Source organism: Streptomyces sp. NPDC057697 (assembly GCF_042799335.1).
Lineage (GTDB): Bacteria > Actinomycetota > Actinomycetes > Streptomycetales > Streptomycetaceae > Streptomyces.
In genome coordinates this window covers 115,344-172,213 of record NZ_JBHVJA010000016.1, presented here as the reverse complement: position 1 = coordinate 172,213, position 56,870 = coordinate 115,344, and the positions used below count along the sequence as shown (strand labels likewise).

At 73.2% G+C, this 56,870-nt stretch carries 48 protein-coding genes and 2 pseudogenes (2 of these 50 cut by a window edge); 22 read left to right on the top strand and 28 right to left on the bottom strand.

From position 1 onward, the window contains the following. The 3 genes from ACFVFH_RS31825 to ACFVFH_RS31815 all read right to left on the bottom strand — a co-directional run. Positions 1-288: the 5' portion of an NADH:flavin oxidoreductase/NADH oxidase gene (locus ACFVFH_RS31825; RefSeq protein WP_383775132.1), read on the bottom strand. Its footprint begins 810 nt before the window's first position; 288 of the gene's 1,098 nt are visible here — the first part of the coding sequence; the start codon lies at positions 286-288; the stop codon falls past the left edge of the window. A gap of 114 nt (positions 289-402) precedes the next feature. Next, positions 403-792 carry a hypothetical protein gene (locus tag ACFVFH_RS31820; protein ID WP_383775129.1) on the bottom strand — a complete coding sequence of 130 codons (390 nt, stop codon included), beginning with the start codon at positions 790-792 and terminating at the stop codon, positions 403-405. Positions 793-803: 11 nt separating this feature from the next. Continuing rightward, a complete protein-coding gene (locus ACFVFH_RS31815) occupies positions 804-1,421 on the bottom strand; it encodes a hypothetical protein (RefSeq protein ID WP_383775127.1) in 618 nt (205 codons plus the stop codon). 218 nt (positions 1,422-1,639) lie between these two features. Between ACFVFH_RS31815 and ACFVFH_RS31810 the strand changes: the two genes are divergently transcribed. Next, positions 1,640-2,194, top strand: a complete 555-nt coding sequence (locus ACFVFH_RS31810) for a GNAT family N-acetyltransferase (RefSeq protein ID WP_383775125.1) — start codon at positions 1,640-1,642, stop codon at positions 2,192-2,194. Here the strand turns inward: ACFVFH_RS31810 and ACFVFH_RS31805 are convergent. After that, positions 2,164-2,898, bottom strand: a complete 735-nt coding sequence (locus ACFVFH_RS31805) for a cupin domain-containing protein (protein ID WP_383775123.1) — start codon at positions 2,896-2,898, stop codon at positions 2,164-2,166. The genes ACFVFH_RS31810 and ACFVFH_RS31805 overlap by 31 nt on opposite strands. A 205-nt stretch (positions 2,899-3,103) precedes the next feature. Between ACFVFH_RS31805 and ACFVFH_RS31800 the strand changes: the two are divergent. Continuing rightward, a pseudogene (locus tag ACFVFH_RS31800) lies at positions 3,104-4,191 on the top strand (WD40/YVTN/BNR-like repeat-containing protein). Positions 4,192-4,366: 175 nt separating this feature from the next. Continuing rightward, positions 4,367-7,207, top strand: coding sequence for a hypothetical protein (locus ACFVFH_RS31795; RefSeq protein WP_383775121.1), 2,841 nt, complete (start codon positions 4,367-4,369; stop codon positions 7,205-7,207). A 96-nt stretch (positions 7,208-7,303) separates the two neighbouring features. Here the strand turns inward: ACFVFH_RS31795 and ACFVFH_RS31790 are convergent, their stop codons facing one another. Next, positions 7,304-7,981, bottom strand: coding sequence for a uracil-DNA glycosylase (locus ACFVFH_RS31790; protein ID WP_093550819.1), 678 nt, complete (start codon positions 7,979-7,981; stop codon positions 7,304-7,306). A 122-nt stretch (positions 7,982-8,103) separates the two neighbouring features. Between ACFVFH_RS31790 and ACFVFH_RS31785 the strand changes: the two genes are divergently transcribed. Further along, positions 8,104-9,222, top strand: a complete 1,119-nt coding sequence (locus ACFVFH_RS31785) for an N-acetylglucosamine kinase (protein ID WP_383775118.1) — start codon at positions 8,104-8,106, stop codon at positions 9,220-9,222. 72 nt (positions 9,223-9,294) lie between these two features. Next, positions 9,295-10,218, top strand: coding sequence for a sirohydrochlorin chelatase (locus ACFVFH_RS31780; RefSeq protein WP_383775115.1), 924 nt, complete (start codon positions 9,295-9,297; stop codon positions 10,216-10,218). Between the two features lie 87 nt (positions 10,219-10,305). Here ACFVFH_RS31780 and ACFVFH_RS31775 read toward each other — a convergent pair whose 3' ends face one another. From ACFVFH_RS31775 to ACFVFH_RS31745, 7 genes are all read right to left on the bottom strand, one after another. Further along, positions 10,306-11,382, bottom strand: coding sequence for a lactonase family protein (locus tag ACFVFH_RS31775; RefSeq protein ID WP_383775113.1), 1,077 nt, complete (start codon positions 11,380-11,382; stop codon positions 10,306-10,308). A gap of 187 nt (positions 11,383-11,569) precedes the next feature. Next, positions 11,570-13,075, bottom strand: a complete 1,506-nt coding sequence (locus ACFVFH_RS31770; RefSeq protein WP_383775111.1) for an FUSC family protein — start codon at positions 13,073-13,075, stop codon at positions 11,570-11,572. A 283-nt stretch (positions 13,076-13,358) separates the two neighbouring features. Continuing rightward, positions 13,359-14,513, bottom strand: a complete 1,155-nt coding sequence (locus ACFVFH_RS31765; protein ID WP_383775108.1) for a glycosyltransferase family 4 protein — start codon at positions 14,511-14,513, stop codon at positions 13,359-13,361. A gap of 336 nt (positions 14,514-14,849) precedes the next feature. Continuing rightward, positions 14,850-15,521 (bottom strand): response regulator, encoded by a 672-nt coding sequence (locus tag ACFVFH_RS31760; protein ID WP_383775105.1) that lies wholly within the window; start codon positions 15,519-15,521, stop codon positions 14,850-14,852. Beyond that, on the bottom strand, positions 15,518-16,840 hold the full coding sequence (locus ACFVFH_RS31755) for a sensor histidine kinase (protein ID WP_383775214.1): 1,323 nt from the start codon (positions 16,838-16,840) through the stop codon (positions 15,518-15,520). The genes ACFVFH_RS31760 and ACFVFH_RS31755 overlap by 4 nt, the downstream gene beginning before the upstream one ends. Positions 16,841-16,865: 25 nt before the next feature. Beyond that, the gene (locus ACFVFH_RS31750) at positions 16,866-18,029 is read right to left on the bottom strand and encodes an acyltransferase (RefSeq protein WP_383775103.1); all 1,164 of its coding nucleotides are present in this window, start codon (positions 18,027-18,029) and stop codon (positions 16,866-16,868) included. Then, positions 18,022-18,999, bottom strand: a complete 978-nt coding sequence (locus ACFVFH_RS31745; protein ID WP_383775100.1) for an alpha/beta hydrolase — start codon at positions 18,997-18,999, stop codon at positions 18,022-18,024. Before ACFVFH_RS31745 ends, ACFVFH_RS31750 begins: the two co-directional genes overlap by 8 nt. Positions 19,000-19,241: 242 nt before the next feature. On the opposite strand from ACFVFH_RS31745, the gene ACFVFH_RS31740 reads away from it, so the two are divergent. From ACFVFH_RS31740 to ACFVFH_RS31730, 3 genes and pseudogenes are all read left to right on the top strand, one after another. Further along, a complete protein-coding gene (locus ACFVFH_RS31740; protein WP_383775098.1) occupies positions 19,242-19,727 on the top strand; it encodes an Lrp/AsnC family transcriptional regulator in 486 nt (161 codons plus the stop codon). A gap of 13 nt (positions 19,728-19,740) precedes the next feature. Beyond that, positions 19,741-20,483 (top strand): annotated as a pseudogene (locus tag ACFVFH_RS31735) (HAD family hydrolase). Positions 20,484-20,816: 333 nt separating this feature from the next. Next, positions 20,817-22,022 carry a serine/threonine-protein kinase gene (locus ACFVFH_RS31730; RefSeq protein WP_383775096.1) on the top strand — a complete coding sequence of 402 codons (1,206 nt, stop codon included), beginning with the start codon at positions 20,817-20,819 and terminating at the stop codon, positions 22,020-22,022. A gap of 12 nt (positions 22,023-22,034) precedes the next feature. Here ACFVFH_RS31730 and ACFVFH_RS31725 read toward each other — a convergent pair whose 3' ends face one another. Beyond that, entirely contained in the window at positions 22,035-22,949 is a 915-nt protein-coding gene (locus ACFVFH_RS31725) for an aldo/keto reductase (RefSeq protein ID WP_383775093.1), read from the bottom strand. 288 nt (positions 22,950-23,237) lie between these two features. Between ACFVFH_RS31725 and ACFVFH_RS31720 the strand changes: the two genes are divergently transcribed. Continuing rightward, positions 23,238-23,801: a hypothetical protein gene (locus ACFVFH_RS31720; RefSeq protein WP_383775091.1), complete on the top strand. Its 564-nt coding sequence runs from the start codon at positions 23,238-23,240 to the stop codon at positions 23,799-23,801. A 242-nt stretch (positions 23,802-24,043) separates the two neighbouring features. After that, on the top strand, positions 24,044-27,526 hold the full coding sequence (locus tag ACFVFH_RS31715) for a M28 family peptidase (RefSeq protein WP_383775211.1): 3,483 nt from the start codon (positions 24,044-24,046) through the stop codon (positions 27,524-27,526). Positions 27,527-27,597: 71 nt separating this feature from the next. Here the strand turns inward: ACFVFH_RS31715 and ACFVFH_RS31710 are convergent, their stop codons facing one another. Continuing rightward, positions 27,598-29,043 carry a helix-turn-helix domain-containing protein gene (locus ACFVFH_RS31710; protein WP_383775089.1) on the bottom strand — a complete coding sequence of 482 codons (1,446 nt, stop codon included), beginning with the start codon at positions 29,041-29,043 and terminating at the stop codon, positions 27,598-27,600. A 642-nt stretch (positions 29,044-29,685) separates the two neighbouring features. Here ACFVFH_RS31710 and ACFVFH_RS31705 point away from each other — a divergent pair. Together ACFVFH_RS31705 and ACFVFH_RS31700 are read left to right on the top strand one after the other, a co-directional pair. Beyond that, entirely contained in the window at positions 29,686-30,627 is a 942-nt protein-coding gene (locus tag ACFVFH_RS31705) for a DUF3048 domain-containing protein (RefSeq protein ID WP_383775087.1), read from the top strand. A gap of 316 nt (positions 30,628-30,943) precedes the next feature. After that, complete coding sequence (locus tag ACFVFH_RS31700; protein ID WP_383775084.1) at positions 30,944-32,272, top strand: geranylgeranyl reductase family protein; 1,329 nt, start codon at positions 30,944-30,946, stop codon at positions 32,270-32,272. Between the two features lie 25 nt (positions 32,273-32,297). Here ACFVFH_RS31700 and ACFVFH_RS31695 read toward each other — a convergent pair whose 3' ends face one another. Next, on the bottom strand, positions 32,298-33,128 hold the full coding sequence (locus ACFVFH_RS31695) for a LysR family substrate-binding domain-containing protein (protein ID WP_383775082.1): 831 nt from the start codon (positions 33,126-33,128) through the stop codon (positions 32,298-32,300). A gap of 58 nt (positions 33,129-33,186) precedes the next feature. On the opposite strand from ACFVFH_RS31695, the gene ACFVFH_RS31690 reads away from it, so the two are divergent. Continuing rightward, positions 33,187-33,591 (top strand): DUF5997 family protein, encoded by a 405-nt coding sequence (locus tag ACFVFH_RS31690; RefSeq protein WP_383775079.1) that lies wholly within the window; start codon positions 33,187-33,189, stop codon positions 33,589-33,591. Positions 33,592-33,754: 163 nt separating this feature from the next. On the opposite strand, the gene ACFVFH_RS31685 is transcribed toward ACFVFH_RS31690, so the two are convergent. After that, positions 33,755-34,285 (bottom strand): nucleoside deaminase, encoded by a 531-nt coding sequence (locus ACFVFH_RS31685; protein ID WP_383775077.1) that lies wholly within the window; start codon positions 34,283-34,285, stop codon positions 33,755-33,757. A 135-nt stretch (positions 34,286-34,420) separates the two neighbouring features. On the opposite strand from ACFVFH_RS31685, the gene ACFVFH_RS31680 reads away from it, so the two are divergent. After that, positions 34,421-35,641, top strand: a complete 1,221-nt coding sequence (locus tag ACFVFH_RS31680) for an MFS transporter (protein WP_383775075.1) — start codon at positions 34,421-34,423, stop codon at positions 35,639-35,641. Between the two features lie 29 nt (positions 35,642-35,670). Next, positions 35,671-36,858: an amidohydrolase gene (locus tag ACFVFH_RS31675; RefSeq protein WP_383775073.1), complete on the top strand. Its 1,188-nt coding sequence runs from the start codon at positions 35,671-35,673 to the stop codon at positions 36,856-36,858. A gap of 112 nt (positions 36,859-36,970) precedes the next feature. Here ACFVFH_RS31675 and ACFVFH_RS31670 read toward each other — a convergent pair whose 3' ends face one another. The 3 genes from ACFVFH_RS31670 to ACFVFH_RS31660 form a co-directional block, all read right to left on the bottom strand. Beyond that, a complete protein-coding gene (locus ACFVFH_RS31670; RefSeq protein WP_383775070.1) occupies positions 36,971-38,260 on the bottom strand; it encodes an MFS transporter in 1,290 nt (429 codons plus the stop codon). An 87-nt stretch (positions 38,261-38,347) separates the two neighbouring features. Continuing rightward, the gene (locus ACFVFH_RS31665) at positions 38,348-39,859 is read right to left on the bottom strand and encodes a UbiD family decarboxylase (RefSeq protein ID WP_383775068.1); all 1,512 of its coding nucleotides are present in this window, start codon (positions 39,857-39,859) and stop codon (positions 38,348-38,350) included. A gap of 13 nt (positions 39,860-39,872) precedes the next feature. Continuing rightward, positions 39,873-40,541 carry a UbiX family flavin prenyltransferase gene (locus ACFVFH_RS31660; protein ID WP_383775065.1) on the bottom strand — a complete coding sequence of 223 codons (669 nt, stop codon included), beginning with the start codon at positions 40,539-40,541 and terminating at the stop codon, positions 39,873-39,875. Positions 40,542-40,616: 75 nt separating this feature from the next. Between ACFVFH_RS31660 and ACFVFH_RS31655 the strand changes: the two genes are divergently transcribed. Beyond that, the gene (locus tag ACFVFH_RS31655; RefSeq protein ID WP_383775062.1) at positions 40,617-41,105 is read left to right on the top strand and encodes a MarR family winged helix-turn-helix transcriptional regulator; all 489 of its coding nucleotides are present in this window, start codon (positions 40,617-40,619) and stop codon (positions 41,103-41,105) included. A gap of 21 nt (positions 41,106-41,126) precedes the next feature. Here ACFVFH_RS31655 and ACFVFH_RS31650 read toward each other — a convergent pair whose 3' ends face one another. Then, entirely contained in the window at positions 41,127-42,779 is a 1,653-nt protein-coding gene (locus ACFVFH_RS31650; RefSeq protein ID WP_383775059.1) for an amidohydrolase, read from the bottom strand. A gap of 93 nt (positions 42,780-42,872) precedes the next feature. Then, positions 42,873-44,207, bottom strand: a complete 1,335-nt coding sequence (locus ACFVFH_RS31645; protein ID WP_383775057.1) for an MFS transporter — start codon at positions 44,205-44,207, stop codon at positions 42,873-42,875. Between the two features lie 209 nt (positions 44,208-44,416). Between ACFVFH_RS31645 and ACFVFH_RS31640 the strand changes: the two genes are divergently transcribed. Then, positions 44,417-45,310 carry a LysR family transcriptional regulator gene (locus ACFVFH_RS31640; protein WP_383775054.1) on the top strand — a complete coding sequence of 298 codons (894 nt, stop codon included), beginning with the start codon at positions 44,417-44,419 and terminating at the stop codon, positions 45,308-45,310. A 30-nt stretch (positions 45,311-45,340) separates the two neighbouring features. Here the strand turns inward: ACFVFH_RS31640 and ACFVFH_RS31635 are convergent, their stop codons facing one another. Next, positions 45,341-45,496 carry a DUF6131 family protein gene (locus tag ACFVFH_RS31635; protein WP_383775052.1) on the bottom strand — a complete coding sequence of 52 codons (156 nt, stop codon included), beginning with the start codon at positions 45,494-45,496 and terminating at the stop codon, positions 45,341-45,343. A gap of 98 nt (positions 45,497-45,594) precedes the next feature. Beyond that, positions 45,595-46,215 carry an L-threonylcarbamoyladenylate synthase gene (locus ACFVFH_RS31630; RefSeq protein WP_383775049.1) on the bottom strand — a complete coding sequence of 207 codons (621 nt, stop codon included), beginning with the start codon at positions 46,213-46,215 and terminating at the stop codon, positions 45,595-45,597. A gap of 172 nt (positions 46,216-46,387) precedes the next feature. Here ACFVFH_RS31630 and ACFVFH_RS31625 point away from each other — a divergent pair, with 172 nt between their 5' ends. Next, positions 46,388-46,855 (top strand): GreA/GreB family elongation factor, encoded by a 468-nt coding sequence (locus ACFVFH_RS31625; RefSeq protein ID WP_383775047.1) that lies wholly within the window; start codon positions 46,388-46,390, stop codon positions 46,853-46,855. A gap of 27 nt (positions 46,856-46,882) precedes the next feature. On the opposite strand, the gene ACFVFH_RS31620 is transcribed toward ACFVFH_RS31625, so the two are convergent. After that, positions 46,883-47,518, bottom strand: a complete 636-nt coding sequence (locus tag ACFVFH_RS31620; protein WP_383775209.1) for a DUF1345 domain-containing protein — start codon at positions 47,516-47,518, stop codon at positions 46,883-46,885. Between the two features lie 280 nt (positions 47,519-47,798). On the opposite strand from ACFVFH_RS31620, the gene ACFVFH_RS31615 reads away from it, so the two are divergent. Beyond that, positions 47,799-50,111, top strand: a complete 2,313-nt coding sequence (locus ACFVFH_RS31615; RefSeq protein ID WP_383775044.1) for an FdhF/YdeP family oxidoreductase — start codon at positions 47,799-47,801, stop codon at positions 50,109-50,111. A gap of 10 nt (positions 50,112-50,121) precedes the next feature. On the opposite strand, the gene ACFVFH_RS31610 is transcribed toward ACFVFH_RS31615, so the two are convergent. Continuing rightward, on the bottom strand, positions 50,122-50,754 hold the full coding sequence (locus ACFVFH_RS31610) for a TetR/AcrR family transcriptional regulator (protein WP_383775042.1): 633 nt from the start codon (positions 50,752-50,754) through the stop codon (positions 50,122-50,124). Positions 50,755-50,842: 88 nt separating this feature from the next. Here ACFVFH_RS31610 and ACFVFH_RS31605 point away from each other — a divergent pair, with 88 nt between their 5' ends. The 3 genes from ACFVFH_RS31605 to ACFVFH_RS31595 are packed head-to-tail and all read left to right on the top strand — an operon-like array spanning position 50,843 to position 55,054. After that, positions 50,843-52,276 (top strand): purine-cytosine permease family protein, encoded by a 1,434-nt coding sequence (locus tag ACFVFH_RS31605; RefSeq protein WP_383775039.1) that lies wholly within the window; start codon positions 50,843-50,845, stop codon positions 52,274-52,276. A 43-nt stretch (positions 52,277-52,319) separates the two neighbouring features. Then, positions 52,320-53,951, top strand: a complete 1,632-nt coding sequence (locus ACFVFH_RS31600) for an amidohydrolase (protein ID WP_383775036.1) — start codon at positions 52,320-52,322, stop codon at positions 53,949-53,951. Beyond that, positions 53,948-55,054: a C45 family autoproteolytic acyltransferase/hydolase gene (locus ACFVFH_RS31595; protein WP_383775033.1), complete on the top strand. Its 1,107-nt coding sequence runs from the start codon at positions 53,948-53,950 to the stop codon at positions 55,052-55,054. Before ACFVFH_RS31600 ends, ACFVFH_RS31595 begins: the two co-directional genes overlap by 4 nt. Positions 55,055-55,141: 87 nt before the next feature. Here ACFVFH_RS31595 and ACFVFH_RS31590 read toward each other — a convergent pair whose 3' ends face one another. From ACFVFH_RS31590 to ACFVFH_RS31580, 3 genes are all read right to left on the bottom strand, one after another. Continuing rightward, positions 55,142-55,522 carry a zf-HC2 domain-containing protein gene (locus tag ACFVFH_RS31590; RefSeq protein WP_383775030.1) on the bottom strand — a complete coding sequence of 127 codons (381 nt, stop codon included), beginning with the start codon at positions 55,520-55,522 and terminating at the stop codon, positions 55,142-55,144. Between the two features lie 146 nt (positions 55,523-55,668). Next, entirely contained in the window at positions 55,669-56,364 is a 696-nt protein-coding gene (locus ACFVFH_RS31585; RefSeq protein ID WP_383775027.1) for a response regulator, read from the bottom strand. Further along, a protein-coding gene (locus ACFVFH_RS31580; RefSeq protein ID WP_383775025.1) for a sensor histidine kinase crosses the window boundary here: on the bottom strand, positions 56,336-56,870 show its 3' portion. Its footprint extends 704 nt past the window's final position; only the last 535 of its 1,239 coding nucleotides appear in the window; its start codon lies off the right edge, out of view; the stop codon is at positions 56,336-56,338. The genes ACFVFH_RS31585 and ACFVFH_RS31580 overlap by 29 nt, the downstream gene beginning before the upstream one ends.

Below are 56,870 nucleotides of genomic sequence, written 5' to 3'. Positions count from 1 at the left end.
GCCCTTGATGAACTCCGTGATCCTCCGGAACGCGGCGACCTGGGTGTCGTTCCAGATGCCGAGGTCGGCGGGGCTGATCCGGCCCTCGGGGCTGACCGCGGTCGCCTCGGTGAGGATGAGCCCGGTCCCCCCGGTCGCACGCGCCGCGAGGTGGGCGAAGTGCCAGTCGGTCGCGACGCCGGCGTCCGGCCCCTCCGGTGCGGCGCTGTACTGGCACATGGGCGCCATCCACACCCGATTGGGAATGACGAGCGACCGCAGGGTGTAGGGCTCGAAGAGGGCACTCACGTCGGACTCCGTTTCGACGGGTACGGAAGATTCGCTAGTACGATACATCCCGTACTACGACGTCCGTCAAATTACGATGTCTCTCGTACAAGGCCGGGGGGGGGCGGCCGGGGGTCAGCGGCTCCCGTCCCGCCGCCGGAGCGTGATGTCGGCGTCCGCGTCATAAGCCTGGGTCCAGCCGCGTCCCGCACTCGATCTCCAGGTGACATGGGCGGTCGCCCCGTCGACCCTGATGCCGTCCACCGTCATGGCCCGGTCGCCCTCCCGGACGTCCCCGCGCCGCAGCTCGCGCACCTTGACGGTGACGGGCCGCACCGGACCGGCGCTGTCCGCCTCGTCCGCCGCCAGGGTGAGCGCCGCCGCCAGCTCCCGGGCACGGGCCGGGGTACAGAACAGCGTCAGCTCGCCCATCGGCGCGACGGCCCTGATCCCGACCCGTGCGCCGACGGTGTCCACCTCCAGGGCCGCTCCGCGCCCCTCGGCGTCCTCGATCCCGCTCGCCATCGCTCCACTCCTCACCTCGTCCGGCCGATCCGCCGACCGGTACGGTACGTCGACCGGCACCCCCGGCCGGTACCGTACGTCGGCCGAAACCGCCGCCCGGCACGGACCGGTGCCCCGGGCCGGGCGGCGCTCCCCCGGACCCGCCCCGCCTCCGGGGCACACCGTGCGGGGCGCCCCTGCGCCTCGGCCACGACGATGAACAGCGTCACGGCCGCGAAGAAGGGACCGTCGGCGAGATGGTCCAGCCGGCGCCGCGCCTCCTCCTCGGTGAAGTACCCGGCGCCGACCGCACGGCGCGCGGTGCGCTCCAGGCCGAGAATCCGGTCGGCGGCCCGGTCGTCCCGGAAGACCGAGGTGACCGGGACGACCGTGGACACGGCGAACCCCACCTTGGCCGCCGCCCGGTCGTGGTCGACGCCGATCACCGCGCCCGTCCCGGTGACGGCGTCGGCCAGTGCGGCGAGGTCGGTGCCGGGACCGCAGCCGAGGTCGAGCACCGCCTCACCGGCACGGATGGCGAGTTCGTCGAGCATCCGCAGTTTGCAGGACCGACCCGCGTCGGTCGAGGCGACCCGGTCGGGGTAGGTGAACGCGTCGGCGACGGTGGTCCCGAACGTCGAGGAGGTCATGGGCGCCAGTCGACCGAATCCGGAAGCCCGGCGGCCCGCCTTCCCGCGGGTTCACCGGCCTGGAGGCGGGTTCACCTGCCCGGAAGAGGGCCCACCTACCGGGAAGCGGACCCAGCGGCCGGTCGGGCGGGTCCCGTGAACACCGGCGCAACCGAGCGCCGCCGGGCCGCCGGTATTGCGTTGCGGGCCGCCCGGAGCCGTGCGTAGCGTCGTCGGCCATGACGACCCTCGCCCTGCACACCGCGCGACTGCGCCTGGAGCCCTACACGCACTCCGACGAGGAGGACTTCGTCGCACTGTTCCAGGACACCCGGGTGTCCCGCTGGATGGGGGAAGGACCCGCGACCGAGGCCGAGGACCGCGCCCTGTTCGGGCGGATCTTCAGCAAGGTGTACGCACAGGACCTCTTCGACGTCTGGGCGGTCCGCCACGAGGGCCGGTTCGTCGGCCACGCGGAGATCAAGCCGTCCTCGGACCCGGACGGCCACGAGATCGTCTACGCGCTGGCCACCGCCGCGTGGGGCCGGGGGTTCGGCACCGAGATCGCGCGGGCGCTGACCGCGTACGGGTTCGGCACGCTCGGGCTCGCCGAGGTCCATGCCACCGTGGCCGCCGAGAACGCCGCGTCGCTGGCGCTGCTGGGCCGGATCGGCTTCCGGCACGTCCGGGACAGGACGGAGGACGACGGCGGTACGACCCGGGTCCTGACCCGCTCCGTCGCGTTCGACGCCGACCCCGCCGGTCACGCCGACACCGCCGGTCGGCCCCGGTAGACGTCCAGACGGCCACACATACCGAACTTCCCGTGCGCGGAGGGCTGTTCGGCGTGCACACAGGCATCGGCTAGATAGCCCGCGTCACCTCGCGCCACGGCGTCGAGCTGCGCGCCGGTCACCTCGGAAGCGGCGGCGGCCCCCCGCCGCCAGCGCCCGCGCCACTCCTCGGCCTTCGGGCGCACGAGTGCGGCGGCGGCCCGGTGGAACGCGGCGAGCGGCTCCGGGTCGCCCGCTTCGGTGGCCCGGCGCAGGGCGAGGAAACCCTCGACGGCGAGATCGCGGCGGGCTCGGGCGGCCCGCTCCTGATCCGCCTCCGGGCCGCCCGCGGGCAGCACGGCCGCCGCCCGGTAGGCGCCGGGGTCCGCCAGGTGCTCCGGCGGGAGGGTGAGCACGGCGTCGCCCGCCTCCGGCAGCCCGCTGTTCTCCATGAGGACGACGATGCGCAGCCCGTCCTCGTTGACGAGCCGGTGGATCGTGCCCGGCGTGAACCACACCAGCGCCCCCGGCGCCAGCGGCGTCTGCCGGAATCCCGACGCGGTGAGCGTCTGCACCGAACCCGTGCCGCCGACCACCACGTACCCCTCGGAACAGGTGAGGTGGAGATGGGGCGTTCCGCCGCGCAGTCCGTCCGCGGCGGGCCAGTCGTACACCCGCAGATGGGACACGGCGACGGCACCGGGCAGCCCTTCGAAGGTCGGCACAGCTGCTCCTCGCTCTCTCGTCCCCGCGCTCCGCAGCGGTGGGGACACGGATGTCGGCAAGCGCTTTCCACGCCCACCGCACCGTACCCGCACCGGCCGCGGCGGCGACAGGGCCTGGTGTCGGCGACCACCCTGCGGGCCACTGTCAGTGGCCGGGTGCACACTGTCCGTCATCCGGCACAACGGCGTCTCGGGAGGTTCGGCCATGTCCGACGTACTGCTCACCGTGGGTACCCGCAAGGGGCTCTTCATCGGCCGCCGACGAGGGGGTGCGTGGGAGTTCGGGGGCCCGCATTTCCGTGCCCAGGCGATCTATTCGGTCGCCGTGGACACCCGTGGTCCGGTCCCCCGGCTCCTGGTCGGCGGCGACAGCGCGCACTGGGGCCCGTCGGTGTTCCGCTCGGACGACCTGGGCACCACCTGGGTCGAGCCGGGGCAACCGGCCGTGAAGTTCCCCGGTTCACCGGGGCGTCGCTGGAGCGGGTTTGGCAGCTGCATCCGGCCGGCCCCGAGGCGCCCGGTGTCGTCTACGCGGGGACCGAGCCCGCCGCGCTGTTCCGTTCCGAGGACGGCGGGGAGTCGTTCGAGCTGATCCGCCCGCTGTGGGAGCATCCGACGCGTGCGCGATGGGTGCCGGGCGGGGGCGGCGAGGGCCTGCACACCGTCCTGACGGACCCGAGGGACGCCCGTGCCGTGACCGTCGCGGTCTCCACGGCCGGGGTGTTCCGCACCAAGGACGGGGGCGCGAGCTGGGCTCCGTCGAACAAGGGCGTGTCGGCGGTCTTCCTCCCCGACCCGTCCCCGGAGTTCGGTCAGTGCGTCCACAAGGTGGCGCGGGACGCGGTCGATCCCGACCGGCTCTATCTCCAGAACCACTGGGGAGTCTTCCGCAGCGACGACTCCGGGGACAACTGGACCGACATCGGGCGTGGCCTGCCGTCGGACTTCGGCTTCGCCGCGGCGGCGCATCCGCACCGCGCGGACACCGTGTACCTCTTCCCGATCAACGCCGATGCCGACCGGGTGCCCGCCGGGCACCGCTGCCGGGTCTTCCGCAGCGGTGACGCGGGCGGCACCTGGGAGCCGCTGACCGAGGGCCTGCCCGAGGAGACGCACTACGGCACGGTGCTGCGCGACGCGCTGTGCACGGACGACGCCGACCCCGCGGGGGTCTACTTCGGCAATCGCAACGGCGAGGTGTACGCGAGCGCGGACGACGGGGACAGCTGGCGGCAGCTCGCCGCGCACCTGCCGGACGTGCTGTGCGTACGGGCGGCGGTGATCGGCGGCTGACCACCGCCGGCGGCGCGTCGGCGTCCGGCCCGTTCCGGTCGGCCATCGGTCCAACTCTTCTCCTCCGGCCATCAGTTCCGCGCAATGTGACGCGGTGCGAGGCAACCCCTGGGCTTCACTCTCCGTCCTCCGGAAGCGGGGGCCCCAGGGATCTCTGGGGTGTACGAGAAGGCCGATGACCAGGAGGACCACCTTGATCCGTGTCTCGCGCACGGTGACCGCCGCGCTGGCGGTACTCACCCTGACCGTGGGAGTGCCGGAGCTGGCGCGCGCGTCGCCGCAGCCGGCGTCCCAGCGTTCCGCCGATTCCATATCCCTGCCCGCTTCCATACCCTCCGCTCCGCGTGCGGAGCCGGACGGACGGCTCCCGTCGGGCTGGCGGATCGCCGGTACGGGACCCGCGAAGCAGCTCGTCTGGACCTCTCCCGAGCCGGTGCCCATGGGCAATGCCCGGGTCGAGTTCTACGCCGGGGACCGGCTGCTGGGCCGGCCGGTCGCCGGCCGGGACCGGCGGGCGTTCCGGCTGAAACTCGGCGACGCGCGCGTCGGTGCGGCGCCGGATCTCAGGGTCCTGGCGGGCGGGCGCCGGCTCGACGCCGCCGGAAAGGACCGGGCCCCCGACGCCCGCCGGGCCACCGGAACCACGCCGCCGTCAACTCCCCCGCCCGTCAACGCGGTCGACCCCGGCACCACGGGAAAGTACCGGACCGTCAGCGGTGAGTACGCCCTGAAGTCGGTGCGGCTGCCCGGATTCCCCGCGCCGGTGGAGATGCGGGGCGTGGTGGTCTCGCCGGTCGGCGCACCGGGCCGCCGGCCCCTCGCGCTGTTCCTGCACGGCCGTCACTACACCTGCTACAACGCCAAGGGCGACCAGGGCATGTCCTGGCCCTGCGAAGCGGGCTTGAAGCCGGTGCCGAGCCACCGGGGCTATCTGCGCGACCAGAAGCTCCTGGCCTCCCAGGGATACGTCACGGTGTCCATCGCGGCCAACGGGATCAACGGGCAGGACGACAGCGCCGAGGACGGTGGCGCCCAGGCGCGTTCCTCCCTGGTGCGGCTGCACCTCGCCCGTTGGGCCGAGTGGGCCGCCCACCGGGCCGGGGCGCCCGCGGCGGTACGCGCGGCCCCGCCCGCCGACATGGACCAGGTGCTACTCGTCGGCCACTCCCGGGGCGGCGAAGGCGTCAACCGGGCCGCGCTCGACAGCCTCTACCGGGCGCCCGCGGACCAGGACGGCTACCGCGGTCCGGTGCGCTGGCACATCCGCGGCACCGTCCTGATCGGCCCCACCGTCTTCGGGCAGAACCCGGTTCCGGACGTGCCGTCCATGACCATCCTGCCGGGCTGCGACGGCGACGTGTCCGATCTCCAGGGCCAGATCTATGTGGACGGCACCCGTGGCATCAGCCGCGGCACCGCGCTGCACAGCGCGGTCTACGTGGTCGGCGCCAACCACAACTTCTTCAACAGCGAATGGACCCCGGGACAGGCGGTGGCCCCCGCCGACGACGACTTCTGGGACAACGACACCCCGGACCCGGTGTGCACGCCGGGCAAGAAGGACCGGCTCACCGCCGCACGGCAGCAGACCGCCGGTGCCACGTACATCGCCGCCGCGGCCCGGCTGTTCGTCGCCGGTGACGACCGGGTGCGCCCGCTGCTGGACGGATCCGACCGGCGTGCGCCGTCGGCCGGCCCGGTCCGCGTGCTGACCCACGCCGTCGGCGGCAGGCGCACGCCCGCCTTCCTGCCGGACACCTCGATGTCCGTCAGCGGCGGCCGGGTGTGCGCCCAGGTGGATCCCGATCCGCGCCGCGCCTGTCTGCCGCCGGAGGGAACCGCCACCTCCCCGCACTTCGCCCTGTGGGAGACCTCGCGGGAGCCCGGCCGCCACGCGGTCGCCATGCGCTGGTCCGAGCCGGGCACGGCGGTGAAGATCCGTACCGCCCGGCCGGTCTCCGTGGCGGGTGCCGACTCACTGGCACTGCGGGTGATCGTGCCGCCCAACACCACCGGCACCCGGCTGGACATCGCGCTCACCGACACCAAGGGCCGACGGGCGACGCTGGGCACCGCCCGGATCGACGGACTGCCGGGCAGCGACCGAACCGCGTCCTACTGGGGCCGCGAGATCCGCGTGCCGCTGTCCGCCGCCTCGCGGGGCAAGGTGGACCTCAAGCAGGTGAAGTCCCTGGAGCTGACCCCGCGCAGCGGATCGGGGCAGGCGTGGCTGGTCGACGCCTGGGGCTGGCGCCCCGGTACGCCCGCGGTCCGGGCCGCTTCGCTGCCGCGCGTGGACATCGGCCGGCTGACGGTCGAGGAGGGGGACTCCGGGGTCCGGAACTACCGTGTTCCGGTGCGGATCTCCGGGCACGGCAGCGGCCGGGTCCGGCTGTTCGTCGCCGAGCCGGGCACCGACAAGGTCAGCTACCGGACGGTGACGGTGCGTCCGGGCAGCCATGCCGTCGACGTGCCCGTCCAGGTGCGCGGCAACACCCGCTTCTCCTACGACGTCATGCACAACGTGTTCGTCAAGGCCGTGCGCGGCGCGGTCGTCGGCTCCCACAGCGGCGGGCTGACCGTGAAGAACGACGATCCGATGCCCACGGTCGAGGTGAAGCCGGTCGCGGACCACGTCACCGAGGGACAGAGCCTGCGCTGGCGGGTCTCGCTCTCCGAGGCCGCCGATGTCGACATGGACTCGGTCGGTTTCGAGATCCTGCCGGTCGAGCAGGGCGCGGAGCTGTCCACCCTGGACGTCGACGGGGCATGGCTGCGGGAGAGCTTCGGCGAGTCGCCGGAACCGGCCCGGCCGCTGTCCGCCGTGGTGGAGACGCCGTACCTGCCGGTCAGCGTGCCCGCCGGAAAGCTGAGCACCGAGTTGACCGTACCCACGGTCGCCGACGGGCTGAAGGAGCCGGAGGAATCGATTCGGCTGCGGATGATCACCTACGACGACGTCTGGGAGCCGCACGAGGGGCCGGTGTTCACCGGCACGGTGCGCGACGCGTCGTGACCCGTCGCGGGTGAACCCCGCGGGGGCCCCGGCCCCGCGAAGGAGCCGGTGCCACCGCGGGACCCCGGCGCGCGGCGCCGTGCCCGGACCGCCGCGCTACGGCAGCCGCCAGTCCACTTCCTGTGCCCCCTGGCGCAGCAGGAGTTCATTGGTGCGGCTGAAGGGACGGGAGCCGAAGAAGCCGCGGTCCGCCGACATGGGCGAGGGGTGCGCGGACTCGATCGCCGGGAACCCGTCGAGGAACGGCCGCAGATTGCGGGCGTCACGCCCCCACAGCACGGAGACCAGCGGCTTGCCCCGTGCGGCCAGGGCCCGGATGGCCTGTTCGGTGACTTCTTCCCAGCCCTTGCCGCGGTGCGCGCCGGGTTTGCGGGGCGCGGTGGTGAGGGCCCGGTTCAGCAGCAGGACGCCCTGCCGCGTCCAGGGCGTCAGATCGCCGTTCGACGGACGCGGAAGCCCCAGGTCGGTGTGCATCTCCCGGAAGATGTTCTCCAGGCTGCCGGGCACCTGGGGCACCTCCGGGGCGACGGAGAAGCTCAGCCCCATCGCCATTCCGGGTGTCGGATAGGGGTCCTGACCGACGATCAGGACGCGTACGTCGTCGAACGGCTGCTGGAAAGCGCGCAGTACGTTCGCGCCGGACGGCAGATAGGTGCGTCCCGCCGCCACCTCCGCGCGCAGGAAATCGCCCATCGCCGCGATGCGTCCGGCGACGGGTGCGAGTGCTTCGGCCCAGCCGGGCTCGACTACTTCATTCAACGGTCGTGGTGCCACAGAACGTCACTCTACCGGCGTACACGGCCGGCGCCCGCCTCCGAGTCCGCCCTCCCAGGACCGGGGCCGGGCACTGGGGATAGGCTGCCGCCGTCATTCCTCTTCCTTCCTGGAGCCGGCCCATGAGCGCACCGCGGCGATCACCGGAGAGCACCGCCGTCCGGGCGGGCGCGGACGGGGCTGCGGTGCCGGGGCCGTATGTGCTCGGCGTGGACTCGGGGGGTTCGGGGCTGCGCGTGGCGCTGGGCACCGTGGGCGGGTCCGCCCCGGTGGGGACGACGGACTGCGGGGGTCCGGTGCGCACCGGACCGGCCGGGATCGACGCGGGCCATCTGCTGGAACAACTGCTGCCCGCCGCCCGTCTGTTGCTGGAGCGCTGTGGCGGTGCGGGCTCCGCGATCGGGGCCGTGGCGATCGGCGCGGCCGGCATGGCGACGCTCGGCGGACAACTGCGCGCGGAGCTCCCCGCCGCTCTGGAGGACGCCCTCGGAGCGCGGCGGCTCGCCCTCGCCGGCGACGCGGTGACCGCGTACGCGGGGGCGGTGGGCCAGCGCCCGGGGGCGGTCGTCGCGGGCGGCACGGGCATGATCGCGCTGGGCACGGATCTGACGGAGTGGCGCCGGGCCGACGGCTGGGGACACCTGCTGGGCGACAGCGGTGGCGGGGCCTGGATCGGCCGGGCCGGGCTCGACGCGGCCATGCGCGCCCACGACGGGCGGCGCGGTGGATCAGCCGCTCTGCTCTCCCGGCTGGAGGCGGTGTTCGGGCCCGCGCCCGAGCTGCCCCAACTGCTCTATCCGCGGGCCGACCGGCCCGCCGTACTGGCCTCGTTCGCGCCCGAGGTCGCCGCGTGCGCCGGGCACGATCCGGTGGCCGCGGGCATCCTGCGCGAGGCCGCGACGCACATCGCGGAGGCGGCTGCGGCGGTCTGTCCCGAGGCGGGTGACGACGGCGAACCGTGCGAAGTGGCGCTGACCGGCGGCCTGTTCCGGATGGGCGATCCACTGCTCGTACCGCTGCGCGAGGAGCTGGCCCGGCTGCTTCCACGGGCACGGATGGTCCCCGGTTCGGGTGATCCGCTGACCGGTGCGCTGACCATCGCGCGGGCGCTGGCCACGGGGGGCCTGAGACTGCCCAGGCACCCGATGCTGCTTCGCGTGCCTGGTGAAGGGCCTGAGCGGCAGTCCGGCCAGGTGGCGACAGAGCAGGATCAGTCAACCGGTAAGCCTCTGATCGGATAAAAGTGGACAGATAACGCCTGCCTGGGCCCTCCCCGAACAGAGCCGTACCCAAAACCAGTAGCATGCGGCGCCATGAGCACCCCCACTGGGCCCGCTTCCGGCCTGCCTGTACGAATGCCGCGACCTCGCCAGTCCGGACGGCACCGCCGCCCGGAGCCCGTGGTCGCGCCCGAGGGCGCTGCCGCGCTCGTTCTCGCTGTTCCCGGTACCCCCTCCTCGGCCACGCGCGGTCTGGCCGAGGAGCTGATCAGCATCGCCCGTTCCGAGCTGCCCGGCCTCAACGCCCGGATCGGCTACCTCGACGGCGACGACGCCGAGTACCCCACGCTCTCCGCCGTGCTCACCCACTGCGCCACCGAGCGCGTCGCGCGCTACGAGCAGGCGCAGGCCGCGGGCCGTGAGGTTCCCGAGCCCGAGGGTCCGTCCGCCGTCGTGGTGCCGCTGCTCGCGGGGCCGGACAGCTCGCTGATCCGGCGGATACGGCAGGCCGTGATGGACAGCGGTACGCAGGTCGAGCTGACCGATGTGCTCGGTCCGCATCCGCTCCTCGCCGAGGCGCTGCACGTACGGCTGTCCGAGGCCGGTCTGGCCCGTGCGGACCGGGCCAGGCTCTTCACGGTGGCCACCGCCGCCGACGGCATCGTGCTGGCCACGGTGGGCGGCGACGAGGCCGTGCAGGCGGCCGGGATCACCGGCATGCTGCTGGCCGCCCGGCTCGCGGTACCGGTGATGGCCGCGGCGCTCGACGTCGAGGGTTCCGTCGCGTCGATCGCCGAGCAGCTCACCGCCTCGGGCTCGGTGCAGCTCGCGGTGGCCCCGTACCTGGTGGGCCCGGAGGTGGCCGAGGGGCTGCTGGACGCCGCGGCGAAGGAGGCGGGCTGCGCGAGCGCCGAGCCGCTCGGCGCCTACCCGGCGATCGGCAAGCTGGTGCTGTCGATGTACATGACGACGCTCGGGATCTCGCCGGTCGCGCCGCAGGGTGCCCAGGCGCACTGACCCGGCGCCGGGCGCACCCGGCAGTCCACGATCGCCGGAGGGCCGGGAGAACCGGGGCCGTCCGGCGATCGTGTGTGCGCGGCGGGGTCAGGCGAAGACCACGCAGGAGGCGGCCGGGACCTCCAGCGCGCCCGCGCGACGCGGGATGCCGGTCGCCGGGTCGATGTCGAACCAGCTGACGTCGCCGGACCGCTCGTTGGCCGCGTACAGCCGGTGCCCGGCCGGATCGAGGGCGAGGTCGCGCGGCCAGTGCCCGCCGCAGTCCACGGTCGTGACCAGGGTCGCCCGCTCGCCGGTCGCGTCGAGCGCGAGAACGGAGATGGTGTCGTCCCCCCGGTTGGCGGTCCAGAGGAACCGCCCGTCGTGCGAGACGACGACCTCCGAGGGGTAGGTCACCGTGCCCTCGCCGTCCGCCGCCGGCTCCGCGGGCAGCACGGATGTCTCCCCCACCGGCTCCAGGACGCCCGCGGCGGCGTTCCACCGGCACACGGTGACCGTGGGCTCCAGCTCGTTCAGGACGTAGGCATGGCCGCCCGCGGGGTGGAAGGCGAGGTGGCGCGGGCCGGTGCCGGGCCGCAGGGCCGTCTCGCCGTGCGGGCTCAGGGTCCCGGTCGCCGGGTCGAGCGCGCAGATCCGTACGGAGTCGGTCCCGAGGTCCACGCCGAGCACCCAGTTCCCCGACGGGTCGGGGAGCACCTGGTGGGCGTGCGGGGAGCGCTGCCGGTCCTTGTTCGGACCGCTGCCCTCGTGCCGGAGCACGGAGGCGACCGGGCCCGGGGAGCCGTCCGGTCCCACGGGGAGGACGCTGACGCTGCCGGTGCCGTAGTTGGCGGTGAGCAGATGACCGCCCGCGAGCGCGAGGTGGGTGGGGCCGGCGCCGTCCACCGGCCGGATCCCGCCGATGAGCCGCGGCTCGTCGCCCGTGATATCCAGGGCGGCCGCCGCTCCGTGCTCGGTCTCGCTGACCGTGTAGAGCGCGCCGCCGCCCGGCCCCTGGCCATGCCCCAGGGCGAGGTACGAGGGGTCGGGGACCGCGTCCGTGGCACCGAGGACGGTCAGCGCCCCGGTCCGCCGGTCCACTGCGGCGACGGTGATCCCCCGCCCGCCCGCCGAGGTGAACGACCCGATGAATGCCCGTACCACGCCGTCGTCGCTGCCCGTCACGAACTGCCCCTCTCCGCCGACTGATCGCGGCGGCCCGTGCCGCCGTGATCTTCCGGGGCGACGGTAGCAGTCACCCGTCAGGTCCAGACCAGTGCCTCGGCTGCGGGGCCCGCCCGCGCGGGCGCCTCGGGTTTCCAGGACACCCACGCCACCGCCGAGAACTGCCGGGCTCGTTCGCGCGGGCGCCTCACGCGGTGATCAGCGGGGCACGCGGATCGCTGTGCAGCGGGGCGGCGAGATCCGCCAGCGCCCGCTCCAGGCCGTGCAGATGGGCGAGGGCGGGCTCGGTCGCGGCCGGGTGGGCGGGGACGTCGGCCACGTCCGACCGGCGCCGCGGGCCGGGGGCCGTCAGGGCCTCCACGGACGCCTCGACCCGCCAGCAGGCGGCGGCGAGGCGGGCGTCGTGGGACGCTTCCGGGTCCGCCGCGACGGAGGCCAGTCCGCGCACCTCGCGGGCGCAGGCGTCCAGCAGGTCGAGCACCTGGCGGGCACGGGCCTTGCGGGCGCGCAGCGGGCTGAGCGGGTGGACGAGCGGGGCCAGGGACATCCGTACCCGGCCGAGCAGCGCCTCCAGCTCGGCGATCCGGGGCGCGGGGTCGGCGGTCGTCGACCCCGAGAGCCGCGCGGCCGCCTCCGCGGTGCAGGCGTGCACACAGCGCAGGGCCCGCTGGATCCAGGCATCGGTGGTGGCGTGCGTGGTGACCGGCAGCACGAGCAGCACCGCGAGCATCGCGCCGAGCGCGCCCGCGCCGGTCTCCGTCAGCCGCAGCACGAGCAGGGCGGGGTCCAGCACCCCGAGGAGCCCGTAGAGCGCCCCGGCCATCACCGTCACCGAGAACACCATCCAGGTGTAGGAGACGGCGGCGGTGTAGAAGATCCCGAAGACGCCGGCCGCGACCACGACCGCGGTGGGCACGGGCGCCCCGTGCAGCGGGACGACGACGGCCAGGCCGACGGGGACGCCGACCAGGGTCCCCAGGATCCTGCGGAAGCCGCGCACCAGCGTCTCGCCCCGTGAGGCGGTGTTCACGAAGACCCACCAGGTGGCACCCACGGCCCAGTACCAGCGCTCCTCGGAGAGGACGAGTCCCGCCGTCACCGCGAGGGCCCCGGCCACGGTGGCCTGGACCGCCTGACGGGTGGTGACCCGGCCGAGCCCCGTGCCGGTCACGGGGGCGGGCACGACGGCGGCGGGCTGCCGGCGCTCGTAGCACCACAGCCCGAAGCGGACGGTCGAGGAGACGAGCAGGGAGAGGGCGACCGCCGAGTACAGCTCGGGCAGCTGACCGGGCCCGGTGTGCAGGAACTGCGTGGTGAAGAAGGCCATGAACGCGAACACGCCGAGCGAGTGGCCGCGCGGTCCCCATCGCCGGGCGTACACACCCGCGCCGACGACCGCGAGGAAGGCGGCGTCCCGGGCCGCCGGGTGGTCGTGCAGCACGGCGCCGAGGGCGAGCACGGGGAAGCCCACGGCGGGCAGCAGCGCCGTGGTGACCGCCTGGCCGCGCACCGTGGTGTCCAGCACCGTGAACAGCGCCAGCAGCGCGGCGAGGCCACCGGTGACGGCCGCGACGAGGGAGTGGCCGGCCAGGCCGCACACCGCGACGGCCAGTCCGATGCCGAGGACGGCCCGGATCCCGCTGCGCAGTCTCGTCCGCCCCGGGTCCGGGGCGACGAACATCCTCTTCAGCACCGACACGCTCCCGCTTCCGCACGACCGGCCCTGTCCACCGGCATGAAAAAGGCGCCGCGGGGATCCGCAGCGCCATCGACGGATACATCACAACATCATCGGGTCCCATGGCTCAACCGAGGCGGACATCACTGAGCCATTGGCACAGAAATCACCAAGCCGACTGCGCCAGGAGTAGACCAACGGACCGGCACCGCTTCGGGCCGGCGCCGACGGCGGACGCGCCGCCCCCGCGCCGCGCCGAAGCGGGCGGCCGGGGGCGCAGCTCCTCCGCGACGGTCCGCTACTCCTCGCCCGGCAGGGACTCCCGCGCCTGCTCGACGGGGGTCAGAAGCTCCGTCAGGTGACGGGCCGACGCGTCCCAGGACCAGGACCCCCGGACCCAGGTGCGGCCCGCGGCCCCCATCGCGGCCCGGTCGGGGTCCAGGAGTATCCCGGTCAGCGCCCCGGCGACGGCCACGGGGTCGGTGCCGTCCACGACCCGGCCGGTCCTGCCGTCGAGGACGGTGTCCGGGGCGCCGCCGGAATCACCGACGACCACCGGCAGTCCGCTCGCCGCCGCCTCCAGGAACACGATCCCGAGCCCCTCCGCCTCCAGACCCGCCCGCCGGGTGCGGCACGGCATCGCGAAGACGTCCGCCGCGGCGTAGTAGGGGGGCGTGTCGGCGTGCGAGACGCCTCCCGCGAAGTGGACGGCCCCCTCGGCGTGGCGCTCCGCCAGCCTGCGCAGCCGCGCCTCGTCGGGGCCCCGGCCGACCACCACCAGCACCGCGTCGGGCACCTCGCTCCGGATCAGCGGCAGGGCCCGGATGAGGGTGTCCTGCCCCTTGCGGGGAACCAGCCTGGCCACGCACAGGATGACGCGCGCGCCCCGCGGTACGAGTCCGGCGAGCGGGTCGGGCCCGGCGTCGGCGCGCGGCCGGTACACCTCGGCGTCGACCCCGGGGACCAGTCGGCTCATCCGCGCACGCGGGCCGAGCGCGGGCTCGATCCGGGCACGGGTGTACTGCCCCAGATACGTCACCACGTCGACGCCGCTGCCGATCCGGCGCATGAGCCCGCGTGCGCCGGGCGTCCTCGCCCACCAGATCTCGTGGCCGTGGGTGGTCGCCACGATGCGCCGTACCCCGCCGCGCCGCAGGGCCGGTGCCATCAGGGCCAGCGGGGCCGCGGCGCCGAACCAGACCCGGTCGCAGCCGTGCTCCCGGGCGATCTCGACGGCCCTGCGGGTCACCCGGCCGGTCGGCAGCAGCATGCGGCTCGGGTCCCGTACGACGGGGAACGGAAGGTTCGCGTCGTAGGCGGTGTCACCGGGCTCGTGCGAGGTGTAGACGACCACGTCGTCGTCCGGGACCCGGGTGGCCATCGCGTGCACGAAGGTCTCGATGCCGCCCTGGCGCGGCGGGAAGTCATTGGTGATGACAAGGGTGGATCCCATGGGGTTCTCGGTTCCTTCGTCGGGTCGGAGTCGGCCGGACCGCGCAAAGGGGCGGCCCGGTGCCCGGTCGCGGGCACGGCGGCTCGCCGGGCGGGCCTCGACGGCCCGGCCGGTGCCGGTTTCGTACGGGTCCAAGCGGTGCCGGTCCCGGGCGCGGGAGCGGCTGCGGACGTGGTGTCAGATGGGGGACGCGGCCGGACCTGGACGCTGCGTCCGGACCGGCCCGATGTGTCCCGGGGACCGTTTCCGGGACGTGGGGGCGGACCCGGCGAGCCGGGCGCGGCTCACGCACACGCGCCGGGCGCCGCCGGGCAGGCGGCAGTTCGAAGACAGGGCCTAGTAGCCGGCGGGGCGCACCAGGCCCGTCTCGTAGGCGTGGACGGCGGCCTGGGTGCGGTCGCGCAGCCCCAGCTTGGACAGGATCCGGCCGACGTGGGACTTCACGGTCTGTTCGGCCACCACGAGGTTCCTGGCGATCTCGGTGTTGGACAGGCCCTGCGCGATCAGGACCAGCACCTCGGTCTCACGCTCCGTCAGGTCGCCGGCACGGTCCTTGGGCGCGGCGCGCGGACCGGCGCTCACCCGGGCGAACTCGGCGATCAGCCGTTTGGTGATGTTCGGGGCGAGCAGGGCCTCGCCCTCGGCCACCACCCTTACGGCATGGGCGAGTTCGTCGGCGGAGGCGTCCTTCAGGAGGAACCCGGACGCGCCCGCGCGCAGCGCCTCGTAGACGTACTCGTCGAGATCGAAGGTGGTCAGGACGAGGACCTTGACGGTGGAGCCACCGGCCCCGGTGACGGCGCGTGTCGCCTCGATACCGCCGAGCCGGGGCATGCGGATGTCCATCAGGACGACGTCCGGGTCGAGTTCGGCGACCTTGTCGATGGCGTCGGTGCCGTCCACCGCCTGGCCGACGACCTCGATGTCGGGTTCGGCGTTCAGCAGCACCGTGAGGCCCTGCCGGACCATCATCTGGTCGTCGGCGATCAGTACGCGGATGGCCTTCATCGGGGGTCCTCGGCGGGGTCGGCGGGCGGGGCGGTGACGGCGGGCAGGGCGGGCAGGGTCGCGATGACCTCGTACCCGCCGTCGGGGGTCGCCCCGGTGGCGAGTTCGCCGCCCAGCATCGCGGTGCGCTCGCGCATGCCGAGGAGGCCGTGGCCGATGCCCGGGGCGGGCGGAGCGGCCCGGTCCGGCGCGGTGTTGGTGATCCGGACCGTGACCCCGGAGTCCTGGTGGCGGATCTCCACGCGCACCCGGGCGCCCGGTGCGTGGCGTATCGCGTTGCTCAGCGCCTCCTGGACGATGCGGAACGCCGACAGTTCGACGCCGGGCGACAGCGGGCGCGGTTCGCCGGTGGTCCCGGCGGTGACCGTGAGCCCGGCGCCGCGTGCGTTGCCGATCAGTTCGTCCAGCCGTTCCAGGGTGGGCTGGGGGGCGTGCCGCGCGGCGTGCGGGAGGGGGTCCTCGGAGCGCAGTACGCCGAGCACCCGGCGCAGTTCGGTGAGCGCGTCGACGGCGTTCTGGCGGATGCCCTCGACGTTCTCCCTCAGCTCGTCGGACGGGTTCTCGACCAGGTGCGGGACGACCTGCGCCTGGATGGAGACGACCGACATGTGGTGGGCGACCACGTCGTGCAGCTCGCGTGCGATGCGGTTGCGTTCCTCCAGCAGGGTGCGCCGGGAACGCTCCTCGGCGGTGAGTTCCTCCTGCACGACCAGCTGGGTACGGGCGACGGCCACACCGCGCAGCGCCACGCCCATCGCCACCGTGACGGCCAGGACGGCGATGGCGAGGCGGATGTCGTGGGGGTCCCTCAAGGGAACCGCCGCTCCGCAGACGATCCCGGCCAGCACCGTGATCACCAGGGCCTCGACGGCGATCCGGGGGCGCACCCGCACCGCGAGCAGGTACAGCACCCCGGCCTGCATCGCGATCCCGACCCCGTTCCAGGGGAACGCGCCGCTCCACGGAATCCGCGTCCCCGAAGCGGCGTTCGCCGCGAACGGGGTGACCATCACCATGACGAGCAGCGTCGCCCACCAGGCCTGGACCGGGCGGTACAGGGCGACGACGAACGCCACCGACTGGGCCCCGGCGAACAGGACGCCGAGCTGTACGCCCATCCCGAAGGCGAAGGCGTACTGGTTGGTTCCGGCGACGAGCAGTCCCACCGCGAGCATCACCAGCGGCACCATGATCACCGGCCGCCAGTCCAGCCAACGCGGTCTGCCCGGCGGGCCGTTCGGGTCGGCCTGCCACGTCATGAGGTCCCCGCGCAGGGTGCGGGGCCAGTCCCGCAGTGCCCGCGCCGTACGCCTCACCATGTCCCCCCGGTTCACAGCTCGCACCTTAGACACCTCGCGCCGCCACCGTCGGGGCGGGGCGGCCCCCGCGGGCGGTCCGGCCCCCGTTGCGCGGCCGCCGCCGTTCATGGGCGCGGAACGCCAGCCCGCAGATCAGCAGCGCCGCGGCGAACACCGGCAGCCAGGCCAGCCGGGCGAGTACCCAGCCGGGCCCGTCGGGCACGGTGTGCAGGCCCGGCAGGGCCTCACCCGCCGTCAGGCCGATCGCGGTGACCGCGATCATGGCCGTCTGGTGCCAGAGGAAGACGGTCATCGCCGAGAGGTTCACCGTCGCCACCACGGCCCAGAGCACGGGGCGCCGCAGCAGTCGGCGCAGCGGACCGAGCAGCAGCAGGGCCGCCCCGCACTGGGCGAGGCCGAAGGTGACCACGGCGAGGGTCGGCGGGTCGAGGTTGGAGATCTCGCCGCCGGGCACCCCGACCATGGCCGCGGGGTATCCGGCCCACAGGACCAGTCCGGCGGTGGCCGCGGCCCCGCCGAGCAGCAGCGCCCAGCCGGTCCGACGGCCTTGCAGTCCGCCCCGGTACCGGGTCGCGCCCAGGCAGTACGGGACCAGCCAGCCGGCCACCACGTTGACCACGGCGAATCCGCCGGGCTCGTCCAGGCCGAACCGGTACACGTCGACGACCAGCACCACGGCGAACGGCCACAGCGGATGCAGCCTCGCCACCAGCGGGGTCGCCGCCGTCAGCGCCGCGAAGACCACGATGAACCAGAACGGGGACCACACCAGCTTGGCCAGTGCGCGCACGGTGTCCTGGTCCACCCCGGAGGCGAGCATCACGCCCGCCGCGACCGCCCACACGGCCAGCACCACGGCCGTCGGGCGCAGCAGTCGGCCCATCCGCGCACCGAGCCAACGGCCGTGGCTCTCGCCCCGTGCACGGGCCGCGGCATGGCTCCTCGCCCCGACCATTCCGCCGACCAGGAAGAAGACCGCGAGGGTCTGGAGCAGCCAGGAGACCGGGGTCAGGCCCGGCAGGTAGTGGAGCGGGCTCGCTCCGTGCAGGGTGCCGCTGTCGGCGACCAGGGCGGTCACCAGCCAGTGGCCGAGGACGACGCCGAGGATGGCGAGGGCGCGCAGCGCGTCGACGGCACGGTCACGGTCGGCCGGGGTGGCGGATTCGATCCGCCGGACGACGTCACGCATGGTGTTCTCCCGGGGTCTCGGCGGACCCGGCCGTACCGGCCACGATCCGGGCCAGGTTCCTCAGTGGTACGGAGCCGGGCTTCAGATAGTCGCTGTGGCCGCCGGAGCCCGCCGCGAAGGTCTCGGCGCCGAAGGCGGGCGAGACCGGGTCCGTGCCGAACCCGATGTGCGCGAAGGGCAGTCGCACCTCGATGTGCGGTACGTCCGCGATCCAGTCGCCCCCGGCGCGGCCCGCCCAGACGGTGGCCGTGGTGTGCAGGGCGGCGGCGTTCCGGTAGCCGGTGCCCGGACTCCCGTACAGGACGATCCCGGCGACCCGCAGTCCGTGCGCGGCCCGCGCGCAGACGACGGAGCCGTAGGAGTGGCAGAGCAGGGTGGTGCGGGCGTCGGGCCGCAGGCGGGTCAACTCACGGATGAAGCGCACCAGTTCGGGTGCGGCCTCGGCGGCCCGTCCCGAGGTGACCGAGGCCGGGCTCACCGTCTCCGGCGTCCGGTAGCCGAGCCAGGCGACCACCGCCGACCGCTCGCCCAGTTCCTGGCGCAGGGCGAGCGATCCGTTGCGCAGCCGCCAGTAGTGGTCGACGCCGATGCCCGCGCCGGGGACCAGCACGGCGATCCGCTCCGCACGCGCGAGGTCGCCGAAGACCTCGACGCCGCGGCCGCCGTCCCGGCCGTCGAAGGCGAGGAAGTGGCGGTCCGGGTCCGCCATGGCGTGCAGTGCGGCGGCCCGCCCGCGGTCACCGTGGCGGGACGCGGCCCGCTCGGCCGCGACGATGTCGGCCCGGGTCCCGGCGTACCGCTCGGCGAGGTCCCCGGGTGCGGCGCCGCGCAGCGGGCCATGGACGTTCGGGGCCGGTGCCGGTACGGCCGCGGGGCTCGCCGCGCCCGCGACCGGCACGGCCACCGAGGCGGCCACCAGCGCGGCGAGCAGGCCGCGGCGCAGACGGGAACTGCGCGGGTGGGACGGCATGACGGGGTGTTCCTTCCGTACCGGGCTGCTGGGGCTCGGGCGCTCGGCGCCTCGGTACAGAAGCTAGGGACGGGGCTCCGTAGTCGGCGTCCCACCGGGGTGTGAACCTTTTCCGTAGCTCTCAGGGACTACAGGTATGACGCGCGGTCAGGACCGGTGCGGGCTCGCGCCGGACGGTCCCGGCCTGGGCCGTTGGTACAGTCGCAGCCCTGATCGTCGTACCAGGAGGAGGCCCGCGGACCATGGCGGTGGACGCCCTCGACACCCGTATCCTCCGGCTGCTCATCGAGCAGCCGCGGACCAGCGTCCGTGAGTACGCGCGCATCCTCTCCATCGCCCGGGGCACCCTCCAGGCCCGGATCGACCGGCTGGAACGGGACGGGGTGATCACCGGTACGGGTCCTGTCCTGTCCCCCGCCGCGCTGGGCCACCCGGTCCTGGCCTTCGTCCATCTCGAAGTGACCCAGGGCCATCTCGACGAGGTCGGCGAGGCGCTCGCCGCTGTGCCGGAGATCGTCGAGGCCTTCTCGACCACGGGCGGCGGGGATCTGCTGGCGCGGGTGGTGGCCCGTGACAACGGCCACCTGGAGGATGTGATCCAGCGGCTGATCCAGCTGCCCGGAGTGGTCAGGACACGTACCGAGGTGGCGCTGCGGGAACGGGTGCCGCACCGGCTGCTGCCGCTGGTCGAATCGGTGGGGCGGAAGGCGGCGGCCCACCGCAAGTGATCACCGGCTTGGCATGCTGGGTGCCATGACTTCCGCGCACTTCCCCGCACCGGCCGTCGTCTTCGATCTCGACGCGACGCTGGTGGACAGCGAGCCCACCTACTACGAGGCGGCACGCCGTCTGCTGGCCGGGTACGGCGCCCCGGCTTCACCTGGGCCGAGCACCTCGCGTTCGTCGGCATCGGTGTCCACGAGACCCTGACGGCGCTGCGCGCCCGGTACGGGATCGAGGCGCCCGTCGCCGAACTGGTAGCCGCCCAGGACGTCCTGTACCTGGAGCTGGCCAGGACCTCGACCGAGGTCTTCCCGCAGATGCGCAGGTTCGTGGAGCTGCTGGACCGGCGGGGCGTCGCCATGGCGGTGGCGTCGGGTTCGTCGCGGGCGGCGATCGAGGCGGTGCTGGCGGGCACCGGGCTCGACACCTATCTGACCACGTACGTCTCCGCCGAGGAGGTGGCGCGCGGCAAGCCGGAACCGGACGTGTTCCTGGAGGCGGCCCGGCGCCTGGGCGCGCCGCCCGCCCGCTGTGTGGTGCTGGAGGACTCGGCGCCGGGTGCGGCAGCGGCGCGGGCGGCGGGGATGCGGTGCATCGCGATTCCCTATGTGGCCGCGACGGCGGGCGATCCGGCCTTCGCGGCGGCGGGCCTCCTCTTCCCGGGCGGGCAGGATGAGTTCACCGCGCAGGCGGCGTACGACTGGCTGTTCCCGCGCGAGGAGGTCCGGCCCGCGCCCGCCCGGCGGGATCCGTCCGCCTGATCCCGTCCGGCCCCGCCGGGGGCGGTCGCCGGGCCGGTCCCGGGGTGCGCGAGCCGCTCGCCCGGCCGGGGAGGGCCGTGAGGTACGGGCGCGGCAGGGTCCTCGGCGCGGCTGGCTCCCCGGTGTTCACGCGGTCCGGGGGGCGTCGGGGCCGCTCCACGGAACCGCGAGGTCCGGCGGCCCGATATCCTGATCTTGCCGCGCGCCCCCCACCCGCCCCGACCCAGGTCGGGTCGCCGCCGTGGCAGCAGAAGCGGCCCACAATTCGAGATTGGTGCACAGGTGCTGGTAGCAGGTCGGTACCGGTTGATATCCCCTATCGGCCGTGGCGGCATGGGCGAGGTGTGGCGTGCCGCCGACGAAGTACTGGGCAGAGCGGTCGCCGTGAAGCTGCTGCTGGGCGGCCACGCGGACGAGTCGGCGACCGCCCGGTTCCGGCTGGAGGCGCAGACCGCGGCCCGCCTGAGCCATCCTCATCTGGTGGCCGTGTTCGACTTCGGGGCCTGGGAGGACCGCTTCTACCTCGTGATGGAGCTCGTCGAGGGCCGGAGCCTGGGCGATCTTCTCGCGGCCCAGGAGCGGCTCGGCGCCGAGCAGGTCGCCCGGATCGCCGGGCAGGCGGCCGCGGGGCTCGCCGCCGCCCACCGGCAGGGCATCGTGCACCGTGACATCAAGCCCGGCAACCTGATGCTGGACGCCGAAGGGTCCGTCAAGATAGGCGACTTCGGGATCGCCCAGTTCGTCGACGACCCGTCCGCCGCGCTGACCACCACGGGCCAGATCGTCGGCACCAGTCTCTATCTCGCCCCGGAGCGCGCCCTGGGCCGTACGGCCGGTGCCGCGTCCGACATGTACTCCCTCGGCTGTGTGATCTACCAGCTCCTGCTGGGCGAACCGCCGTTCCGCTCGGACACGGCCACCGCCACGCTCTACCAGCACGTCGACACGGCACCCGTGCCGCTCCGGCAGCGGGGCGTCGATCTCTCCCCGGCCTTCGACTCCTATCTGCTGGGGCTGCTCGCGAAGCAGCCGGAGGACCGGCCCGGCGCCCAGCAGGTCGCCGAGTGGTTCCAGGGCGATGCCTGGCGGGGGCAGCCGGAGCCGTTGCCGATGTACGCCCCGGCCCCGCCCACGGCGCCCGCCCCCGCCGGCACGGGCGTTCCGCGCGGTCCGGCGGCCGCGCCCGCGTACCCCGCCCCGGCGGGCTCCGCCGAGCAGGGCGCGGGCATGGCGACGTACCGGCTCCCGCAGACCGGCGGCCACCGGCGCCGAGGAGCGGAGCGGGCCGTACCCGTCCGGCGGGGTGCCGTCGCCCGGGACGCGATCAGGCGGCGGCCGAGGGTGGCGAGCGCCGTCGCCGGTACGGTCGCGTTCATCGTGGCCGTGTATCTGGGGATGACGCTGTTCTCCCCGGACTCCGGCTCCCCGAAGACCCCGGACTCCGGTTCGACGGCCACCACCGGACCGCGGTCCGACTCCCACTCGTCCGCGCCGGAACAGCCGGCGCGGGACGAGGAGGGGGACGACGACGAGGACTGACCCCGCGCGCCGTCAGCCGGACGGCGGCACGGGTGCCCGGTTCAGCAGCTCCAGTTCCTCCGGCGTGAGGCGCAGCGCGCCGGCGGCCACATTGGCCTCCAGATGGGCCGGGTTCCCGGTGCCCGGGATGGCGAGCACATGCGGACCCTGCTGCAACGTCCACGCCAGCCTGACCTGGACGGCCGAGACCCCGTGCGCACGGGCCACCTCCAGGATCTCCGGCCGCTCCGAGTCACCGGCCCCGGCCTCGCGACGCTCCCCCGCTATGGAGTAGAAGGGCACGAAGGCGATCCGCTCCTCGCCGCAGATCCGGAGCATCTCCGCCGATCCGGGGCGCAGCGAGCCGATCGCGAACCAGTTCTGCACGCAGACGACGGGGGCGATCTCCCTGGCCTCGGCGAACTGCTCCGGCCGGACGTTGGAGAGACCGAGATGGCGGACGAGCCCCTTCTCCCGCAGCTCGGCCAGCGCGCCGAAGTGCTCGGAGACCGGGCCCGGTCCCTGGGTGCGCAGGTTCACCACGTCCAGATGGTCGCGGCCGAGCTGACGGAGGTTCTCCTCGACCTGGCCCCGCAGCTGTTCGGGCCGGGCCCAGGGCAGCCACTCACCGGACGCGTCACGGCCCGGACCGACCTTGGTGGCGATGACCACGTCGTCCTGGCGGGGCCCCAGCGCCCGGTTGATCAGCTCGTTCGCGGAACGCAGCGACGAGAAGTAGAAGGCCGCCGTGTCGATGTGATCGACGCCGAGCTCCACCGCGCGGCGCAGCACGGCGATGGCCCGGTCGCGGTCACCCGGGGCCGCGGCGTCGTCGAACGCCGCGCCGTTCTGCGTCAGGCGCATGGCGCCCAGCCCGATGCGATGGACCGTCAGGTCGCCCAGCTCCCAGGTGCCCGACGCCGCCGCCGGGAGGGTCGTGGTGGTCATGCTCCGAGCCCTTCCGTCGGTACCGCGCGACCGGTTCCGCCGGGGCGGAATGCCCTCGCCCCATCGATTGACTTGTCATCAGCCATGGTTCGCGATATGGTGATTATGATCTCTGCCTCTTTCTGATCATTTGCCATAGGTGCAGGATAACGGCGGCGCCTTGTCGCGTACAGCCCCGTGCCCGTTCCGGTGTCATGCGTCAAGCAGGCGTCAGGACCTTCCGCCCCGACGTCAGCGGTGCGTCAACGGACTCCGGCGAACTCCACGGGCGCGCCTAGCGTCACTGCCATGCGACGCCACAACACCCGGAGCGCTCCCGGCCCTCGTCCCGGCCTGCCGCCGCCCTCCTCCGACACGACCGCCGACGACGACGGCTGGCCCGCCGATCGGCGCTTCGCCGTGCACTGCTCCGTGACGCTCCTCGGACTGCTGACGGTGGTCGACGCGGCGGCCGGTCACCTCACCTGGCCGCGCGCCCTGCTGTGGACCGGGCTGGCGGCGCTGTTGTGCGCGGTCCTGGTGCCGCCCCGGGTGCGCGCGGGCACCGGATGGCTCTCCAGCCGGGGCCTGTTGCGCCGGCGGACCGTGCGCACCGACCGGCTCGTCTCGGTGCGCTGGTCGGACGGTGTCGCCCAGCGCATGGTGCTCCGCGACACCGAGGGCGGCCGGGTCGAGGTCGACCCGGAGGTGTTCCTCGCCAATCCGGCGCTCTGGCACCGGCTGGACGAGGACGCCCGCGGCTGTGTGGCACGCGGGACGCTGCGGTGCGGGGTGACGGCGCTGCGGCAGCTGTCCGACCGCATCGACCGCGGGCACGCGCGCACGGTGTTCAGGATCTCCGGGCTGGAGTGATCGCCCCTCGCGCCCACGGCGTTGTGCGATCCCACCACCGCGGCTTGACCAAACTTGCCAACCCTCCCCACAGCCTTCGCAGTTCGTTGACGAGTCCATGACGACGTGTGAGTGTTCGGTCGCTCGATCACGGACACCGGGGGGCGCGGGCGGCCGGCGACGGCCGGGGCAAGCGCGTCATGGTACGCGGCTGCCCGTGATCGAGGCCCCCCGATCAAGGAGCCTCGATGAAACTCAGACCAATGACGGCCGGGACGACCCTGGCCGTCCTCGCCTCCATGCTCGTCGCCACCGGCGCGCAGACGGCGTCCGCCGAACCGGCACCGCCCGCCCCGAGCGCGCTCGCGGCCGCCGTGTCGGCGGCCGACCGGGCCGCCTCCAGTGGTCTCGACACCCTGGCGAAGGGACCCGAGGAGCGGTACGAGCGGCAGATGGTGACCCCCTGGGTCAAGGGCCTGTACTCCGTCGCGTACCAGCGCACCTACCGCGGCCTGCCGGTCGTCGGCGGGGACGCCGTCGTGGTGGCCGACTCGAAGGGCCGGGTCCGCGCCACCCAGTCCGCGGTCTCCCGGCGGATCAACGTGCCCACCACACCGTCCGTCTCCGCGAAGTCGGCCGAGACCACCGCCCGCAAGAAGCTCCGCACGGTGCAGCGGGTGGAGTCGCGGCGGCTGGTGGTCCGGGCCACCGAAAAGTCCTCCCGGCTGGCCTGGGAGACCGTGCTCACCGGGCGCACCGCCAAGTCCCCCAGCCGGCTGCACGTCTTCGTCGACGCGGGCACCGGCAAGGTGCTCGACAGCTACGACGACGTCAAGGCGGGCACCGGGAACAGCCAGTGGAACGGCCCGTCGCCACTGGCCATCGACACCACCGCGTCGGGCAGCAGCTACTCGCTGCGCGACCCCAACCGCCCCGGCCTGAGCTGCGCCGACTACAGCACGGGCAGCGTCTTCACCAAGTCCACCGACTCCTGGGGCACCGGCAACCCCTCCAGCAAGGAGACCGGCTGCGTCGACGTCATGTGGGCGGCGCAGCACGAGTGGAACATGCTGAAGGACTGGCTGGGCCGCAACGGGCACAACGGCAACGGCGGCAGCTGGCCGGTCAAGGTCGGTCTGAACGACGTCAACGCCTACTGGGACGGCTCCTCGGTCTCCATCGGCCACAACAACGCCAACCAGTGGATCGGCGCGATGGACGTGGTGGGCCACGAGTTCGGCCACGGCATCGACCAGTACACGCCCGGCGGCGCCAACAACGAGTCCGGTCTCGGTGAGGCCACCGGCGACATCATGGGTGCCCTGACCGAGGCATACACCAATGAGCCCGCCCCGTACGACGACCCCGACTACACCGTCGGCGAGAAGATCAACCTGGTCGGCAGCGGGCCGATCCGGATCATGTACAACCCGGGGCAGATCGGCGACCCGAACTGCTACAGCTCCTCGATACCCAACACCGAGGAGCATGCCGCGGCCGGTCCGCTCAACCACTGGTTCTATCTGCTGGCCGAGGGCTCGAACCCCGGCGGCGGCAAGCCCTCCAGCCCCACCTGCAACAGCTCCACGGTCACCGGCGTCGGCATCCAGAGCGCGGGCAAGGTCTTCTACGGCGGCATGCTGCTGAAGACGAGCGGGATGACCTACAAGCGCTACCGCACGGCCACGCTGACCTCGGCGAAGAACCTCGACGCCAGCTGTGTGCTCTTCGACCGGACCAAGGCCGCCTGGGACGCCATCAGCGTCCCCGCGCAGAGCGGCGACCCGTCCTGCACGCCCAGTGGCAACAACGACTTCACCATGTCCCTGGACCCGGCGTCGGGCTCCGTGAAGCCGGGCAGCTCGGTGACGGCCGCGGTGCGGACCACGGTCAGCTCCGGGAGCGCGCAGAGCGTCGCCCTGACGGCGAGCGGTCTGCCGAGCGGTGTCACCGCGACCTTCAGCCCGTCGTCGGTGCAGTCCGGTGCGTCCTCGACGATGACCGTCTCGGCGTCCTCGAACGCCGCTCCGGGCTCGTACACCTTCACGGTGAAGGGTGCCGGCACCCAGAGCCACACCGCGCAGTACACCCTGACCGTGGACAACGGCGGCGGCAATCCGGGAGGCGGCGCACCGGACATCAGCATCGCCAACGTGCAGGCGCACCTCGCGCAGCTGAACACCATCGCCACCCAGAACGGCGGCAACCGCCGGGCCGGCAGCGCCGGTTACACGGCCTCCGTCGCCTATGTGAAGGGCAAGCTGGAGGCGGCCGGGTACACCGTCACCGAACAGAGCTGCACCAGCTGCACCTACCGCGGCAACAACCTGATCGCCGACTGGCCGGGCGGCCCGTCCGACCAGACGATCATGTTCGGTGCCCATCTGGACGGCGTCTCCGCCGGTCCCGGGATCAATGACAACGGCTCGGGCTCGGCCACCCTGCTGGAGAACGCCCTCGCGCTGGCCCAGCGGAACCCGACCATGACGAAGCACATCCGCTTCGCCTGGTGGAACGGCGAGGAGCAGGGGCTCCAGGGCTCGCAGTACTACGTCGGGCAGCTCGGCTCGGCCCAGCGCAGCGCCATCAAGGCGTACTACAACTTCGACATGGTGGCCTCGACCAACGCCGGCTACTTCATCAACAACGTCAACTCGGCCGCCTCCGCGCCGATGAAGGAGTACTGGGACTCGCTGAACCTCGCTCCGGAGGAGAACGTCGAGGGCCAGGGCCGTTCGGACGACTACTCCTTCCAGCAGGGCGGCATCCCCACCTCCGGCTACGCGACCGGTGCCGACGCCACCAAGTCGTCGGCGCAGGCCGCCAAGTGGGGCGGCACGGCAGGGCGTTCCTACGACTCCTGCTACCACTCGTCCTGCGACACCACCGCCAACATCAACGCGACGGCGCTCGACCGCAGCGCCGACGGTGTCGCGTACACCATCTGGAAGACCTCGGTCGGCAGCACCACGCCCGGGGACGACTTCTCCGTCTCGGTGAAGCCGGCCTCGGGCAACGTCCAGCCGGGCGGCTCGGTGACCGCGAGCGTGTCCACCGCGACGACGAGCGGTTCCGCGCAGAGCGTGAAACTGACGGCCTCCGGCGCGCCGAGCGGGGTCACCGTCTCGTTCGACCCGGCATCCGTGCAGTCGGGCTCCGCCTCGACGATGACCGTCTCCGCCGGGGCCCAGGCCGCGGCGGGTACGTACACCCTCACGGTGACCGGGACCGGCACGGCCGCCCACACCACGACGTACTCGCTCGTCGTCGGTGGCGGCGGCAGCTGCCAGCCACGGCAGGTCGTCGCCAACGGCGGCTTCGAGAGCGGGGTCGCCCCGTGGAGCCAGACGGACGGTGTGATCAACAACCGGACGTCGGAGAAGCCGGCCCACTCGGGCTCCTACATGGCCTGGCTCGGGGGCTGGGGATCCACGCACACGGACACCGCCTCGCAGTCGCTGACCGTTCCGGCGGGCTGCTCGACGTACAAGCTGTCGTTCTATCTGCGCACCGACACCAACGAGTCGGCGGGCGACCCGACCGCGTACGACACGTTCACCGTGAAGCTGGGCACCAAGACGCTCGCGACGTACTCCAACGCGGACGCCTCGGGCTCCTACGTCCAGAAGACCTTCGACGTCGGCGCCTTCGCCGGGCAGACGGTCACCCTCGGGTTCACCAGCAGTGAGGACGCCTATCTGCAGACCAGCTTCGTCGTGGACGACGTGACGCTCGACGCGAGCTGATCTCCCCGTAAGTTCCTCCGTCCGGGGCGGGGCGTGCGCACACGCCCCGCCCCGGACTCCGTCGGTCCCGCTCAGCGGACGACGGCCGCCAGCCGCCGGGTGAAGTCCTCGATCTCCGGCCGGTCGTCGTGCCGGGCCGCCAACCGGGCGTGCAGGCCCCGCAGTTCCTGGCCCAGCAGGGTCGAGGCGGTGACCTCGGTGGTGTCCAGGACCGGCCCGGCGATGGCCACCGCCGCCTGTGGGTCCCGGGCGCAGACATGGGCGTCCGCCATCCGCGCCAGGAACAGCATCCGCGCCGAATGCATCCCGGGCGGGAGCAGGGCCAGCGCGGTGCGGGCGGCCGCGACGGCGCGCAGCGCCAGCCGGCGGTCCCCGGTCGCCGCGGCGAGGTCCCGCAGCGCCCCCGCGGCGCCGGACTCCACCCGCAGCCGCACCGAGGCGACGGAGAGCCAGGGCGCCTCCGTCTCGTCCTGCTCGCCGACCCGGTCCAGCTGCGACCAGGCGCGGTCGATGTGGCCGAGGGTCTGCCGCGCGTCGCCCCGTACGGCGTGCCCGCGCGCCAGGTACAGATCGCTCATCGCGCCCGCCCAGTACCGCCCGGTGGCGGCCTGCCGGATCGCGCCTCCGTAGGCGAGGGCGGACGGACCGTCGCCCTCCAGCCGCGCCAGTGTGCTCATGTCGCTGAGTGCGGCCACCTCCGTTCCGACATGACCGGCCAGCCCGGCCCAGACCAGGGAGCGGTCCAGCCAGGCCATCGCGGTCGCGTTGCGGCCCCACAGCAGCCGCAGGCAGCCCGCGGACTGCGCGTACTCGGCCGCCAGCGGGGCGAGTTGGCGCTGGTACGGCGCGGCGGGCAGGGCCATCCAGCGAAGCATCGCGTGCAGGGTGCGTTCGACCACGACGGTCGCTCCGGGCCAGGCGCGCTCCTCGTCGGCCCGCAGACAGACGGCGAGCAGCGCCGTCAGGGCGTGCACGGTGTCGATGTCCAGGGCCGGGCACGACACGGTGGCCGGGCCGAGGGAGCAGAAGGACGCGTGCAGGGCGATGACGTCGGCGAGCACGGGGACGGTGCAGCCGTCCCGGCCGTGCACCGGGCAGATCAGCCCGTAGCTGGGCAGACGGCTGGGCAGGACGGTGTCCGGCGGCAGCATCGCGAGCAGGGCGCCGCCCGCGGGTTCCCCGGGAAAGGGGCCCTGCCGCGCGGCGACCGGTGCGGGGACCTGCCCCGCGCTCTCCGCACCCGTGGCGCCCGTGCCGGCGGCCTCCGCCGCCTCGCAGGCGGCGAGCAGGGCGCCGTCCGCCGACATCAGCTCGTCCAGTCTGCGGGCCAGCGGCAGCGGCGTCCGGCGGGTGCCGTGCTCCAGCTTGCTGATGGCGGTGTGGTCGTACCCGACGCGGGCGCCCACCTGGGCCTGGGTGAGCCCGGCGCGCCTGCGCCACTGACGCAGCCGGGTGCCGAAGGCTCGCCACACCTCTGCGGTGCGGGCATCCGGTGCGGGGCCCATGTCCTCGGTCACCCGGGGCTCCGCGGCGCGCCGCACGATGCCCCGTCCGTGCCACGCTGACGGCTCATAGCCGGGAGAATAGCGAGCGCGCGGGCGCGCTGTCCCCCGCGTGACGGGAAGATGGCGCCTTCCCGTCACCTCCCGTTCCGTCCCACGTGCCCGCGGCTCCGGGACCCGCGACCGGCGCCGGGCCGGGGCGGCCCAGGGCCCCGGACGCGCCGCCCGGCCCGCGGACGCGGGTAGATCCCGCCGGGGCGGCGGGAGCGACCGTCCGGCCCGACGGCACGTCATGGCCGGTCGGCTCCGGGCGAGATGGCGCGAAGCCGTTGCCCGTGGTCCGCGATCCGGACGATTCGCGCCGCCGCCGCATGAACGGGACACCCGCCGGGCATGTGACGGGTAGTCGACAGGGGGTGGTGGCAATGGGCCGCATCAGGATCGTCCGACGTCCACAGCTGCCGTCCCGGCCGCCGCCCCTCGATCTGCGGACCCCGTCCGGCCGCCCGCTGCCGTACTGAGCGCGGAGCCCGACACGCGTCCCGCCCCCGGAAGCCTCCGGTGGCGCCCTTCTGCCTGATGATGGGCGGGGAGCCGTCGCGGCGAGCGGCAGTAGCCGGAGGCGTCGCGTCGGCCGACTCGGAAGGGACGGCCCCCATGCACGCATTCCGCGCGAAGCGACCGGTGGCGGTGTCAGCGGTCCTGTCGGCGCTGCTGCTCGCGGCGGTGGCCGGCTGCCGGGGCGGCTCGCCCGGCGGTACCGCGCCCACGTCCTCCGGCGCGCGCGCCCATGTGCTCGCCGTGAAGATCGACAATGTCGGTCCCGCCCGCCCGCAGACCGGACTCGGCAAGGCGGACCTCATCTATGTGGAGCAGGTCGAGGCCGGGCTCAGCCGCATGATGGCCGTCTACTCGTCCTCGCTGCCGCCCGTGGTCGGCCCGGTGCGCAGCGCCCGGGAGACGGATCTGGAGCTGCTCCGCCAGTTCGACCGGCCGACGCTCGCCTTCTCCGGGGCCCAGTCCAAGCTTCTCCCGGCCATCGCGGAGGCGCCGTTGGACCCGCTGACCCCCGAGAAGGATCCGGACGCGTACTTCCGGGACAGTGACCGCGCCGCGCCCCACAACCTCTATCTGCGCCCCGCGCGCGCCTCGCACACCACCACCGGGGCGAACGCCGCCGAGGACATCGGACTGCGATTCGCGGCGGCCGTGCCGGGCGGCAGGGCCCTCGCCGACCGCACAGTCCGCTATCCGGCCGCGAGCTTCACGTTCACCTGGTCCGCCGAGCGGAGCCGGTGGCTCGTCTCCATGGACGGCACCCCGGCCCGTACGGCGGACGGCGCCCGGCTCGGCGCGGCGGACGTGGTGGTGCAGTACGTGACGGTGCGCCCCTCGCTGTACCGGGACCGGTGGGGCAGCACCTCTCCGTACACCGAGACGGTGGGTTCGGGCTCCGCCGTGGTGCTGCGCGGCGGCAAGGAGTACGACGTGCGCTGGTCGCGGCCCTCGGCCGACTCCACGACGGCGTTCACCACGTCGTCCGGCGAGCGGATGACGTTCGCTCCGGGCCAGGTCTGGATCGTCCTCGCGCAGAAGTGATGACAGAAGCGATCACAGAAGCGATACGGCCGACGGGCCCGCCGTAGGTCTCGCGCGGCGTCGGCCGCCGCGCCGGGAACGTGGGAGCGCGCAAGGGCTGCGAACGGTCGTACGACGCTCCATCGGATGGCCGCCTTCGGCCGAACGGCTGGTTGATGAGGGGGGATTGCCCTGGTTTCAGGAACTTCGCCTTGTGGGTCGCGCTCAAGAAGGGGCCGGTTTCCCGGACCGGGTCCCGCGTCGGCCGTCCTTGATCGATGATGATGCGGAAGGCTGCCGTCCCCGGTACGGCACCGGCTCCAGGAAGGGGTTCCCGATGCGGGAAACGACGCCAGACCGGTCACCGTCGGATGCCCGGTCCGACCACGGACCGGACGAGGAGGCCCAGGTGATCGTGGTGGGCGCGGGGCCCGCCGGGTCGGCCGCGGCCTTCCATCTCGCCAGAGCGGGTGTCGACGTCCTGCTGCTGGAGAAGTCCCACTTCCCCCGGGAGAAGGTGTGCGGTGACGGTCTGACCCCGCGTGCGGTGCACCAGCTGATCAGGATGGGCGTCGACATCAAGGCTCCCGGCTGGACACGTTCGCGCGGGATGCGCTGGGTGGCGGGGAAGCACCAGGTGCACATCGACTGGCCCGCGCTCGGCCGCTACCCGGACTTCGGCCTCTCGCGCAGCCGGCACGACTTCGACGACATCCTCGCCCGGCACGCCGTCGCCGCCGGGGCCCGGCTGCGCCCCGGGGTGAAGGTGACCGAGCCCCTGACCGACCGGACCGGCCGGATCACCGGGGTGAGCGCCACGACCGCGGAGAAGGAGCCCCTGGCCTACCACGCGCCGATCGTGCTCGCGGCCGACGGCGCCTCCGCCCGCCTCGCCCTCGCCATGGGGCTGCAACGGGACCCGAGCAGGCAGATCGCGACGGCCGCCCGGCGCTACTACCGCAGCCCCGAGAGGTCCGCGGAGGAGTATCTGGAGCTCTGGGCCGACCTTCGGTTCCCCGGAAGCGATCACTACCTGCCCGGATACGGCTGGATCTTCCCGATGGGCGACGGCCGCGTCAACGTCGGCCTCGGCGCACTTCCGCACCGGCGGCACGGAAAGGCGGACCTGCGCGCCACGTTGGACGAGTGGCTGGCCCGTACCCCCGAACACTGGGGGCTGCGCGAGGAGAACGCGGAGGGCCCGGTCCGCAGCGCCGCCCTTCCGCTGGGCTTCAACCGCCATCCCCTCTACACCCGGGGGCTGCTGCTCGTCGGCGACTCCGGAGGCATGATCAGCCCCTGGAACGGCGAGGGCATCGGTCAGGCCATGGAAGCCGGCGAGGTCGCCGCCGAGACCGCCGCACTCGCTCTCGCCCTGCCCCGGGGCGCCCGGCGCGAACAGGTGCTGCGCGGCTACCCGGTCGAGATGAACCGCCGCTGGGGCCGCTACTACCGGCTCGGCAACACGGCCGCCGACCTGGTCTTCAGCCGCTCGGGGTTCCAGCCGGTCCTCAACCGCTACGTCATGGGGTCGCCGTTCCTGCTCAACACCCTCGCCCGGCTGCTCACCAATCTCACGGACAAGCCCTCGCACGACCTGATCGACCACCTGCTCAACGGCGTCGTACGCCTGGTACCGGAACCGAAGGTACGGCGCAGACGCTGACGCGGGGCCGGGCCGGCGGCCGGTCCTAGGAACGGCGGCGCGGCTTGCCGCGTTTGGCGGCCTTGGGCCCTGCGGACCCGCTCCGCTGGTTCCTCCCGGCCGACTTGGCGCCGGATCTGCCGGATCCTCCGGTCGCCTTGCCGGTTGCCCTGGCGCTCGCCTTGCCTGTCGATCTGCCGGTCGCGGGCTTGCGCCGCGTACCGTCCGCGTCGGCGCTGCCGTCCTTGGACCGGGCCTGGGACCTGGCGCGGCCCCTGGTGCTGTTGACGGTCCGCCCGCGGACGATTCCGATGAACTCCTCCACCAGATCGGTGGTCTCGTCCTCCGGCCAGGACAGCGCGACGCGCGATTCGGGGGCGTCCACCACCGGGCGGTAGGTGAGGTCCTTGCGGTGGTGGAGGCGGGCGAGGGACTGCGGTACGACGAGCAGCCCCACCCCCGCGGCCACCAGCTCGACGGCGTCCGCCGTGGTGGCGGGACGTTCGATCGCGGGCTTCCCGGGGCGGTGCTCCCACTCCAGGGTGTCGTCGAGGGGGTGCAGCACGATGTCGTCGGCCAGCTCCGCCGCGCTGACCTCCTCGACCGCCGCCATGACGTGGTCCTTCGGGATCACGACCACGGTCGTCTCGGTGTACAGGGGGATCGCACTGAGGTCCGTGCGGTCGATCGGCAACCGTACGAGGCCGGCGTCGGCGTCACGCCCCCGCAGCGCGTCGGACGCCTCGGCGGCCGAGACCCCCACGAGGGTCAGCGGGACGTCGGGCAGCCGCTCGTTCCAGATCCGCACCCACTTTCCGGGTGTCACCCCCGGGACGTACGCGAGCCGGAACGAAGGGGTTTCTTCCGAGCTTGTCACTCCGCCAGGTTACCGGCCCTGGTCAGAGGTAGCGCACATGCTCGATACCCTTGACCGCATGACGTCGCACAAGACCGCCCAGACGATGAAGCCCGCGACCGCGGCAAAGAAGCTGGGTGTGTACCTAGAGGCCACCCCCGCCGAGTTCCAGGAGGGTGTCGTCTCGCGCACCGAGCTCAACGCACTGCAGGCCGATCCGCCCGAGTGGCTGCAGGAGCTGCGACGCAACGGACCGCACCCCCGCCCGGTGGTAGCCGCCAAGCTGGGCGTCTCGATCTCGGGACTCGCCCGTGGCGGGGTCACCGAGGCCCTCACGACGGAGCAGATCGACGCGCTGAAGACGGAGGCCCCCGAGTGGCTCCGGCAGGAACGGGCCACCCAGGCCGAGGTCCGGAAGGAAGCGGTCCGCATCAAGGAGAAGAACGCGGCACGCGACGACCGGTCCGGCGACCCGCGCGCCTGATCCGGCCGCCGCTCCGGACCGGCGCCGCCTGATCCATCCGCCCTTCCGGACCGGGGCCGCCTGATCCATTCGCCCTTCCGGACCGCAGGCCCTCGTCCGGACCCGGGCCGGACGAGGGTCCGCGGCGCCCCTCCGGGGTACGGCGGGGTCCACTGACGACGTCCTAGCCGTCGAGGGTCACGCCCAGCATCCGGGCGTGCAGCGCGCGGACCTCCTCGGCGAGCGACGGATCGGGACCCGCCACCGGGATGCCGGGGGCAACGGTCCGGATGGGGAGGGCCGCGACCGGCCCCGCGTCGAAGCCCCAGCTCCGGCGCCACGCCACGAGCTGCTCGGCGCTCGACGCGTACACGATGCGGCCCAGGCCCACCCAGGCGTGGGCCGCGCTGCACATCGGGCAGTGTTCGCCCGATGTGTAGACGACGCTCGTCCGCCGCTCCCGCGGGGAGAGGTGCTCGGCCGCCCAGCGCGCGATCTCGAACTCCGGGTGGCGGGTGGCGTCGCCGTCCTTGACCCGGTTGCGGTCGTGGAAGCGGACCGTGCCGCCCTCGTCCACCAGGAGCGAGCCGAAGGGCTCGTCACCGGCCGCGAGCGCCTCGTCCGCGAGGCCGACGCAGCGACGGAGGAACTCGCGGTCCCGGTCCGTTACCGTCTGCGACGCGTTCGCCGCACCATTATCACTCTCTGTGCTCATACCGCCAGGCTAACAGGCCGGCGGCATTCGGTATACCATCCAGGTCACGGTGGGTGGCGTCTTGCCGCTGCCCTCTTCGCATGCCGACCGGCCGCGACGGCCGGTCGGCCGACGGCGACACGGAGGCACGAGCCAGTGAGGAACGCCCCGGCGAACACCGCCGCGCGGGAGACGGTCTGGAACGCACCCGGCATGCCCGCCCTGTTGCTCCTGACCGCCACGGGGTTCTCGGGATTCGCCGCACTGCTACCCACGGCGCCGCTCTGGGCGGTGCACGGCGGTGCCGACGCCGCCGGCGCCGGCTCGGTCAACGCGGTCCTGATGCTCTGCACCGTGGGCACCCAGACGCTGGTGCCGACCGCACTCCGCCGCCTCGGCTGGCGGACCACCCTGGTCTGCGGGATGGTCCTGCTCGGCGTCGCCTCGCTCCCGCACCTGCTGACGGCCCGGCTCGACGTGGTGCTGGTCCTGGCGGCGGTGCGCGGGGCCGGATTCGGGGTGCTGACGGTCTGCGGCGCCACCGCCGTCGCCGAACTCGTGGAACCGGCACGGCGCGGGAAGGCGGTCGGAGCGTACGGCCTGGCCATCGCGGGGCCGCAGTTCGTCCTGGTCTCGACCGCGCCCTGGGCCGCGGAGAACCTCGGCTTCGGCGTGGTGTTCGCGGTCGGCGCGCTGCCCCTGCTCGGCGTGGTGCCCGCGCTGCGGCTCGCCCGCCGGCTGGGCGCGGCCCCGGCCGGGACCGAGGACCGCCCGCGACGGGACGCCCCGGCGGGCGGTCGCGCCGCGTACCTTCCGCTGCTCCCGCCGATGCTGCTCCTGCTCGGCGTCACCACGGCCGGGGGCGCGCTGATCACCTTCGCGCCGCAGATGAGCAGCGACCCCACCGCGACCCTGGCCGGACTGCTGTTGCTGACCGGAACGGCGGCCGTCTCCCGCTGGCGGTTCGGGGCGCTGGCCGACCGGTACGGCACCCGGCCGTTCCTCTGGCCGCTGGTGATCGTCACGGCCGCCGGACTCGTGTCGACGGCCTGGGCGGTGAGCTCGCCGGAGGCGACGGGCGTGGCTCCGCTGCTGGCCGGGATGGCCCTGGTCGGGATCAGTTACGGCGGGCTCCAGAACCTGACGCTGGTGGACGCCTTCGCCGCCGTCGACCGCCGGTCCGGGGGCGTCGCCAGCGCCGTGTGGAACATCGGGTTCGACGCCGGGACGGGAGTGGGCGCCCTCCTCGTCGGCTACCTCGCGACGGGCGCCTCGTTCTCCCTGGCGCTCATGGTGACGGCCGCGCTCTCCCTGGCCACCCTGCCCCTCGCGCTCACCCGCCGGCGCGGCAACGGGTCCGGTCCACCGACCGGCTGACATCCGAGCATTTGGTATACCATCACCTCATGGCTCATGTGATACTGACGAACGTCCGCCCCTGGGGTGCGGCGCCCGTGGACATCGTTCTGTCCGGCGCCGAGATCCTCTCCGTCGTACCCGCCGGAACGGCGAGCGGCGACGGCGACCGCCTCGACGGCCGCGGTCTCCTCGCCCTGCCCGGCTTCATCAACGCGCACGCCCATCTCGACAAGAGCTGGTGGGGCCGGCCGTGGGTCTCCTACGGCGGGGAGGCGACGACCCAGGGGCGTATCTCCCACGAACGCGCGGAGCGCGACGGTCTCGGTATCCCGAACCCGTCCTCGACCGCTGCCGTGCTCGGTGAGTTCCTGCGCCACGGCACCACGGCGGTACGCAGCCATGTGGACGTCGACCTCGGTGTCGGACTGCGCGGCATCGAGGTGGTCCGCGATGCGGTGGCCGCCCTCGACGGCGCGATCGAGGTGGAGATCGTCGCGTTCCCGCAGGACGGGGTGGTGCGCCGTCCCGGTGTGCTGGACCTCCTGGATCAGGCGGCCGCCGCGGGGGCGACCAGCATCGGCGGTCTCGACCCGGCGTCGATCGACCGCGACCCCGTGGCCCAGCTCGACGGGCTCTTCGGCATAGCGGAACGGCGTGGCGTCGGGCTCGACATCCATCTGCACGACGGAGGGGATCTCGGCGCGTTCCAGATCGAGCTCATCGTCGAACGCACCCTGCGCGCGGGGCTGCACGGCAAGGTGACGGTCTCGCACGGCTTCGCCCTGGGCGAGCTCCCGGTGGACCGGCAGCGGAGTCTGGTCGAAGCCTGCGCGGAGGCCGGTGTCTCCTGGGCGACCGTGGCCCCGGTGCGCACCGCGCCGCTTCCCTGGCGCTCCATGCGGGACCACGGTGTGCCGGTCGGCCTCGGCACCGACGGCATCCGCGACCTGTGGTCGCCGTACGGTGACGGCGACCTGCTGCGGGTCGCGCTCGGTTTCGCCCGGCTCCACGGTCTGCGCACCGACGAGGAGCTGGCCCACGCGGTGGAGCTGGCCTCCAGGCGTGCGGCGGGGTTCGTGCACCGCGACACCCACGACCTCGTCGCGGGGGCGCGGGCGGACATCGTGCTGCTGGACGCGGAGAACGTGCAGGACGCCCTCGTCCGCGCGCCGCGCCGGGACCTGGTGGTCGCCGGTGGCCGCGTGGTGGTCCGGGACGGCGAACTCCGGCTCTGAACCGGTGACGGGAGAACGGCCGCGGCGGACACGTTCCGCCGCGGCCGTCTCCTTGGGCCGGGACCGTCCCGAAGCCCGTGGCGCCGGAGCCGTACCTCGGGTACGGCCGGTGCTACGGGGCGTTCGCGCCGCTGTACCGGAGCAGTCGGGGCACTCGGACCGCGAGCGCCAGCACCACCGCGACCAGCAGGATTCCGCTGAGGAACGCGGTGGTGCCGACCCCCACCCGCTCGGCCGCCGCACCGAGCCCGAGCGAGGCGAAGGGCATGACGCCGATGGCGAGTTCCTGGAGGCCGAGGGCCCGCCCCCGTACCTCCGGCGCGGTCGTCATCAGCAGCAGGGTGGTCTGGAGCACCCCGAACGAAGCGCTCATCAGCCCGATGCACGCCATCAGCGCGAACGAGAGCGGGACCGTCCGGGACAGGGCGAACAGCGACCACAGCGCGCCCCAGGCCACCGTGCCGAGGACGAACAGTCCGCCCTTGAACCGGAAGTCGCCGAGCGCGGCGATGACGAGCGATCCGGCGAGGCCGCCCAGGCCGCCGCAGGTCAGGAGCCACCCCAGCCCCGCGGCGTCGAGCCCGAGGGCCTCCTTCGCGAACACCGGCATGAACCCCTGGTACACCGGCCACAGCAGGACATTGGCGGCGAGCGTGACGAACAGTACGGCCGCGGTCAGGCGGCTGGTGAGGACCGTACGGAATCCGCTGGTGAGCATCCGCAGCACGGGTTCCGGGCGGCCCGGCGTCGCCTGTCCGGTGCCGCGCAGGGGCCAGAGCGCCACGAGCGAGAACGCGTACCAGGTGGTGGAGATCCAGAGAGCCGCGGGCGCCCCGAAGGCGCTGATCATCGCCCCGCCGACCGCCGGACCGATCACCTGCGTCATGTTCATCGCCAGGGCGTTCAGCGCGTTGGCGTTGCTGAGGTTCTCCCGTCCGACGAGATCGAGGACGAGCGAGCCGCGCGCCGGCTGCGAGGGGGACTGCGCCAGGCCGATCGCCAGTCCCCCGGCGACCAGCGCCCCGTACGACACCGGGCCGGACGAGGCCATGACCGCCACGGTGACCACGGCCGCCAGGGCCCACAGACAGGCGATCATGAGCAGCCGCACCCGGTCGTACCGGTCGGAGAGCACTCCGGCGAAGGGGCCCAGCAGCATGGGGGCGAGCCGTACGGCGGTGAACACCGCGAGCAGGAACTCCGAGCGGGTCGTGTCGAAGACGAGCCAGCCCAGGACCAGCGTCTGCGTCCACGCGCCGCCGTAGAAGAACAGGTTGGAGATCCACAGGAGACGGAATCCCCGGCTGCTCCGCAGCGAGGACAACGCCTGCCGGACCCCCGCCGTGCGTGGCCCCCTCGGCACCGGCCCCGACGACGCCTCCACCGACTCCTGCTGCGACAACGCGCCCCTCCTCGTACGACACCAGCAGGAATGGTATACCAAAGGTGGAGGTGCGCCTCGGCCGGTCCCGGTGGAGGTCCGCGACGCTCAGCGGGGCGGGCGCGCCGTGGCGGAGAAGCCGTAGGCGGTCCAGTTCTCGTCGACCCGCGCGCGGACGTGGTCGGGGAAGGAGTGCCGGTAGGACGCCGTGGTGCCCCTGGTGACGCCCTCGAACTGCTCGGGCAGCAGACAGCTGACGACGGACTTGCCGCCGCGCCCGGTCCGCACCTCCTCGGGTGTCAGATAGGGGACCATCGGGATACCAGGCGCCTGCGGGTAGGAGTACGCGCCGGTGCCCGGGTGGTGACGGGTCGCCATCGCCCACACCACCTGGTCGATGTCGGTGATGTCGATGTCGTCCGCCACCAGGAGGACCTTGGGCACCAGCCATCCGGTGTGGGAGCCGAAGAGGACGTCGGCCACGGCGTCGGCCAGCTCCTTCTCGCCCAGACCGCTCCGGGCCAGCCGCTCGATGTCGACGGACACCACGATCCAGCAGGTCGCCGCCTCGTAGGAGCACCAGGCCATCGTGACGGGCAGACCGCTGGAGCGCAGCAGGTCGAGGCTGACCGCGGAGATCATCGTGCCCCAGATGGTGTGGTTCTCCTCCGGCGGCAGACCGGCCACGCAGATCGGCAGGACGGGATCGTCGCGGAAGGTCATCGCCTCGACGTGGAAGACCGGCTGCGGCTTGCTCTCGGCGAAGGCGTAGCCGTGGTACTCCCCCATCGGCCCCTCGGGCGCGGTCTCGTCCGGGCTGATGTGCCCCTCCAGGACGATCTCGGCGTTGGCCGGGACGTACAGGTCGTGCAGTTCGGTGCGGACCACCTCGACCGGGCTGCCCGTGAGGGCGCCGACGTAGCCGTCCTCGTTCACTCCGGCGGGCAGCGGCATGCCCGCGGCGGCCAGTGCCGCGGGCGGGGCGCCGAGCACCATGGCCCAGGGCGTGGGCAGACCCTTGTGGCGCCACATGGCGTGGATCATGCCGAGGTGCTGCTGGGCCATGGCCGGGCCGACGAGGGTGGTCCGGCCGTGCAGCATGGCGCGGCTGACCGACCAGCTCGTCCACCGCCCGTCCGGGGTGCGCACCACGTGGTAGCCGTAGGTGCCGAGGTAGCGGCCGCCGTCGTGCTCGTGCAGCAGCGGGACGGGGAAGCGCTCCAGGTCGACGTCGTCGCCGGTGAGGACGTTCTCCTTGCAGGGACCGGTCTCCACCACGCGCGGCGCGAGGGGTTCCGCGTGCATGGCCGCGACGAGCTTCTCCACCAGTTCGCGCGGGGTGGTGCCGGCGGGGAGGCCGAAGTGGGCCGCGAGCCGGCCGTAGGTGTTCCCGTCGGCGCCGCTCAGGCCCGCGGGCGCGCCGAGCATGCGGAATCCCGCCTCGGTGCCGGTCAGATTGCTGAACAGGGGCGCGGGACTCCGCGTCTCGTAGACGCGCCGGGTGACGGCCGCGGCCTCCAGCACGGGGCTGACCGGCTCGCGGATGTCCACCGCGTCGCCGGTGGCCAGCAGGTTCTCCACGAAGTCGCGGAAGTTGAGGGCGCTGCCTCGCTGGGTCATGGGGGTGCCTTTCTCAGAGGGCGGTGGGGTGTTCCGGCCGCGCCGTGGGCGGGGCGGGGCGGGGTGGTTCGCCGCCCGGTGCGCGGCGGTCGCGCAGGGCCGGGCGGGGACCGGCGGCGGCCGCCGCGAATCCTTGCCATCGCCGGGCGGTGGGAAGTTCGAGGCCGAACTGGTCGAGGACGCGCACCACGAGGTGCTCGACGATGTCGCCGATGCCCTCGGGCCGGTTGTAGAACGCCGGGACCGGCGGCATGATCACGGCGCCCATCCGCGTCAGCTCCAGCATGTTCTCCAGATGCACCGCCGACAGGGGGGTCTCCCGGGCCATCAGGACGAGCCGGCGGCGCTCCTTGAGCACCACGTCCGCGGCCCGGCCGATCAGCCCGTCCCCCTGGCCGGTGCGGATGGCGGCCAGCGTCCTCATGCTGCACGGCACGACCGCCATGCCGTCGGTCCGGAACGAGCCGCTGGAGATGGGGGCGCCCTGGTCGTCCGGGCCGTGGCACACCGACGCCAGCGCCTGCACCTCGCGCAGTGTGTACGGCGTCTCCTGTGCCAGCGTCGTCCGCGCCCAGCGGCTGACGACCAGATGCGTCTCGACACCCAGTTCTCCGAGCGCCTCCAGCAGACGCACCCCGATGGGCGCGCCGGTGGCACCCGTCATGGCGACCACGAGTCTCATCACGCCGTCCTTCCGCTCATGGACATCACGCACAGTTATTCCGTACACGTCCTACTTCGCTCCACGGTAAAGTACGTGTACGTCATAATCAATTCGTGGAAGCGGGGAGCGATGTCGCGGGAGAACGGGGAGCCGGGCGTCACGCCCGATGTCATCGACGGGATCGGCCCCCTGGCCCGGCAGCTGAACCAGGCCCACACCCGGCTCTGGTACGAGCAGGTGCACCAGGACCTGACGGGCCCTCAATTCACGGTGCTGACCCTGCTGCACACCCATGGGGACATGGACCAGGGCACGCTCGGCGCCCTGGCCCATCTCGACAAGTCGACCACCGCGCCGCTCCTGGACCGGCTGCGCCGACGGGGCCTGGTGGAGCTCGCGCAGGACGACAAGGACCGGCGCCGGAAGCTGGTGCGCGTCACCGGGAGCGGCCGGGAACTGGCCGTCCGCCTCGCGCCCGCGGTGGTCGCGGTGAACGAGGAGATGCTGGCGCCGTTCACCCCGGAGGAACGGGAGCTGTTCCTCGGCCTGTTGCGGCGCGCGGCGCAGCGGCGGGAGCGGTGACCCCGCTCCCCGCGGGCGCGCTCAGGAGGCCGTGAGCGCGCCCGCGTCGTACGCGATCCGGCCGCCGACCACAGTGGCCCCGACCGTCAGCCGTCCGATGCGTTCCGGGGCCACCCCCAGCAGGTCGTCGCTGAGCACCGCGAAGTCGGCGAGCATCCCCCGCGCCAGGGTCCCCTTGATGTGCTCCTCGTGGACGGCGTGGGCCGAGCCGACCGTGTACGCGGTCAGTGCCTCCCGGGCCGTCACCGCCTCGTGCGGGCCGATCGGGGCGCCCGAGGCGGTCCGCCGGTTCACCATGTCGTGGATGCTCAGCAGCGGGTCCGAGGCGACCACCGGGGCGTCCGAGGAGCCCGGCAGGACCAGGCCCGCGTCCAGGAACGACCGCATCCGGTAGGCCAGCCGGGAGCGTTCGGGGCCCAGCGCCGTCAGGAGCCCGTCGCCGATCTCCGAGAGGAACCGGCCCTGGGGCACCGGGATCAGGCCGAGTGCCGCGATCCGGGCGACCTGCGCGTCGCTGGTCACCGCGGCGTGCTCGACCCGGTGGCGCGCGTCTGCGCGCGGATGCAGCCGCTGGGCCTCCTCGTACGCGTCGAGGACGATGTCCAGGGCCGCGTCCCCGATGGCGTGCGTGGCGATCTGCCAGCCGCAGCGGTGTGCCTCGACGACGTACCGGCGGATCTGCTCGGGCTCGTGCTGGAGCAGGCCGCTGTTGCCGGGGGTGTCGTGGTAGTCGCAGCACATCGCGGCCGACCGGCCGATCAGCGATCCGTCCGACATCATCTTCGTCGGTCCCACGCGCAGCCACTCGTCGCCGAGGCCGGTGCGCAGGCCGAGGTCGAGGCCGTACCAGCGGGCGTCCGGCGCGAAGGTCCCGCAGTCGTGCAGCGTGGTGATGTACGGCATGACCGTCATGCGGACCCCGAGCCGGCCGCTCTCCCGGACGCGCAGGTAGGCGTCGAGGTCCGCTGGGCCGTTGCCGATGCCGTCGAGGGCGCCGATGCCCGGCTCGGTCACGCTCGTGAGGCCGACCGCGAGGGCGGCCCGCGCCCCTTCGGCGATGTGGGCGGTCCATTCCTCGACGGGCTCCGGGCGGAGCACCCGGTCGACCAGCTGCATCGCGGTCTCCTGGAGCAGCCCCTCGGCCCGCCCGGCCGCGTCCCGCACGACATGGCCGCCGGGTACGTCGGGCACATCGGCGAGGTCGGCGAAACCGGCCCGAGCGAACGCCGCCGTGTTGGCCACGGCCATGTGGTGCGAGGTGTGCACCAGCCAGACCGGACGGCCCCCGGCGGCCCGGTCGAGCGCCTCGGCGGTGGGATGGGCGCCGGTCTTGTTCTGGTCGTAGCCCGCGCCGAGCACCCAGGCGTCGGCGGGCAGCGTCGCGGCGCGCTCGGCCACCGCCCGGTACAGCGCGTCGAGGGTGGGCACCGCGGTGTACGAGACGTCGAGTTCCCGCAGGCCCTTGCCGACCAGGCTGAGGTGGTGGTGGGCGTCGTTGAAGCCGGGCACGGCGTGCGCGCCGCCGAGGTCGACGACGGTGTCGGCGGCACACCCCTCCAGCTCCTCGTCGAGAGCCACGATCCGGCCCCCGAGCACACCGACGGCACGGGCTTCGGGGCGGTCCGGATCGAGGGTGGTGAATCGTCCGTTCTGGAACACGGCGTCGAGGCGCACGGGGTCAACTCCTGTAGTGCGAAAGGGGATTGTCGGGACGGTGGCCATCGCGGCAGGTGGTTCCGCCCGGTGTCGGCGGCCGGTCGGACGGCGTCAGACGGCCACCGCGACGGGCTGCGCGCTGGGCGTGCGCCGGTCCATGAACCGGGCGAGCGCGGCGACGCACACCGTCGTGACCAGCAGCAGGACCGCGTAGAACCCGACCACGGGCCAGATCGAGCCGCCGCCGGAGGTCAACAGGGCCTGCGCGACCAGCGGCGTGGTGCCGCCGATGAGGGTCGAGCAGAGCTGGTAGGAGAGCGAGATGCCGGTGTAGCGGACCCGGGACGGGAACGCGCGGGCGAGGAACCCGGCCAGGACGGCGTAGTAGCCGGATCCGCTGATCATGGCGAGGGCGATGCCGCAGAACACCAGGAACGGCCGCGCCGTGTTGATCAGCAGGAACATCGGGACGGCGACGACCACGTTGGCGAGCAGCGAGCACACCATGAACCGGGCCTCGCCGACCCGTTCGGAGATCAGCGCGGCGAGCGGCTGCCACAGGAACTGCACGGCGGAGAGCGCGAGCAGCACGTACAGCATCGTCTGCCGGTCCATGTGCAGCTCGTTCGTGGTCCAGGAGAGCACGAACGTATTGGTGAAGTACGCGGCGGAGATACCCATGATCGAGGCGCCGATGCCCAGCAGGACGGTGCGCCAGTCGGTGCGCAGCACCTCGGCGACGGGGAGCTTCACCACCTCGCCGCTCTCCTTGACCCGCTCGAAGTCGCCCGACTCCTCGACCTTCAGACGGATCACGAGCCCGACCACGACGAGCAGTCCGGACAGCAGGAACGGCACGCGCCAGCCCCATGCGGCGAAGGCGGCGTCGTCCAGGGTGCCGGCCGCCAGGAAGACCAGGGTGGCCAGGATCGCCCCGGCCGGGGACCCCTGCTGGACGAGCATCGCGAAGAGGGAGCCCCGGCCCTTGGGGGCGCTCTCGGACGCCATCAGGACCGCGCCGCCCCATTCGCCGCCCACCGCGATGCCCTGGACGGCGCGCAGCAACGCCAGCAGCAGGGGCGCGGCGACCCCGATCTGCGCGTGGGTGGGCAGCACACCGACCAGGAAGGTGGCGGCGCCCATCATGATCAGTGTGGTGACGAGGGTGCCCTTGCGGCCCATTCGGTCGCCCAGGTGACCGAAGACGATCCCGCCGATCGGCCGGGCGAGGAAACCGACCCAGAAGGTGGCGAAGGAGGCGAGCACACCGGCGGCGGGCGACACGTCGGGGAAGAACAGCTTCCCGAAGACCAGCGCGGACGCCGTTCCGTAGATGTAGAAGTCGTACCACTCGATGGTGGTGCCGACGAACGAGGCGAGACCCGCGCGGCGGGCCTGACCCGAGGCACGGGGGGCCGGTGCCTCGGCGGCGAGGGGGACGTTCATGGGGAGGGGCCTCCGGCGGACGCGGAGCCTTCGGTGAGGGGGCCGGGCGGTTCGGGGAACCGGGCGGTGGGGAGCCCTTCGGCGAAGGAGCCGGGACGGTGAGCTGGACAGCCACAGTCTGGGATTCGATCACCCATAGCGTCTAATACTTGATTGCTAGGATTCCCATGCCTTTGAGGCATGGGATTCGAGACCTTCGGGAGACCACCATGGAACTGCGGGTGCTGCGCTACTTCCTCGCCGTCGCCGAGGCCGACTCGGTCACCGCAGCGGCCCGCCAGGTGCATATCGCCCAGCCTTCCCTCTCCCGCCAGCTGAGCGCGCTGGAGAAGGACCTGGGCGTCTCGCTGTTCACCCGCCGCCCGGGTTCGCTGACGCTGAACGCCGCCGGCCGCCGGTTCCGTCCGATCGCCCAGGACCTGGTGCGCCGGGCCGAACAGGCCGCCGAGACGATGTCGGCCATGGGGCAGGGCGAGCGGGCGGCGCTCACGGTGGTCACCGCCCCGTCCACCGTCGCCTATCTGCTGGCCCCGTTCATGGCGGGCGGCGGCAGCGCCGGGCCGACGCTGCGCGACGCCATCCAGGAGGACCCCAGCAGGGTCTTCGACACGCTGTCGCGCAGCGACGCCGACCTCGGCATCTCCACCAGCCCCGCCCCGGCCCCGCTGGAGTCCGCGTTCCTCGGCCGTACGCCGGTCATCGCCCAGGTCCCCGCCGGCCATCCCTGGAGCGGGCGCCCCACGATCACCCTCGCCGAGCTGGTCACCGAGCCGCTGATCCTCATGACCCGGTCCAACGCGGCCCGGCTGGTGGTCGACGAGGCGGTCAGCCGGGCCGGCCTGGCCTTCGCCGCCGTGTCCGAGACCGGCTCCTCGCCCTTCGCCCAGGCGCTCGCGGCGGCGGGCCGGGGGATCTGCCTGGTCACGGACGACGCGCGCTTCGGCCTGTCCGAACTGATCGTGCACACACCGGACGGCCCGCTGACGGTCCCCCTGTACGCGGGGTGGGACGCCTCCCACTACGCCCGCTCCGCCATCCACGCCCTGGTCGAGGGGTTGCGCGCCTACTGCGACGTCCGCATGCGGCGGTTCCCGGGGCTCTGACCCGGGCCCCGGGCGGCCGGTGCGCCCGCGTCACCAGTAGTGGCGCCGGCCGCCCACCGCGTGTCCGACCGCGCCCAGGATCCACAGGATGGCGCCGATCACCACGAGGACGACGCCGATGGTCCACAGGATGGCAATACCGGCCACCAGGCCGATGACCAGCAGAATGACTCCGAGGACGATCATGGCGTCCTCCAATCGTGCGCCTGCTCCCAGTATGCGCCGGGCGACCGCGCCCCTGCCGTCCGCTCACCCTCCCGGCAGCCGGTGCCGGACCGGCGCGGTCACTCGAACCGCGTGGTGTCACCGGCTCCCCGGCGGACGATCTCGGGTTCACCTCCGGAGAAGTCGATGACCGTGGTCGGCTCGGTGCCGCAGTCGCCGGAGTCGACCACGGCGTCCACCACATGGTCGAGCCGCTCCTTGATCTCCCAGCCCTGGGTCAGCGGCTCGTCCTCGTCGGGCAGCAGCAGGGTGCTGGAGAGCAGCGGTTCCCCCAGCTCGGCGAGGAGCGCCTGGGCGACCACGTGATCGGGGATCCGGACGCCCACCGTCTTCTTCTTCGGGTGCAGCAACTGACGCGGCACCTCCTTCGTCGCGGGAAGGATGAAGGTGTAGCTGCCGGGTGTCGCCGCCTTGATCGCCCGGAACACATCGTTGTCGACGTGTACGAACTGCCCGAGCTGCGCGAAGTTCTGGCAGACGAGCGTGAAGTGGTGACGGTCGTCGAGGTGGCGGATCGAACGGATCCGGCCGATGCCGTCACGACTGCCCAGCCGGCACCCCAGCGCGTAGCAGGAGTCCGTCGGATACGCGACGAGGGCGCCGGACCGGATGCTGTCGGCCACGCTGCTGATGGTGCGCCGCTGCGGATTCTCGGGGTGCACATCGAAGTACTTCGCCATTCGCGGAGTCTAAGGGCTGTCCGGCGTACGCCCCGCGCACCGGATGGACACGGCCGTACCGGATGTGCCCGTCCCCCGGCTGCCGCCCGGCCTGGAGCCATGACTGATATCTTACGAATGTCACCTATGGCCTGCGGTGCTCGACCGTGCCGCCCGTGCGACGGGAGCAGGAATGAACGGTGGACCCGAACCCATCAGCACCGCGGCACGCGAGGCGCTGGAGCAGGAACTCGCCGTTCTGCGCACGGAGCGTGCGACGGTGGCCGCCACCCTGGACGGCGGTGACGAGGTCGGCGACCGGGCCGATCGGGCCGACGAGTTGCAGCGCGGCACGGAGCTCGATCGCCTGGACACCCGCATCGCCGAGATCGACGGCAGGCTGCGCGAGGCGGACGCCGCGGGGGCTCCCCCGGCCGACGCGGTCGGCGTCGGCAGCACCGTGACCGTACGGTTCGCCGACGGCGTGGAGACGACCATCCGGATCAGCGAGTTCGCGGAGGCGCGGGACCGGACCCTGGTCACCGCCGACAGCCCGCTCGGCGGCGCGCTGCTCGGACACCGGGCCGGTGAGACGCTCACCTACGACCCGCCCGGAGGACGTACGACCGTGCACGTGCTGTCGGTGGGCGGCGACGCGTAACCCGTACGCCCGCGCGGCGGGCGCGGCTCAGCCCGTGACGATCCCGGCGACGAGGTTGATCGTGGTCGCCAGGATGCTCGCGCCGAACACGTAGGACAGCAGGCAGTGCCAGAGGGCGACCGCGCGGATCGTGGAGCTGGAGACGTCGGTGTCGGAGACCTGGTAGGTCATGCCGAGGTTGTAGCTGAAGTAGAGGAAGTCCACGTACTTCGGGGGGTCTGGGGAGTTGAAGTCGATCCCGCCCTCGGAGGGCAGGTAGTAGAGGTACGCGTAGCGGGTGGCGTACATCAGGTGGAGCGACGCCCAGGCCATGAAGACGCCGCAGAGCGCCGTCGCGGCCGCGGCGTGGCTGAGGTCCGAGTGGCCCACCAGGAGCAGCACCACGATGCCGACCAGTCCGCACAGGGCGGCCGCGACGACGACGAGTTCCTCGGCGACGGGCCGGAACTCCTCGCGCCGTACGTTGCGGTGGGTGGTGGCCGCGTCCATGGGCCACAGCACGAGCCACCCGGTCACCACGAAGACCGTCTCCGCGGCGGCGATCCCGGCGAGCACGCCCAGCGGCCCGTTGGCCACCAGACCGCTGAGCACGCCGATCACCGCGCCGAGGGCCGCCGAGCCGACGAGTCGGGGTACGGCGGAGAGCGCCGGCCGACGGTTCATGGACATCAGGGGTGACCACCTCGTTGGCTCGGTGGATCACCGTGCCCGGCCGGGATGCCGCCCGGGAGGCAGGGGCGGACGACGAGTACGGCCCAGCGTATCCGCGCCCGCACCACGGCGCAGGCCGTCGGCGGGCGGCCGCCGCCCGGCGCTCCGAGCCGGTCCCTCGCTCCGTCCACCGCACCGGCCGAGGCCGGGTGGCGGGGGCTCCCGGGCGTGCTTAGCCTGCCCGGGAGAACCGCTTCTCACAGCGCGCCCGAACGGCGGAAGGGTGGAAGGCTTGAGCACCGACGAGGACGAGCAGCAGCCCCCGGCCCCCTCGGTCGGTCCCGCCCCGAAGGGCGGCCCGGAGTTCCGGCCGTACCGCCACCCCGCCGCGGGCTGGGGCGCCGCCGGGAGTGTGACCCGGATCCTGGCGCGCGAGCGCGCCGTGGTCGACGGTCCGCGGGCCATCATGCGGATGAACCACGAGAACGGCGGCTTCGACTGCCCGGGATGCGCCTGGCCGGACGACACCAAGGGCCTGCACCTGGACATCTGCGAGAACGGCATCAAGCACGTCACCTGGGAGATGACCCGCAAACGGGTGGGGCGCGCGTTCTTCGCCGCCCACTCGGTGACCGAGCTGTCCGGGTGGAGCGACTACGACCTGGAGAACCAGGGGCGGCTGACCGAACCGATGGTCTACGACCCCGAGTCGGACCACTACGTCCCGATCGGCTGGCAGGACGCGTTCGATCTGGTCGGACGGGAGCTGCGGGAGCTCGACGACCCGGACCGGGCGGCGTTCTACACCTCCGGCCGGCTCGGCAACGAGGCCACCTTCCTGTATCAGCTGATGGCCCGTGAACTGGGCACCAACAACCTGCCGGACTGCTCCAACATGTGCCACGAGGCCAGCGGGCGAGCGCTCCAGGCCTCCCTGGGCACCGGCAAGGGGACGGTCGACCTCAAGGACTGGGAGTCCGCCGACGCGCTGTTCATCCTGGGGGTCAACGCGGCTTCCAACGCGCCCCGGATGCTCACCGCCCTCGCGGAGGCGTACCGCAGGGGCACTCGGATCGTGCACATCAACCCGCTCGTCGAGGCGGCGGCGACCCGCACCATCGTCCCCCACGACTTCACGGACATGGCCCTCTTCAGGGCGACCCGTACCAGCACGCTCAATCTGCAGCCGCGCATCGGCGGCGACATGGCGCTGCTGCGCGGCATGGCCAAGGCGGTCCTGGAGCAGTCCGCGTCCGATCCCAAGGCGCTGGACCAGGAGTTCATCGACCGTCACACCACGGGGTTCGAGGAGTACCGCGCCCTGTGCGAGGCGACGCCGTGGGAGGAGATCGAGACCCAGTCCGGGCTGAGCCGCGCCGATGTCCTGAAGGCGGCGCGGGTCTACGGCGAGGCCGACCGCTCCATCGTCAGCTGGTGCCTGGGGCTCACCCAGCACGAACACGGCGTGGACACCGTACGGGAGATCGTCAACCTGCTCCTGCTGCGCGGCAATCTGGGGCGGGAGGGGGCGGGCCCCTCGCCCGTACGGGGACACAGCAACGTCCAGGGCAACCGCACCTGCGGCATCGACCACCGCCCCGGCGGGCCGTTCCTGGACCGCCTCGCCGAGGTCTGCGCGATCCGGCCGCCCCGTGAGCACGGCCTGGACACCGTCGGGACGATCAGGGCGATGCGGCGCGGCGATGTGAAGGTGTTCGTCTGCATGGGCGGCAACTTCGCCCTCGCCGCGCCCGACACCCCGGCCGTCTGGGAGGCGTTGCGCACCTGCGAACTCACCGTCCAGGTGAGCACCAAACTCAACCGCAGCCATCTCGTCCACGGCCGCCGGGCCCTCATCCTGCCGTGCCTCGGCCGTACCGAGAAGGACCATCAGCGCAAGGGCGTCCAGAGCACCTCCGTCGAGGACTCGATGAGCATGGTCCATCTCTCCGTCGGCATGAAGCGCCCCGCCTCCCCGCACCTGCTGTCCGAGCCGGCCATCGTCGCCGGGATGGCCCGCGCCGCCCTGCCGGACAGCACCACGCCCTGGCAGTGGTACGTCGAGGACTACGACCGGATCCGCGACACCATGTCCCGGGTCCTCGACGGTTTCGAGGACTTCAACCGCCGGGTGCGGCTGCCGCTGGGCTTCCGCATCAAGCAGCCCGCCCGTGAGCTGGTCTTCCTGACCCCGTCCGGACGGGCCGAGTTCTCCGCCGCCGCGCTGCCGGACGTCGTCCCCGCCCCGGGCACCCTGGCCCTGGGCACCATGCGGTCCCACGACCAGTGGAACACCACGATCTACTCCGACAACGACCGCTACCGGGGCATCGAGAACCTGCGCACCCTGGTCTTCATGAACCGGGCCGACATGCGCGAACGCGGGATCGCCGATCTCGGCCCCGTCGACATCACGAGCACCGCCAGGGACGGCAGCCGGCGGTCCCTCCATGGCTATCTCGCCATTCCCTACGACATTCCGCGCGGCTGCGCGGCCGGCTACATGCCGGAGATGAACGTGCTGTGCGCGCTCGGCGACTCCAGCACCCAGAGCGATCAGCCGATCATGAAGCACGTCAAGGTCACCATCGACCCGGCGGCCTGAGCGGGGCGCGTCAGGCGCGGGTGCGGAGCGCGCCCGCGGCCAGGCCCAGCAGACGTTCGGCCGTGGTGACGGCCATGTCCGCCAGCGCCGGGTGGTCGACCTGCGCGTCGTCGTTGGCGTACGCGCCGAGACCGTCGACGGTGACCAGGATGTGCAGGGCCGCTCCGAGCGCGTCGTCGGTGGTGAAGTGCCCGGTGCACCGCCCCTCCTCGACGAGGTCCGTCAGGGCGGTGCGCGTCTCGGACTCCTGGGCGCGCACCGCCGCGCGCAGCCCCGTCCTGAATCTGCTGATGTGGCGCGCGTTGAGCCAGAGCCTGCTGAGGTCGCGGTACTCGCCGTCTGTGAGGCGCACGAGGAAGCGGGCGAGCCGCACGTCCGCCGGGAGTTCCCGTTCGTCGTGCGGCAGGAGCGATTCGCGCTCCTTCGTCGCGGCGTGCGAGAACGCCTCGCTCACGAGGTTGTCCGCGGCCGGGAAGTAGTGGCCGATGAGCCCCGGGCGGACGCCCAGCTCGTCGGCGACGCGCCGCAGCGTGATGCGTTCCAGCCCCTCCTCCAGCGCGATGTCCGCCGCGGTCCGCACGATTTCCGCGCGGCGCTCGCCGGGCAGCTTCCGGGTCCGTGTGGGCTGAGGTCTTGACGTCATGGGGGACACGCTATTGGATGTGTGCCCAACACGCAGTTGGCCATTTGCCCAATAGGGGCCGGACGGCCTGCGTACCGGAGAGGCCCCGATGACGACGACGAACCCCGGCTCCCGCGCGAGCTCCCTCGACGAACACGGTCCCGAACGCACCGGGCACGTGGAGACACGAGGCATCGACCTGGTCCCGGCCGACGAGCGCGGCGGACGGCCGCGCCAGCTGTTCGCGGTCTGGGCGGCACCGAACGTGAGCTATCTGAGCTTCGTCGTCGGCGCGACGCTGATCCTCATGGGCCTCACGCTCCCCCAGGCCCTGGGCGTGATCCTGACCGGGAACCTGCTGTGGATCTGTACGGGCGTCGTCGCGGCGAGCGGCCCGGCCGCGGGCACGAGCGGGTCGGTGATCTCCCGCGCGATGTACGGCGTCGTCGGCAACAAGGTGGTGCTCGTCCTGACCGGCTGGCTCATCGCCGCCGCCTACCTCGCGCTGAACTGGTCGGCCGCCTCGGTCGCGGGGATCGGCCTGGCGGGCCGGTTCGGCCTGCCGGACAACTCGGCCGTCGACGCGACCGTCATCTGTCTCATCGCCGCCGGAACACTGCTGATCGCGATCTTCGGCCACGCGACGATCGTCCGCCTCTACACCGCCCTCAGCGTGCTCCTGACCGTGGTCTTCGTCGTCGTCACGGGGTACGTGCTCACCGCGACCGACTGGTCCTACGCCCCGGCCGAGCCGCTCAGGGGCGCCGCGCTCGCGGTGGCGCTGGGCACCGGCTTCACCATCATCGCCTCCACCCCGCTCTCGTACAGCAACAGCCCCGACCTCGCCCGCTACCTGCCCCGGGACAGCAGCCCGGTCGCCATCGCGGGGTGGACGGCGCTCGGCGCGTACCTGCCGAGCAGCCTCTTCACCATGGTCGGCGCGCTCGCGGCCACCAGCCTCGACATGAGCGACCCGGAGGCCGCGCTGGAGAGCATCCTGCCGAGCTGGTTCATCCCGGTCTTCGTCATCGCGGTCGTCGTCAACACCATGACGAACAACGGCATGACGGCCTACAGCGCCAGCCTGTCGATCCAGTCGGTCGGCGTCCGGCTCGCCCGCATCCCGGCGGTCCTGATCATCGGGGTGCTCGGCACGGTCATGACGCTGTACGCGATCCTCGTCTTCGACTTCCTGACCAGCGTCAACACCATGCTCCAGCTCGTGGTCACGGTGACCGGACCGGCCATGGCGGTGGCCGTGACCGACCTGCTCCTGCGGCGCAACCGCTACAACGGGGCCGACCTCCTCGAACAACGGCGCGGCGGCCCGTTCTGGTACCACCGCGGCGTCCACTGGGCGGGGTTCCTCGCCCTCGTCGCCGGCGGGCTCACCTCCGCGCTGTGGGTCAACACCAGCTTCTGGACCGGCCCGATCGCCGCGGCCCTGGGCGACATCGACCTGGCGATTCCGTCCGGCATGCTCACCGCGGCCGCCGTCTACTGGGCGGCGACCCGCGTCCTGCGCACCATCCCGCGCGGCTGACGCACACACGACACCGAACCCGCACGACCCCGAGGAAGACCCTGTGCACGCCGACGTCCTGGTGCTCGCCCACCACATCGAACATCTCACCGGAGAGCCTCCCGCACCGTCCGCGAACGCGGTGGCCATCACCGACGGCCGGATCGTCGCCGTCGGCACCGCGTCCGGCCTCGAACCGCTGCGGGGCCCCGGCACCGCCGTCCACACGTTCCCGGGCGCCACCCTCCTGCCCGGCCTCACCGATGTCCACGCCCACCCCGTGTGGGGGTCGATATCGATCGGCAGCGGTGTGGACCTGTCCGCCGCCTCCACCCTGGAGCAGGTCCACGCCCTCCTCGCCGAGGCGGCCGACGCCCCGGCCGCGGACGAGTGGATCACCGGGTACGACCTCGACGTGAACGTGTTCGACGGCGACCCGGCCGGGACCGTGTTCGCGGAGCGCTTCCCCGGCCGGCCGATCTCGCTGATGACCCGCGACGCGCACGCGCTCGTCGTCAGCCCCCGGGTCGTGGAGCTCGTCGGCCTGACCGGCCGGGAGACGTTCACCGACGCCTCGTCCGTGGAGGTCGGCCCGGACGGTCGCCCGACCGGATTCGTGGTCGAACTCCAGGCGATGGACCTGGTGTTCGACCACTACCCCGACGTGCCCGTGGACACGGCCGCCTCGTACGTGCGCCACCAGCTCGAACAGCTCGCGCGCGGCGGGCTCACCGCACTGCACGCGCTCGACTTCTCCGACCCGTCCGAAGCGGTGTACCGGCACATCGAGGAACACGGGGAACTGCCGCTGCGGATCCGCTGCTCCCCGCTGGTCCCGGCCGACTCCACGCCCGATGTCTGGCGGCACGTCGCCGGTCTCCAGGGCCGTCGCGGGCGGCGCTGGCACGTCGAGGGCGCGAAGTTCATGCTCGACGGCACGGCGGACAACGGCACCGCCTGGTTCGACCGGCCCGACATCCACGGCGAGAACCGAGAGCCGCTGTGGCGCGACGTCGAGGCGTACCGCGAGGCGATGCGCTTCTTCACCGGGCTGGGCATCCCGACCGCCACCCACGCGATCGGCGACCAGGCCGTCCGGTTCGCCCTCGACGTCATCGAGGAGGTCGGCCCGGCGGGCCGTGCCCCGCACCGCGTCGAACACATCGAGTCCATCCCCGACGACCTGCTGGGCAGGTTCGCCGAACTCGGCGTCGTGGCCAGCCTCCAGCCGGTGCACGGGACCCGGCACACCCGCGCCGACGGCACCGACAACTGGTCGCGGCGCATCGGACCCGACCGCGTCGCCCACGGCTGGCGCACCCGCGACCTCCTGGACCACGGCGCCGTCGTGGCGCTCGGCTCCGACTGGCCCATCGGCCCCGGGGACCCGCGCATCGGCCTGGCCGACTGCCAGCTGCGCCGTCCGGTCGAGGAGTCCGGCGCGGCGCCCGTGCAGCCCGGCCAGGCGGTCACCGCGCGCGAGGCGTACGCCGGTATGACCTCCGCCGCCGCGTACGCCGCCGGCGCGTCCGCCGAGCTCGGCCGGATCGCGCCCGGATTCCTGGCCGACCTCACCGTCTTCGCCGCCAACCCGCTCGATCTCGCCCCCGAGGCACAGCCCGGCAACGCCGTGCTCGCGACGATCGTCGGCGGCACCGTACAGCTCCACCCGGACACCGTGAAAGGACGCCCGTGACCACGACGTCGATCCCCCGCCCCGCACACCGACGCCACGTCGAGGCCGCCGACCCCGACCCGCGCGCCCGCGGCACCGTCCGCGGCGAGCAGCTGCGCGACGGCATCCCCGCCGCGCTGGACGCCTACGACCGGCTCTTCGCCCTCGGTTTCGTCTCCCCCGCTCAGGTACGCGAGGACGCCGAGCGCGCCCTCGACGCCATCGGACGGTTCCGGCCGGGAGCGCGCGCCGAGATCGAGGGCATCGCGCACGGGTGCGGCATCGAGCCGTGGCGCGTCGGCGTGCTGAACGCGCGCACCGAGATCCTGGCGCGCAGCGCGACCGTGCCGCCCGGCGAATGCACCACGATCGTGCGCCGGGTCGCCGGTGCCGGTGGTTCGGCACCGCGCACCTTCGGCGTCCAGACCTGGGACTGGCACATCGAACTGAGCGCCCTGTGGCACACCTTGGAGATCCGCGGTGGCCGGCACGGCTTCGTCGGCCTCACCGAGGACGGCATCCTCGGCAAGATCGGCGTCAACAGCGCCGGGCTCGCCCTGCACTTCAACATCCTCGGACACGTCCGGGACGGGATCGGCGGCGTTCCCGTGCACGTGCTCGCGGCGATCGTCCTGGAAGAGGCGGGCAGTGTCGCCGAGGCCGTCGAGATCGTCCGCGGCGCTCCCCTCGCCTCGTCCGGTTCGTTCGCCCTCTTCGACGGGACGGACGCGGTGCTCCTCGATCTGAGTCCGGTCGGCGTCTTCCCGGTGCGGGCCGAGCACGGCACTCTGGTGCGCACCAACCACTTCCTGACGCCGACGCCCGCCGCGGACGAGAAGACCTGGCTCTACCAGCCCGATTCGGGCGAGCGCCACGACTTCGTCCGTGCCCGGCTGGCCCGCGCGGCGGCGCCGGCCACGCTCGACGAGCTCCTGGGCCACCTCGTGACCGGGGACGGCGAGCCGCCGGTGACCTGCCTCCCCGATCTCGGCAAGCCGCTCGGCCAGCGCTGGGCGAGCCTCGCGACCGTGGCCCTCGATCCGGCGACGCGCACCGCCCGGATCCTGGACGGCACCCCGGCGGACATCGGCTCGCGCCAATGGCGCGTCCTCACCGCCTCCTGAGCCCCGCCCCGGCCCGCCCACGGCCGCGTGGGCGGGCTGCCGGGGCCCCGGCGCGGCCCTTCCGGCCGGTGGCGCGCCGTGCCTCGTTCACCGGGTGTACGACGTGGTCTTGCTGACCCACTGGGACAGCGTGATCTGCCGCGACGCGGCGGCCCGGTCCGGCCTGCGGTGGCGGGGGGACGCGTCGCCGCGCGCGGTCCGGCCGGCCGGGCACGCGCGCCGGTGCCGTCCCTGGCCGCGGGCCAGGGCGTCGCGCAGCAGCCTCAGGTGCGCGGGCACCGCCGCGGAGCCGTCGTACGCCTCCCGGCAGGCGGTGCAGGCCGCCAGGTGGACCCGTACGGCGCGCGTCTCGTCGGGGGCGAGGGCCTCGGGCGTGATTCCGGCCGGCAGCAGTTCGCGGATCGTGCGGCACTCCTCGATGACGGGCTTCTCACCGGACATCGGGGTCGGGAAGCGGGCTTCGGTCATGGCGAAACCTCCGTTCATGGGCCCACCATCCCCCGGCGGCACCCCCCGGCACATCGTCCCCACAGAGTGATTCCCGACTACCACGGCTGCGGTATCCGGTACGCCGGACTACTGCCGGGGCCGACCGCCGGACCCCGTGCGGGCGCTCACGCGGGCAGCTCCGGGCCGCTCGTCCCGGCCACCGGGCTGACCAGCCCGCACTGGTAGGCCACGACCACGAGCTGGGCACGGTCCCGGGCCGCCAGCTTGGTCATCGCACGGTTGACATGGGTCTTGGCGGTCAGCGGGCTGACGAACAGCCGCTCGGCGATCTCCTCGTTGGACAGGCCCAGAGCGGCGAGGGCCGTGACGTCGCGCTCCCTCGGCGTCAGGCACTCCAGCCGCTCGTGCACGAACCCCGGGCAGGGCTCGGGCTGGGCCAGGAAGCGGGTGATCAGGGACCGCGTCGCGGTCGGGGACAGCAGGGCCTCGCCGCCCGCGACCGTACGGACGGCGTCCAGGAGCTCCTCGGGGCGGGCGCCCTTGCCCAGGAAACCGCTCGCTCCCGCGCGCAGCGCCTCGGCGACGTGCTCGTCGTCCTCGAACGTGGTCAGGACGAGGACCTTCACGTCCGCCAGCTCCTCCGACTCGCTGATGAGCCGGGTCGCCTCCAGACCGTCCATCTCCGGCATCCGGATGTCCATCAGGACCACGTCCGGGCGCTGTGCCCTGGCCAGCTCGACCGTCTCGCGCCCGTCGGACGCCTCGCCCACGGTCTCCATGTCGTCCGTGGCGTCGAACAGCATCCTGAAGGTGCCCCGCAGCAGGGCCTGGTCATCGGCCAGCAGTACGCGAATCGTCATGCCCGTCCCTCCGGTCCCGTGCCGGGCCGGGGCGGCCCGGCCGCAGCGGCAGTTCGGCCGTCACGCCGAAGCCGCCCCCGGGGCGCGGGCCCGCGTGCAGCCTGCCCCCGATCGTGGCGGCCCGTTCACGCATGCCGATCAGCCCGTGACCGGCGCCCGGGTGCGGACGGCGGGGCCCGGCGGATCCGTCGTCCTCGACGGTGATCGTAAGACGTTCCCGGTGGTAGTGCAGGCAGAGCCGGGCGTGATCGGCCCCGGCGTGCTTGCGCACATTGGTCAGGGACTCCTGGACGATGCGGTACGCGGCCAGGTCGACCGCCGGTTCCAGCGGCTCGGTGGTGCCGTGCCGGGTGTGGGTCACGGCCAGCCCGGCGCGTTCGAACGAGGCCAGCAGGGCCGGGACCTGTGCCAGGCCCGGCATCGGGTCGCGGGGCGCCACCGGATCGTCCGACTGCCGGAGCAGGCCCACGGTCACCCGCAGCTCGTCCAGCGCGGAGCGGCTGGTG

What these genes read in the sequence shown, in the direction of transcription:
- ACFVFH_RS31635 (WP_383775052.1), bottom strand. Translation starts at nt 45,496, where the DNA reads ATGATCGTCCTCGGAGTCATTCTGCTGGTCATCGGCCTGGTGGCCGGT.
- ACFVFH_RS31665 (WP_383775068.1), bottom strand. Translation starts at nt 39,859, where the DNA reads ATGACCCAGCGAGGCAGCGCCCTCAACTTCCGCGACTTCGTGGAGAAC.
- ACFVFH_RS31690 (WP_383775079.1), top strand. Translation starts at nt 33,187, where the DNA reads ATGACGTCGCACAAGACCGCCCAGACGATGAAGCCCGCGACCGCGGCA.
- ACFVFH_RS31675 (WP_383775073.1), top strand. Translation starts at nt 35,671, where the DNA reads ATGGCTCATGTGATACTGACGAACGTCCGCCCCTGGGGTGCGGCGCCC.
- ACFVFH_RS31780 (WP_383775115.1), top strand. Translation starts at nt 9,295, where the DNA reads ATGAGCACCCCCACTGGGCCCGCTTCCGGCCTGCCTGTACGAATGCCG.
- ACFVFH_RS31755 (WP_383775214.1), bottom strand. Translation starts at nt 16,840, where the DNA reads ATGGTGAGGCGTACGGCGCGGGCACTGCGGGACTGGCCCCGCACCCTG.
- ACFVFH_RS31685 (WP_383775077.1), bottom strand. Translation starts at nt 34,285, where the DNA reads ATGAGCACAGAGAGTGATAATGGTGCGGCGAACGCGTCGCAGACGGTA.
- ACFVFH_RS31785 (WP_383775118.1), top strand. Translation starts at nt 8,104, where the DNA reads ATGAGCGCACCGCGGCGATCACCGGAGAGCACCGCCGTCCGGGCGGGC.
- ACFVFH_RS31660 (WP_383775065.1), bottom strand. Translation starts at nt 40,541, where the DNA reads ATGAGACTCGTGGTCGCCATGACGGGTGCCACCGGCGCGCCCATCGGG.
- ACFVFH_RS31725 (WP_383775093.1), bottom strand. Translation starts at nt 22,949, where the DNA reads ATGACCACCACGACCCTCCCGGCGGCGGCGTCGGGCACCTGGGAGCTG.
- ACFVFH_RS31715 (WP_383775211.1), top strand. Translation starts at nt 24,044, where the DNA reads ATGACGGCCGGGACGACCCTGGCCGTCCTCGCCTCCATGCTCGTCGCC.
- ACFVFH_RS31750 (WP_383775103.1), bottom strand. Translation starts at nt 18,029, where the DNA reads ATGCGTGACGTCGTCCGGCGGATCGAATCCGCCACCCCGGCCGACCGT.
- ACFVFH_RS31720 (WP_383775091.1), top strand. Translation starts at nt 23,238, where the DNA reads ATGCGACGCCACAACACCCGGAGCGCTCCCGGCCCTCGTCCCGGCCTG.
- ACFVFH_RS31630 (WP_383775049.1), bottom strand. Translation starts at nt 46,215, where the DNA reads ATGGCGAAGTACTTCGATGTGCACCCCGAGAATCCGCAGCGGCGCACC.
- ACFVFH_RS31590 (WP_383775030.1), bottom strand. Translation starts at nt 55,522, where the DNA reads ATGACCGAAGCCCGCTTCCCGACCCCGATGTCCGGTGAGAAGCCCGTC.
- ACFVFH_RS31585 (WP_383775027.1), bottom strand. Translation starts at nt 56,364, where the DNA reads ATGACGATTCGCGTACTGCTGGCCGATGACCAGGCCCTGCTGCGGGGC.
- ACFVFH_RS31640 (WP_383775054.1), top strand. Translation starts at nt 44,417, where the DNA reads ATGGAACTGCGGGTGCTGCGCTACTTCCTCGCCGTCGCCGAGGCCGAC.
- ACFVFH_RS31760 (WP_383775105.1), bottom strand. Translation starts at nt 15,521, where the DNA reads ATGAAGGCCATCCGCGTACTGATCGCCGACGACCAGATGATGGTCCGG.
- ACFVFH_RS31765 (WP_383775108.1), bottom strand. Translation starts at nt 14,513, where the DNA reads ATGGGATCCACCCTTGTCATCACCAATGACTTCCCGCCGCGCCAGGGC.
- ACFVFH_RS31605 (WP_383775039.1), top strand. Translation starts at nt 50,843, where the DNA reads ATGACGACGACGAACCCCGGCTCCCGCGCGAGCTCCCTCGACGAACAC.
- ACFVFH_RS31810 (WP_383775125.1), top strand. Translation starts at nt 1,640, where the DNA reads ATGACGACCCTCGCCCTGCACACCGCGCGACTGCGCCTGGAGCCCTAC.
- ACFVFH_RS31795 (WP_383775121.1), top strand. Translation starts at nt 4,367, where the DNA reads ATGACCAGGAGGACCACCTTGATCCGTGTCTCGCGCACGGTGACCGCC.
- ACFVFH_RS31745 (WP_383775100.1), bottom strand. Translation starts at nt 18,999, where the DNA reads ATGCCGTCCCACCCGCGCAGTTCCCGTCTGCGCCGCGGCCTGCTCGCC.
- ACFVFH_RS31705 (WP_383775087.1), top strand. Translation starts at nt 29,686, where the DNA reads ATGCACGCATTCCGCGCGAAGCGACCGGTGGCGGTGTCAGCGGTCCTG.
- ACFVFH_RS31700 (WP_383775084.1), top strand. Translation starts at nt 30,944, where the DNA reads ATGCGGGAAACGACGCCAGACCGGTCACCGTCGGATGCCCGGTCCGAC.
- ACFVFH_RS31610 (WP_383775042.1), bottom strand. Translation starts at nt 50,754, where the DNA reads ATGACGTCAAGACCTCAGCCCACACGGACCCGGAAGCTGCCCGGCGAG.
- ACFVFH_RS31730 (WP_383775096.1), top strand. Translation starts at nt 20,817, where the DNA reads ATGGGCGAGGTGTGGCGTGCCGCCGACGAAGTACTGGGCAGAGCGGTC.
- ACFVFH_RS31740 (WP_383775098.1), top strand. Translation starts at nt 19,242, where the DNA reads ATGGCGGTGGACGCCCTCGACACCCGTATCCTCCGGCTGCTCATCGAG.
- ACFVFH_RS31645 (WP_383775057.1), bottom strand. Translation starts at nt 44,207, where the DNA reads ATGAACGTCCCCCTCGCCGCCGAGGCACCGGCCCCCCGTGCCTCGGGT.
- ACFVFH_RS31820 (WP_383775129.1), bottom strand. Translation starts at nt 792, where the DNA reads ATGGCGAGCGGGATCGAGGACGCCGAGGGGCGCGGAGCGGCCCTGGAG.
- ACFVFH_RS31620 (WP_383775209.1), bottom strand. Translation starts at nt 47,518, where the DNA reads ATGAACCGTCGGCCGGCGCTCTCCGCCGTACCCCGACTCGTCGGCTCG.
- ACFVFH_RS31625 (WP_383775047.1), top strand. Translation starts at nt 46,388, where the DNA reads ATGAACGGTGGACCCGAACCCATCAGCACCGCGGCACGCGAGGCGCTG.
- ACFVFH_RS31815 (WP_383775127.1), bottom strand. Translation starts at nt 1,421, where the DNA reads ATGACCTCCTCGACGTTCGGGACCACCGTCGCCGACGCGTTCACCTAC.